The sequence below is a fragment of the Mycobacterium sp. genome, assembly GCF_025965855.1.
GTDB lineage: Bacteria > Actinomycetota > Actinomycetes > Mycobacteriales > Mycobacteriaceae > Mycobacterium.
The window spans coordinates 1-55631 of sequence record NZ_JAOPWB010000237.1 but is presented as its reverse complement, the minus strand read 5'-3'; the positions used below and the strand labels follow the sequence as shown (position 1 = coordinate 55631).

The window sequence follows — 55631 nt, the reverse complement described above, 5'->3', positions numbered from 1 at the left end:
GCGTCAGGTTCAGCTTCACCGGGTCGACCTTCTGCGCGATCTCGGTGAGGGTCTGGAACAGCGTGTTGATCTCCGTGGTCACGGTTCTGGCGTCGATCACGGTCTGCGGTGTGATCCGTTGCGGCGACGGGTTTTGCGGCGTCGTCAACGACACGTACTTACCGCCGAACACCGTGGTCGCTTTGATGTCGGCGCTCACGTTCGCCGGAATCAGCTTGAGGTATCTCGGATACACGTCGAGGCTGAACTTGGCGGCCGGCCTGCCGTCGCGCACGATCTCGGAGATGCTGGCGACCCGGCCGATCTCCACCCCGTTGTAGGTGACCTTGGAGCCGGGATCCATGACCAGGCCGGCCCGCGAGGCGACCATCGTCAGCTTGGTCTTCGGGGTGAAGTCGCCCCGGAACTGCCCGTATACCAGGACGAGAAGCACGGCCGCGACGACAAGAACTGCGACCCCGGCCAGCTTGTACGGCGGGTTGCGGGGCGGGTTGATCTTTCCGGCGGGCCCTGATGTGGTGGTCATGGCTACACCGTTAATGCGAAGTTGGGGTTGACGCCGTACAGCGCCAACGCGGCGGCCAAAACTACAACCTGGACCGACACCAGCGAGAAGCGCATCGATCGGCCGACGGCCTCGCCCACGCCGACGGGCCCGCCGCCGGCGTTGTACCCGTAGAAGCAGTGGGTGATCATCACCACCGCCGTGATGATGATGGCCTCCACGAACGACCAGAACACGTCGTCGGGGCGCAAAAACGTCCGGAAGTAGTGCTCGTAGGTGCCATGGGACTGTCCGTACAGCACCGTCGTGGTGATCTGCGGCGACAAAAACGACATGATCATCGCCAGCGAGTAGAGCGGAATGATCACCACCAGCCCGGCCATGATCCGCGTGGTCGCCAAAAACGAGATCGACTTGATGCCCATCACCTCGAGCGCGTCGATCTCTTCGCTGATGCGCATGGCACCCAGCTCCGCGGTGGCGCCGGCGCCGACCGTGGCGGCCATCGAGATGCCGGTGACGACGGGCGCGGCGATGCGCACGTTGATCAGCGCGGCGAAGAAGCCGGTGAACGCCTCGACGCCGATGTTTCCGAGGGACGCGAAGCCCTGGATGGCGACCAGGGAGCTGCCGGACAGCGTCACGAAACCGACGATCGCGACGGTGCCACCGACAACGGCCATTGCGCCGGTGCCCATGCCGATCTGGGCGATCAGCCGCAGGGTTTCCTTGCGGTAGTTGCGCAGCGCGTGCGGGATGTGCCCGAGGGCCACCGCCCCGAACCAGGCCATCTGCCCGATGTCGTCGATCCCGCGGCCGAAGGCACCGCCATAGCGGTTGAGGTTTTCGACCGCCCGCGGGAAGCGGGCGCGCACCACGGCACCGGTCGACATGTCAGCGCCCCGTTCCGAATCGCACACCGATGGTGGTCAGCACCACGTTGACCGCATACAGCGCGACCACGCAGAGCACCACGGTTTCGTTGACGGCGGTGCCCAGGCCCTTGGAGCCGCCGCGCACGGTCAGCCCGCGGTAACAGCCGACGAGGCCGGCAATGAGGCCGAACATGGCGGCTTTGACCGTGGCGATGATCACCTCCGGGAGGCCCGTGATGGTGGTCAGGGTGGCGAGGTACGCCCCGCCCGACACGTTCTGCAGGTACACCCCGAACAGGTAGCCGCCGACCAGACCGACGGTGATAACCAGCCCGTTGAGCAGCGTGGCGACCAGGGTCGCGGCGATCACCCGGGGCACCACCAGACGGTGGATGGGGTCGATGCCGAGCACCTCCATCGCGTCGATCTCCTCGCGGATGGTGCGAGCACCCAGGTCCGCGCAGATCGCGGTCGACCCGGCGCCGGCGACCACCAGCACCGTGGTCAGCGGCCCGAGCTGGGTGACCGCACCGATGGCGGCGCCCGCGCCGGACAGGTCCGCGGCGCCGAACTGGGCCAGCAGGACGTTGAGGGTGAAGATCAGGAGGACGGTCAGCGGGATCGAGACCATGATGGTCGGCAGAAACGCCACCCTCATGATGAACCAGCACTGCAGGACGAATTCGCGCCATTGGAAAGGCCAGCGGAACAGCGCCTTGCCGGTCAGCACGCACATCCGGAAGAACCCACCGATGAGCGTCAGCGGCGTCTCCAACTGGTCGCGCAGATAGCCGACCAAGTAGGGGCCCCGTCGACTTTCGGTCGTCGAAGTCACCGTTTCCCCCTCACCTCGACCTCGCGCGCCTGGCGGGCCCGCGGCAGAACGTGTCGCACGCCGCCACCTTGCCCCGACCATGTGTCTGTGACCATCGGCCCCCTACTCGCAAGTAGTAACGGAGACCACAGGAATGTACCCGATGGCCGCGAGCGTGTGAACTGCATCCGCACAATTAACCCTTCGTCAACAGCGGGCAAACGTTACAGGTTCCGTCAACCTTCCTCTCCGTTCGTTAAATCCCTTGCCGCGGAGGCGCTTTCGGCCATAATGGCGACCCCGTAGCGCATCCGTAGCTCAGTCTTGAGGACCTTCCCGGCCGGGTTGCGGGGCAGGGCATCGACGATCTCGAGCGCCTTCGGATGCTTGTAACGCGCGAGCCGCTCGGCGAGGAACTCGAGCAGATCATCGAGCCGCAGCGGGTCGCCCGCGACCGCCGCAACCGCGATCGGCACCTCGCCCCACTTCTCGTGGGCCCGGCCGATGACGGCGACTTCGACGATCTTGGGATGGCCGGCGAGAACGTTCTCGACCTCTGCGCAGTAGATGTTCTCGCCGCCGGAAATGATCATGTCCTTCTTGCGATCCACCACCCAGACGTAGCCGTCCTCGTCCATCCGAACGAGGTCCCCCGAATGGAACCAACCGCCCGCGAAGGCCTCCGCGGTGGCCTCCGGGTTGTTCCAGTAGCCGCTCATCAACGTCGGCGCCCGGTAGACGATCTCTCCCACCTCGCCGACGGCGACGTCACTCATGTTTTCGTCGACCACGCGGGCGGCGACCGTGGGGATCACCTTGCCCACCGAGCCGCGCTTCCGGATCGCGTCCTCACCGAGCAGCATGCAGGTCACCGGCGACATCTCGGTCTGGCCGAACGCGGCCAGTATCTGGGTCCCGGGGAACGTTGCCGACATCTCCCGCAGCAACGCGTCCGGCGCCGGGGCGGCCCCCCACGACATCACCCGCAAACTCAGCTCACGGGGTCGTGCCTGCTGCTCGGCACACACCGCCTGCCACTGCGCGGGGACCAAAAACAGGCTGGTGACCTTTTCCGCGGCCAACACGTCGAGCAGCTGCCCGGGGTCGAACGCACCCAGCGGATAGATCACCGTCGGGACGCCCAGTAGCAGGCCCGCCAGCAGGTTGCCGACGCCGGCGATGTGAAAGAACGGGACACCGACGAAACCGACGTCGCTATTTATATCGGCGCCGTTGGTGTACAGCCCGGTCATCATCTGGCCGGTCAGATTCGTGTGGGTCAGCACCGCGCCTTTGGGCCGGCCGGTGGTGCCCGAGGTGTACATGATCAGCGCCGGCGAATCGTTCGGGATGTCAACGGGGCCGCGTGGGTCGCCGGGCTCGTTAATGAGGTCTTCGTAGCCGAACCCGCCTTCGTCGGTCGATCCACCGGCCACCACGATGGTGTCGAGCATCGGCTGGATGTCGCGAACCCCGGCGGCCACCGGAGCGAGCACCGCTTCGGTGATCAGCACGCGCGCTTCGCAGTCCTCGACCAGGAAGACGATCTCCGCCGAGGTGAGCCGGAAGTTGAGCGGGACCGCGATGGCCCCCAGCGAGTTGACGGCCAGCACCGCCTCGACGAATTCGGTGCGGTTGAGCATCAGGATCATGACCCGGTCGCCGAAGCCGACCCCTCGGCGGCTCAACGCATCGGCCAGCGCCACCACCCGGCGGTGCAAGGCCTGCCATGTGACCGTTTTGCCCAGGAACCGCAGCGCTGTCGCGGTCGGCTGCATCAGCGCGTGCCGTTCCAGTTGGTTGACCCAGTTCTGCCGCCGAGAGAGGTAGGGCTGCTCGGTGGCATGGGTCAGATGGCCGGCCAATTGCGCGGTCAACTAGTCGCCTCCCCTTCCCCTCGCGCACCGCTTGCGCCAGGTTGATATTTGATAAAACATAGTGTTACGTGGGTCACATTATGGCTTTAGTGCCGCAATGACAAGACCCGCCCAGACCGCGAAACCCCTGGCAGCCCGCGTGAACGCACCGATTTCGACGCAGCCGAGGACCCGGCGGCCACTGCGCCGGGCGCAGCTGTCCGACGCGGTCGCGGGCCACCTGCGCGCGGCGATCATGTCCGGCGCGTTGCGCCCGGGAATGTTCATCCGCCTCGACGAGACCGCGGCCGAGCTCGGGGTCAGCGTCACGCCGGTGCGTGAGGCCCTGCTGAAACTCCGCGGTGAGGGCATGGTGCAGCTGGAACCGCACCGCGGCCACGTCGTGATGCCGCTGAGCCGGCAAGACATCCAGGACATCTTCTGGCTGCAGGCGACGATCGCCAGGCAGCTGGCCTCCGCCGCCACCGACCACGTCACCGACGCCGAGATCGACGAGCTGGACCGCATCAACAACGCGCTCGAAGCGGCCGTCCGCTCCAGCGAGCCCGCGACCATCGCGGGCATCGAGTTCGCGTTTCATCGCGTCTTCAACCAGGCCAGCGGCCGCATCAAGTTGGCATGGTTCCTGCTGAACGCCGCGCACTACATCCCGGCGGAGGTCTACGCGGCCGATCCGGAATGGGGCGCGGCCACTGTCGCCCACCACCGGCAGTTGATCGCGGCGCTGCGCCGGCGCGACGCGCACGCCGCGATAGAGCACACGGTCTGGCAATTCACCGACGCGGCGAACCGGCTGACCGAAATGCTGGACCGGGCCGGAATCTTCGACTGAATCCGGCGCTAGTGGCGGGTCGCCACCATCTGCCTAGTTGGTGGCCAGCTGCTCGGCGCGCTGCTTCAGCTTCTCCGCGAGGTGGTCCAGCACGTTGTTGAGGAGCTGCTTCACCATCGGCGCGGGCACCGGCAAAGAGGTCTCGACGTCCATGTCCACCGTCAGCAAGGTCGACGAGCCGGTCTCCACCGCGCTGAACAGCTGCTCCTGCTTGGAGAACAAATCCCCTTGCTGCAGCACGGTCTGAATCTGGTTTTCCCCCGGGTAGTACACGGCCTGGATCAAGGTGCTCTTCATGCCCTGAACCTCGGCGTCGAGGCGGAGCTGGCTGGGGCGCCCGTCGTCGTACCGGGCGAGCACCCACAGGCCCTTGATCTCCTCGTTCCACTCCGGGTAGCGCTCGAAATCGGCGACGATGCCCATGATCGACGCGGCGGCGGCACTGACCTCGACGGTCTTGCTCAAAACTGGCATTGGCGAAGCATAGCCGGGTGCGCCTGCCGCGAAACCGACCTCCCCGGGCGCGATTTCGCGCTCAGCGACCGACCCGGGCGGTCGACAGCAGCGACCGGATGGCGTCGGGAATGGGGACCGGCTTACGGCTGGTCCGATCGACGTAGACATGCACCCAGTGCCCCAGCGCGGTGATCGGTTGAACCTTCTCTTGGGCTTTTGGGGCCCGGAATACCCCGAGCCGGTAGGTGACGCTGCTGCGGCCCAGCCGCGTGACCGCCAGGCCCACCGCAAGCCTTTCCGGGAAATGCAGCTCGGAGAAGTAGCGGCAGCCCGACTCGGCGACGATGCCGAGCGATGGAATGGTGAGCGGGTCAAGCCCGATGCTCGTGTTGATCCAGGCGTTGATCGCGGTGTCGAACAGCTGGTAGTAGACGGCGTTGTTGAGGTGGCCGAACATGTCGTTGTCGGCCCACCGGGTTCCCACCGGCCACAGCACGGGGAAGTCGTCGCTGGTCAGGTCTTCCGGTGCGGGTGGAACCGAGGGGACCGACTGCCCTGAACTCATGGGTTGTATTCCAACACGTTTCGCGACTACCAGTAGCGCATGGCCTGCCGAAACAGGTCCGCCAGAACCGGTTTGCTGATCTCGCGCGGAGCGTTCTGTAGGAGGCGCTGCTGAGGATAAGCGCCCTCGGTCAGGGCCGCCGCGTCATCTTCGGTGTAGCCCACCCCACTCAGCCCGTTCGGCATGCCCACCGCCCGCATGACGCGGATGAGTTCATCGGCGAGCACCTCGCCCGCGTCCTTGGCGCCGGCGCCCCGTGTGTCGGCGCCGAGCAGCCGCGCCCCCTCCAGGTGCCGCTCCGGACTCACCTCCGCCGTGAAGCGGAACGACGACGGGGCATTGAGGATGACGGCCATGCCATGCGGCACGAGCGGCTCATCGGCCGGGTAACCCGGGGGGCGGAAGTCACGTACCAGCCCCGCCACCGCGTAGGCCATGCCGTGTGGTGCGTGGACGCCCGCGTTGCCAAACGCGATGCCCGCAAGCGTTGCGGCCCACATCATTTGCTCACGGGCCTCGGTGTCGGCGGCGTCGTTCGTCGCACGCTCCAGAAATTGCCCAAGTAGGCGCAGCGCCTCACGGCAGCCCAGATCGCTCCACGGGTTGGCACCCTGACTCATCGGTCGCAGGCTGGGCCGTTCGGGAGCGCGCCGCTGGAGGTAGGGCCGCGCGGTGTAGGACTCCAAAGCGTGAGACAGCACGTCGAGGCCCGCGGAGGCGACGACCTCGGGGGGCAGGCTCGCGGTGCAGTCGGGGTCGACGAGCGCCTCGGTCGGGCGCAGCGCGTGAGAGGCGATGCCCGTCTTGGCCTTCAGCGACAGAAAGTCGAAGATCGCGATGCCGGTTACCTCGCTGCCGGTGCCCGCCGTGGTGGGGCATGCGAGGTGCGGCTTGAGCGGGCCGGGTATGGGTTTGCTCTCGCCGATCGGCGCGTTGACATAGGTCAGCAAGTCGGCGGGATAGGTGGCGTACAGATTGGCGGCCTTGCACGTGTCGATCACCGAGCCGCCGCCCAGCGACACGTAGCCGTCGGGGTTGCACTCTTGCGCGAAACGCGCGCCGTCCCGAAACGACGCGTCGGTGGGCTCGACATGTACGTCGGTATAGCTGACGACGTCCAGTCCGGCCGCGACGAGCGACTCGTGCGCCTTGGCGAAGATGGGCAGTCCGGCCACGCCGGCGTCGGAAAACAACGCCACGCGCCGCAGCCCGAGAGCGCGGGCCCTGTCGCCCATCTCCGTCAGGCAACCGCGCCCGAAGGTCACCCGCGACGCGTCGACCGTGAAGGCTCCGTCGCAGCCCTCGGCAGCAATTGGGATACCGCAGCACGCCATCCGTGCCATCCTAGGGCGGGTCGGGTTCACCAGACGCGCTGCAGGGCCTGGCCCTGCAGCGCGAACAACCGCTCGGAGTCTGACCAGTCCGGCAGCAGCGAATCGAAGCCGTGACAGGCCCGCGGAAACACGTGCAGCTCGGCGGAGACCCTGGCGCGGAGCAGTTGTAGCGCATAGTCGACCGCTTCGTCGCGAACCGGGTCGATCTCCGCACAGTGTGTGGCTGTCGTACTTCTTGATGCGCTAGTGGAGGCGGATCAGCTCTGAGTCGACCGGCGGATACGGGGCTCTCTCGCACAGCAGTGCCTCGGTGGGATCGACTGAATCGCAGGCTATTCCGGCCGCCGCAAGGGCATAGCCCTTGAATCTGCGCGCCGCCGCGCTGAGCACGTGTTGCCCTCGGGTCATCGCGCGGTTGACGCCCAGGGGCCACCCGTCGCCCCACAACGCGACCTCGGTCAATCGGTCGCCCAGGGACGCGAGCACCTTTTCCCGCACGCGCGCGTCGGCGGTGAACGCCTCGGCGCTGACCGCCAGGCTCTGACTGCTCGAGGCCGTCAGGGCCGGGAGCGCCTCGGCGTCCAATGCCCGCACGCCGAGGATCCGCAGCGATCGGGTATCGCAGCCGTGCGGCACCAGGACGGTCACCTCCCATCCGGCCATCACCCGGTCGTAGAGCCAACCCCCGGCCGACTGCACGACGTCGGCGGCGCTGGCCGCGACGACGTCCAGCCGATATCGCAGGAACTCGCCGTCTGTGCGGGTCGCTCGTGCGGCGCTAACCCGGCGGTTGTGGCTGATGTCGAACGTTGGAGTGACCATCATTCCGTTCCTCAACGCTGGGCTTGTTGTCACCGGACAGCGTGACACTTCGAGGAAAATTTGTAAAGGTGGTCACCTCCCCCGCCGGGCCTTGAGTTCGGCGAGAACCTCGTCGGTGTGCTGGCCCAGTTCCGGCGCCACAAAGCGCGGCGCCCACGGCGTGCCATGGAAGTCCGCCGGCGTGGCCACCATCGCGACGCCGGCTTCGCCGTCGGGCACGTCGACGATGCCGCCCGCGGCGTGGAACTGCTCATCGGCCACGACGTCCTCGAGCGAGTTGACCGGCGACCAGAAGAGTTCGGGTTCGCCGGCGAAGACCTGCGCCCATTCGTCGAGCGGGCGGGTCGCGAAGATCTGATCCAGCTCGGCGACGAGCTGCACCGCATTGGCCGCGCGGGACCGGGCGTCGCCGAAGCGGGGGTCTCGGGGATCCTGGCACCACTCCGGGCGGCCGACGGCGCGGCACAGCGGCGGCCAGTGCCGATCGGCCTCCAGCCCGACGATCCAGAAGCGGCGCCCGTCGGCGGCGGTGTAGTTGTTCATGCACGGGTTGCCCATCGACTCGCGCTGGCCGATCGCGATCGGCTGGCCGGTCAGCAGATAGGTGTTGAGGTCGAAGCTGACCGTGTAGGCGCCCTGGCGGTACAGCGAGGTGGTCACCAGTTGGCCCGTGCCGGTGCGTTCGCGGGCGAGCAGCGCCGCACACACGGCCGCGGCCAGGGTCATCCCGGCCGAGTGGTCGCCCATGCCCCCGCGCTGGAACGGCGGCGTGTCACCCGGCCGGGTGAGCAGATGGGCCAGACCCGCGCGCGACCAGTACGCCGCCACGTCGTAGGCGGCGCGCTCGGCGTCGGGCCCGGTTTCGCCGTAACCGGTGATCAGGCCGTAGACCAGGCGGGAGTTGCGCGCCGACACCGATTCGAAGTCGAGCCCGAGGCGTTGCAACGCCCCGGGCCGCACGTTGGTCAGGAAAACGTCGGCGTCAGAGAGCAATTCGAATGCGGTGTCGCGGCCCGGGTCAGTGGTGAGGTCCAGGACGATGCTGCGCTTGGATCGGTTGTCCATTTCGAACGGCGGGTTGACCCCGAGATCGCAGCCCAGCATCCGCCCGAACAGGCGCCCCGGGTCACCGGTCGGCGGCTCGATCTTGATCACGTCGGCGCCCCAGTCGGCCAGGATGCCCCCGGCGGCCGGTCCGGCCACCCAGACCCCGAGTTCGACGACCTTGATGCCTGCTACCGGTCCGGCCATGGCTGGATTCTTACCGGCGAACGTAGGGTTGTGTCACGCGAAACGCGTGATATGCCATCAATAAGCCCACGTTCGGCAAGGTCACGAAAGGGAACACCATGAGTCTGGTTGCCGGACGAGGTCCGCTCAGCGGCGATCCGGCCGGGCGGTTCTTGCCCGCGATACCGGCTGACACTGGGGTCTACGTCGAACCGCACCCGCGGCGCGTCCAGGCCTTCCGGGATGGGCACTCGGTGATCGACACCGAGCGGGCCCTGATGGTGCACCGGCGGGGTCGCCCGCTTGGCTACGTCTTCCCGGCCGACGAGGTCGGCGACCTACCGACCGAGCGGGAGCCCGCGGCGCCGGGTTTCGTCCGCGTGCCCTGGGACGCGGTCGACAGCTGGCTGGAGGAGGGCCGCGAGCTCGTCCACTATCCGCCGAACCCCTACCACCGCGTCGACTGCCGCCCGACGAAGCGCCGCCTGCGCGTCTCGGTCGATGGCACCGCGGTGGTGGACACGGACGACACGGTGATCCTGTTCGAGACCGCGCTCGAGCCACGCCTCTACGTCGCTCCCGAATACGTGCGCACCGACCTGCTGGGGCGATCGGAGACGTCGAGCTACTGCAACTACAAGGGCTTTGCGACGTATTGGTCGTTTGTCGTCGACGGCCGCGCCATCGACGATGTCGCGTGGAGCTACGAGGAACCGCCGCCCGAAAGCCTTCCCATCAAGGGGTTTTTCAGTTTCGACGCCGCGCGCGTCGATGTCGTCGCCGAGCTGCCGTCATCGCTCACTTAATGCCGCGAAAGTGCAACTGGCAACACATTTGCCGAGTGCCCCCGTCGGTAGTTGCACTTTCACGGAAAACTCAACTAGCCGTAGCTAGGGCGCCCGAGCTTCAGCGTGTGCTGGGCGATCATGTTGCGGAAGACCTCCAGGGTGCCGCCGTAGATGCCGACGGGTAACGCGAGCCGGTAAAGGTGTTCTGCCGCACCGTCGGTGGCGGACGCCCGGATGCCGGCGGGCAACGCCGACGCCGTCCCCAGGATGTCCATCAAATCCGGGGAGATGTCGCGCATCGTCTGCGCGATCGCAACGCGCCCGAACATCCCGGGCGTGGACAGCGCCGCCTCCATCCGGGCGATGCCGCGCCCGAGCCGGTATTTCACCGACTCGTCGTCCACCTCCGCGACGAACGCCGCGACGGTGTCGACCACCTCGGCCATCAGGTCGCCGTGAGCCGATATCGCCGCAATGTATTGCAAGCCATGGTCGTCCGGGTCCACGATGCCGTGCTCGGAGTCCAGCGCCGAGCGCATCACCGTCCAGCCGCCGTTGACCTCACCGATGCGGTAGAGGTCGTCGACGCGCACGTCGCTGTAGTAGACGATGTTGGTGCGGTCGCCGTCCAGGGTGCGGATGGCCTGAATCTCGATGCCCGGTGTATCGAGCGGCACCAGAAACATCGTCAGGTTCTTGTGTTTGGAGCCTTGCGGGTCGGTGTTGGTGAGCAGGAAGACGTACCGGGCGTTCTGCGCGTTCGAGGTGAACATCTTGGACCCATTAATAACCCAGCTAGATCCGCCCCCATCCCGCACGGCCCGGGTCTTGCAGGTGGCGACGTCCGAGCCGCCCTCGGGTTCGGTGTACCCCAGACATAGCCGGATCTCGCCGGACAACACGCCGGGCACGACCTTGCCGGCGAGCTCCGGCGCGCCGAATTGCTGCACCAGCCGCGCGACGACGGACGTGGTTCCCCAGTGGTACCAAGGCGTGTGGGCCCGGGCGATCTCGAGATGAAAGATGCGCCGACGGACCGCGCTGAATCCGCCCTCGGACTCAAGCCGCCAATCCGAGGCCAGATAGCCGGCTTCGCCCAACGCCAGATGCACTTGCTCGTCAAAGTTTTCACCGAACTCTCGCTGGCGACGCAGCACTTCGTCGGTGACGTGCTTCGTTATGAACGCCCGGATCTCATCGAGAAAGACCTGGTCCTCGGCGCTGAGCTCGACGGCTGAGAAGTCCATTTACATAACGTCGATCACATGAGTGCGGAACCGATCCAGGGTTTCGAGCGCGTGCGCCATGCTGTCGCCGGGCAGCCCGACGCTGACCCACGTCACCCCCAGGGCCGCAAGCTTTTCCAGACCGCCCAGGTAGGCGTCGGCGTTGAAGCGGTCGTCGGTTGGGCTGCCGCCCTCGAAGTTGGTGAAGGTGATGTCGATCGCCGACCAGTCCCTGCCCGCGGCATCGCAGCGGCGTCGCAGATCGTCGATGCCTTCGCTGAGGCGCTGAACGGAGTCGATGACGGCCGTGCCGGAAGTCTTGGCCAGCTGCGCCGGGGCGGGAAACGGACACCAGCCGTCGCCGTACTGCGCCACTCGCTGGCGAGACGCCGACGTGTTGCCGCCGATCCAGATCGGCGGATGCGGCTGACTGACCGGGCGCGGATGCGCCGTGATGCCACGTGCGGTGAAATGCTTTCCCTCGAACGAAATGTCGTCGCCGGTCCACACCGCCCGGATCACCTGCAGCGCTTCCTCGAACAGCTCGATCCGCTCGTCGTAGGTCACACCCAGCGCCGCGAACTCCCGTTTGAGGTAGCCCACCCCCACCGCGAGCGTGAATCGGCCACCCGAGAGCAGGTCGAGCGTGGCGCCGGACTTGGCCACCACGAACGGGTTTCGATACGGCAACACCACGATGTTGGGGATCAGGCGCAGCGTTGTTGTCCTGGCCGCCGCGAAACCCAATGCGACAAAAGGATCTAACGCGTCGTGCCCCCCGGCCTCCAGCCACCGCTGCGACGGTGCTGGGTGGTCGGTGAAGCCGAAACCGTGAATGCCGGCCGCTTCTGTGGCCGCGGCCACCTTCCCGATACCGTCCCCGCTCACCAACTCCGGGTTGTACGGATGGCTGTGCATGGGGTGGGTGATTGTGAAGCGCATAAACGTCTCCCGGTGCGTCTCAGCGCTAGAAACGCGCGCGCGAGTCGATCGCCGTGTCGCTGGTGCGCAGCGGCCGGATCAGCGCCTCTTGGGCGAAGGAGCACAACAAATCACCCTCTTGCGCGTGCACCGTGCCGCGCACGTACGACATTCCCGCGCCGACCTGGGTGCTCTCATGGGTGTAGAGCAGCCACCCGTGCCAACGCACGGGTTCGTGGAAGGCGACCGAGATGCTCATCGGTGCGGTGGACACGGTCAGGTGCGCCTGGCTGGTGCCGATGCCCGGGTGCGCCCGCATCGTGGCGGAAATCCCCAGATGCCCGGTGAAGTACGCGACGAGCGCCTTGGCCAGGTCGTCGCGGGCCGGGATCGGGTCGTAGTGCAGCCACGCGTACAGCTCGGGCGGCCCGACCTCGTCGGGGCTGTTGACGTCGACGACGTCGACGAGGCGCAGTTCCCGCCCGACCATCGGCATCGGCGAACGGTTAGCGTCGGCCGGGGCCGCCACGTCGGGGCGCGGCAGGTGGTGGCGGATGACGTCGCCCGTCGGGACGTCGGCCAGCACCGTGATGCTCAGGCAGCGCCGGCCGTTCTGATGCACGGCGACGACCGCGGTGGCGGTGGACCGGCCCTCGGCCACGACGTCGAGGACGAGTTCGATCGACGCGCCGACGACCACGGCACGGGAGAATATCGCGTGTGCCGAGCGCACCGACTTGTCCGGGAATCGCTTGGCCACCGCGACAATCGCCTGGGCCAGCACCTGGGTGCCCTCCACCACCTGCCGCTCGTCGCCGACGGCGATCCCGGTGTCGCCGGTGAACCGATCTCGCCCGTCGGCCTGCACGTCGAACAGGTCCAGCAGGCTTTGCACCGTCCACTCAGTCTGCTCCGACTCTGTGGTCAAATCCGTCCGCCTCTCGCGCTAGCAGCTCACGGCTCAGCGTGACACTTTGAGTAGGATTTGTAAAGCTTAGCTAACAAGGCTGCGGGCCAGGGCATCGACCCCACCAACGGAAAGCACACAGAGGCAAAACAATTGGGCATAGTGACGAGCACCGCCGAGGCCGTGTACGACTTCGTCACCAATCCGGCCAACTGGACGAAGACCTATCCGGCAGCGCGCACACCGGCAAGTAGCCGGAGCTTCCGCTGAAGGTCGGTGACACCTGGGAGGAAGCCGGTCCCGACGGCGACCGGATCGACAGCAGGCAGCTGGCGATCGCCGATCGGCCCACTGTTCGTATTCGATTCGGTGGGTCGCCTCGGCCATGACCGCCAGGGCAATGGCGGAATGGTGGGTCGGATCACCGTCTCGTACGGGGTTCGCCAGGCCCGGGCGGGACAACACGCTGTTCTCGCGCCCCATGACGATCGAGGCGTACAAGCACGCGCGGTGCCCGATCCGCTCTTCCAGCAGGCCAATCCGGCGAGGATCGACGCCTACCGCCGGGCAGTGGCGCGCGAGCTGGCCGAGATTGACACCGACGCACGTCGTGCGTGACACTTTGGCAGTGTTTTGTAAAGGCATGAGCCCATGATCCCCGAGCCCTTGGCCAAGGGGTTCTGCTCCGGCGAGGGCCCGCGTTGGTTCGAAGGACTGCTGTGGTTCTCCGACATGCTGGGCGAAGCCGTGCATACCGTGGACATGCGCGGCTCGCTGACGACGTTGCCGCTGCCCGGGCGCTGCCCGGCGGGCCTCGGGTTTCGTCCCGACGGGTCCCTGCTGATCGCCTCGACCGAGGACCGGCAGGTGTTGCGCTACGACGGCGAAACGGTCATCGCCATCGCCGATCTGGCCCGCCTGACGCCCGTCAACCTGGGCGACATGGTCGTCGACGACGCCGGGCGCGCCTACATCGGATGCCAGGCGTTCTCCGGCGGCGCGATCATCCGCCTCGACGCCGACGACACCGCCACCATCGTCGCCGAAGACCTCGACTTTCCCAACGGCATGGTGATCACGCCGGACGGAGCGACATTGATCGTCGCCGAATCGACGGGCCGGCGGCTGACCGCGTTCACCATCGGCGATGACGGTGGGCTGGGCGGCCGCCGGATTTTCGCCGACGGCCTGGACGGACCGCCGGACGGCATCGCGCTCGACGCCGAGGGCGGGGTATGGGCGTCCACGACGCTGGCTCACCAGTTCGAGCGCATCACCGAGGGCGGCGTCGTGACCGACCGCATCGAGATGGGTGAGCGGGTGGCGATCGCGTGCGCGCTCGGCGGTCCCGCGCGCCGCACGCTGTTTCTGCTGTCGAGCACCGACGCGTATCCCCAGCGGCTGATCGGCACCCGGCTCTCGCAGCTGGACGCCGTGACGGTTGACATCCCCGGCGCGGGCCTGCCCTGACACCCGGAAAGTAGACGATGACCGACTCCTACTACGAGCTGATCGACGACGCCGATCCGCTGGGCGAAAAATTCGGGGCGACCGATCTGGCGCGCGGCACCTGGTCGGCCGCGATACAACACGGCGGCCCGGTTTCGGCACTGCTGGTCCGGGCGCTGGAACGATGCGCCCCGCGCGACGACACTCGGCTCGGCCGGGTCGTCATCGACCTGCTGGGCGGGGTGCCGGCCGAGGACGACCTGTGGGTCAGCTCGCAACTGCCGCGGGGCGGGAAGCAAATCGAACTCGTGACCGCCGAGATGCTCGCACCGGGGCCCGATGGCAAACCCCGGCCGGTGGCGCGCGCCAGCGGATGGCGGTTACAGCACCAAGACACGCGGGCGTTGGCGCACGCCGCGGCTCGGATGCCCCGGTCGCGGGCCGAGGCCCGCAGCCGCAACCTCAAGGCGATGGATTGGGATCGCAACTACGTGCACAGCCTGGACTGGCTATGGCTGACCGAACCGCTGAGCGAGGGCCCGGGTGAATCCTGGATCAAGCCAACCGTCGACCTCGTCAAGGGCGAGACCATGACCCCGTTGGAGCGACTGTTCGCCGTGGCCGACTGCGCCAACGGCATCGGCAGCAAGCTGGACATCAGCAAGTGGACGTTCCTCAACACCGACCTCGCCGTGCACGTGTTCCGGGTCCCCGACGGCGACTGGATCGGTATTCGCGCGGAGACAAGCTACGGGCCGGACGGCATCGGGACGACGGTCGGCACTCTGTTTGACGAGGGGGGCGCCGTCGGCGCCATTCAACAATGCGTGCTGGTGCGAGGGCGCCCCGACCGGGAAGCGAAAAATCCGTGACACGCTCGAGATACTTCGTAGAGTTTCTGTTATGAGCCAGCCGGCCCAAGCGGCGGAGATCGACATCTCGACGCGCCAGCGCATTCTCGACGCCACCGCCGAGGTGCTCGGTCGCAACGGCAAGACCAAGCTCAGCCTGTCGGAGGTGGCCGCCCAGGCGGGAGTCTCGCGCCCCACGCTCTACCGCTGGTTCGCCTCCAAAGAGGAGCTGCTGTCGGCGTTTTCGCACTACGAACGGCAGGCGTTCGAGAGCGGCCTGGTCAGGGCCACCGCCGGATTGAAGGGAGTCGACAAGCTCGACGCCGTGCTGCGATTCATCGTCGAGTTCCAGCATTCGTACTCCGGGGTGCGCATGGTCGACGTCGAACCCGAGCACACCATCGCCCAGTTTTCCCGCGTCATCCCCCAGATGCGCGACGGCCTGCAACGGCACCTCTCCGGACCCAACGCCGCGGTGAAGGCCGCGACGGTCATCAGGATCGCGATCTCGCATTACATCGTCCGAAGCGACGATGCCGAACAGTTCCTCGAGCAATTGCGCCACGCGGTAGGCATCAAGGGCTCGGGCTGATTAAATCCCCCGCTTAAATCCCCCGCTTAAATCCCCCGCGAGCGTGCGTGTCTGTACGGCGACACGCCGGATCGGGCGTACAACTGCGCACCCTCGCGGCAAAGGGGATCAGTCGAACAACACGGCCGCATTGAGGTAACCGGTCGGGTCGAAGGCGGCCTTCACCGCCCGCATCGCGGCGATGTCGGCGGGCTCCCGCGACATGCCCAGGTACGGGCGCTTGCGACTGCCGACGCCGTGCTCGGAGCTGACGTTGCCCCCGCACCCCGCGATGAGGCCCATCATCGGCTCGTAGAGCGCCCGCTCCCGCTCGACCGGGCAGCGCAGCACGTTGAGGTGCAGGTTGCCCTCGCCGATGTGGCCGAACAGCACGGGCAGCGCCTCGGGAGCATGCGAGCCGAGCAAATCGACCGCCTTTCTTGCGAATTCGCCAATGGACGACAACGGCAACGACACGTCGAACTTCAGCGGCGGCCCGTACACGCCGAGCACGTCGGCGAGCGATTCGCGGACACGCCACAACCGTTGCTGCGCAGCGACATCCACGCCGACCGCGGGATCGCCATACAGCCGCACGCCCTCGAGTAGGTCGGCGAGCCGATCGGTCTGGTCGTGGTCGGCGGCCAGCTCCACCAACAGCAGCCACTCACCCTGCACCGGTGCGCCGACCCCGAGGTGTTCGGCGGTCAGCGCCGCGGCCCGGCCGTCGATCAGTTCCAGCGCCGCGATCCCGTCCACGTCACGAAAGGTGCGGGCAGCATCGACCAGCGCCTCGAGATCGACGAACCCGCAGACCGCCGTCACCCGATGCGACGGCGTGGGGTGCAACCGCAGGTCCAGCGCGGTGATCACGCCGAGGGTGCCTTCGGCGCCAACGAACAGCGCCGGCAGGTCGTAGCCGGTGTTGTCGCGGCGCACCAGGCTGTGGCGGCGCATCAGCGAACCGTCGGGCAGCGCCACCTGCAGGCCGACGACCTGCTCGCCCATGTTGCCGTAGCGGACGGTGCGCAGGCCTCCGGCGTTCGTCGAGGCCATGCCACCGACGGTCGCGGTGTCGCGGGCGGCCAGGTCCACGCCGAACACCAAACCCGCTGCGGCAGCGGCGTTTTGCACGACGGTCAGCGCGGCTCCGGCGCCGACCTCGACGCGGCGCTCCACGGTGTCCACGTCGCCGAGGGCGCATAGGCGTTCGGTGGACAGCAGCACGTCGTCGTGCTCGGGGACCGTGCCGGCCACCAAGGAGGTGCGGCCGCCCTGCACCGTCACGTGCGCCCCCGCGTCGCGGCACACCCGCAGCACCTCGGCGACCTCCTCGGCCGAACCGGGCCGCACCAGCGCGCTGGCCCGCCCGCGATAGCGGCCCGTGTGGTCGACGCTGCGGCCGGCCACTACGTCGGGGTCGGTGACGACGTGGGTCGATCCAACGATCCTTTCCAGATCCTCAAGGCTGCCTGGCATGCTCGCGGTTATAGCACCGCCGGTTCCTGCCCGACGAGCAGGACCCTGTGTTGCTTGACAACTAGCGATTCAGCCGACGCTGCGTTTTCTTCGCTCGCTAAGGAAGTTTGACCAGGAAACCACCTCGGGGTGCTGCTGGAGTAGGGCTCGCCGCTGGCGCTCCGTCATGCCGCCCCAGACACCAAATTCCACTCTGTTGTCCAGCGCCTCTGCTGCGCACTCCTGCATGACCGGACAGTGACGGCAGAACACCGCGGCCTTGCGCTGGGCGGCGCCGCTGACAAAGAGTCCGTCGGGATCAGTGTCGCCGCATAAGGCTTTCGACACCCAGCCGGCCGGCTCCTCGGCAGCCGGGCTGCGGACCAAGCCCCGCACAACGGTCCGGTTTGTCTGACCGGCGGGCTTCGACCCTGACATGAGCTGTCCCCTTTTCCCGGCCCGAGATTCCCACGCAGGTGCGTCCCTGCATGATTCCCCGCGCCGCGCCGCTTAAACGACACAAGTTGAATACTGGAAGGCCGCCGCCTAAACGAGGGCCCAAGCACCTGCAACGCCCCGGTTAACGGGCCGACCGGCTACGGCGACTCCCGCCCTAGAACTGCTTGTGCGGCACGTCGGTCACCAGCCCGCCGTCCATGACGAATTCGCTGCCCGTCGTGTAGGACGACTCGTCGCTGGCGAGGAACAGCACGAACGTCGACACTTCCCGCGACTCGCCCGGGCGGCCCAGCGGGATGGTGACCATGTCCTCCGGCAGCTTGGCGGTCATCGGGGTGCGGATGAAGCCGGGGTGTATCGAGTTGACCCGAATGTTGAACGGCGCCAACTCCAACGCCGCCGACTTGGCCAGGCCGCGTACCGCCCACTTGGACGCGACGTAGGGATGCACGGCGGGCGCGCCGCGCAGCCCCTCGATCGACGACACGTTGATGATCGAGCCGCCCCCGGCCTCGGTCATGGGATCGACGGCCACCCGCATGCCCAGGAAGGTGCCGGTCAGGTTGACGTCAATCACCTTCTGCCACTTGCCCAGATCGAAATTCCTCAGTTGCCCGAGCGCCACGATGCCGGCGTTGTTGACCAACACATTGAGCTTGCCGAATTCGCCGGTCGCCGTGGCGACCGCGGCGTCCCACTGGTCGGGCTGGGTGACGTCGAGGTGGACGTAACGCGCCGCATCACCAATTTCAGCGGCCAGCGCTTTTCCCTCGTCGTCGAGGATGTCGCCGATCACCACCTTGGCGCCTTCTTCCACGAGCAGACGAGCGTGCGAGGCGCCCATCCCCCGGGCGCCTCCGCTGATGAGCGCAACTTTGCCGTCTACCCGTCCCACTGAGATTCCTTTCGGTTACGTAACTACCAGGTCGTTTGGCGCGTAAAGACCTATCCCGGTGACCAGCGGAAGGTCCAGCGTGGTCCGGATGCCCGGCGGCGCCGCGACCACCGCGGGAATGGCGTTGACGATGCGCCCGGCCGCGCCGACGATCGCCGCATGGTTGTGGTCGCCCTTGCGGCTGCTCGGGACGATGTCGACGGCGTAGGACGGCTCCCCGGTGATCTCGACGCGATACGAGCCGCCGCCAGAAGCGGGTTGCGGCCAGTCGGGTCGCAGGTCGGGCCGCAACCGCGTGATGTGCTCGACGACGACGGCCGGACGGCCGCCGGACATGCCGCGGATCTCGAACTGCAGCGCGGCCATAGTGCCCTTGGCAACGTGCCCCACCGCGATGTCGAAGTCTTCCGGTGCCGGCTCGCGCTGGTGGGACTCGGTGATCTCGTCGACCTCGATGCCGAGGCCGGCCGCCAGCTGGCGGATCGCCGTCCCCCAGGCGATGCTCAGCACGCCCGGCTGCAGCAGCATCGGCATCTCGTCGAGGGGCCTGCCGAACCCCATGTAGAACATGACCTCGGAGCCGTCGTAGGTGGCGTAATCGGCGATCTCCATGCAGCGCACCTGCTCGATGCGCTGGCAGGTACCGGCCAGCGCAAACGGGATGAGGTCATTGATGAACCCGGGGTCGACGCCCGTGATGAAGATACTTGAATTCCCTTGCCGTGCAGCGTCTTCCACCCGGGCGATGTACTTGTTGGGCATCACACCCCACGGGTATTGGAGCAGCCCCGGCGAAGACCCGACGACGTTGATCCCGGCGGCCAGGATGCGCATGACGTCCGCCATCGCATCGGGTAGCCGGGTATCGCCCATGGCGCAGTAGACGACGCACTCGGGCTTGGTGGCCAGAATGGCGTCGAGGTCTCCGACGGCGGGGACGCCCGTCGCGGTGCCGGCGTCCAGGCCGACGCCGCACAGTTGCCCGGCGTCCTTGCCCACCTTCTCCGGCGTGGACACGCACACGCCCGTCAGTTCGAACTGAGGATTCGTGATCAGTTCGGCCAGGGCCAGCCCCCCGACATTTCCGGTACCGACGTGCGCGACGCGGATAGCCATGAGAGTCTCCGTCCCTCGAACGCTCGAAACGTTTCTAGACAGTAGTCCACAATTTCTGAGACGCCTACCGGGCCCGACTTCGGTCCGGGCCCGGCAGAATGGAAACCCTGATGGCGCAACGCGAGGACGTCGAATTCAGATCCGGCGACGACCGGATCAGCGCATGGCTCTACCGGCCGGCGGGCGGCGACGCCCCGCCGATTCTGGTGATGGCACACGGCCTGGGCGCGGTGCGCACCATGCGACTGGACGCCTACGCCGAACGGTTCAGCGCGGCCGGCTACGCCTGCCTGGTGTTCGACTACCGCAACTTCGGTGACAGCGAAGGCCGGCCGCGGCAACTGCTCGACATCGGGATGCAGCTCGCGGACTGGTCGGCCGCGGTCGCCCACGCCCGCACCCTGGAAGGCATCGATCACAATCGAATCGGTGTGTGGGGCACCTCTTTTGGCGGTGGACACGTGATCGCCACGGCGGCCCGGGTGCCGGGCATCAGGGCCGCCGTGGCCCAATGCCCGTTCACCGACGGTGTCGCTTCGGTGCGGACACTGAGCCCGGCCATCTTCGGGCGTATCGGCGTCCTGGCCGCGCGCGACATCATCGCCGCCCGGTTCGGCAGATCACCGGTGATGATTCCGGCGGCGGGCAAGTCGGGCGAGGTCGCCTTGATGAACGCGCCCGACGCGTACCCCGGCTACCTGAGGCTGGTCCCCGAGGGCCAAGCGGTGCCGAACGAGGTCGCCGCCCGGTTCGCGTTGAAGGTCATCGCCTACCGCCCCGGTCGCCAGGCCGCGAAGATCGCCTGCCCGATCCTGTTCTGCGTGTGCGAGGCCGACTCGGTGGCTCCATCGGTGCCGACGTTGCGTTACGCGGCCATGGCTCCGCGCGGTGAGGTCAGGATGTATCCCGAGGGGCATTTCGAGATCTATGTCGGCGACGCGTTCGAGCGCGTCGTCGCGGACCAACTTGCCTTTCTCGACAGGCACCTGAAAAACGCCAGAGCGTAGCCCCGAGCAACTTATGCGAAACGCCAGACTTCCCGCCAGGACGGCTCTAGTCTCTGTCAATACCTAATACCCACGGTCGCGGGTAAGTCCCGTTTGACCGGGAGGGGTCCCGGTCTGTGGGGAAGGACGGGGAGATGGCAGATTTAATTACCGCCCCTGAAACGTTGGCGTCGACGGCCGCCGACGTGCAAGGCATCGGTTCGGCGATCAACGCGGCCCGCGCGAATGCAGCGGGACAGACAACCGGTTTGCTGGCGGCGGCCGAGGACGAGGTGTCGGCGGCCATCGCGAAGCTATTCGGCGCGTATGGCCAGGAATATCAAGCGGCCCTTTCGCAGGCCGCGACCTTCCATACCGAATTCACCCAGGCATTGGCGGCCGCGGCGAGCGCCTACGCGCAGGCCGAGGCCGCCAACGCGGCCCTGGTCTCCGGTCTTTCGAACGAGGTCAGCGCGCCGGTCCGGACGCTGCTGGGGCAGACGCCGATCGCCGGCGGCGCGTCCACCGGCGCCAGCCCGCTGCAAGTGGTGCAGTTGGCCGCCGGGGATCCGCTATACGCGCTGATCATGGGCGGCACCAACAACCCACAACCGGACCCCAAATACGTAACAAGCATTTTCAACTCGTACATCAAGCCGGTCTCACCGCCAGGCACCATCCCGCAAGGCCTGTTCACCCCCGAGCAGTTCTGGCCTGTGACCCCGCAGCTCGGAAACATGACGTTCGGCCAGTCCGTGGCCAAGGGCGTCACGTTGCTGAACAACGCGATCAATTCGACACTCAGCAACCCGTCAAATAGCGCCCTGGTTTTCGGCTACTCGCAAAGCGCCACGATCGCCACCAACGAGATAAACGCCCTCATGGCGGCCGGCTCACCCATCGATCCAACCCGGTTGTCCTTCATGCTGATCGGCGACCCCAACAACCCCGTCGGCGGCATCCTCGAGCGTTTCCCCGGCTTCTACATCCCCTTCCTGGATGTGGCGTTCAACGGCGCTACGCCGCAATCCCCTTGGCACACCAGTATTTACACGCTTCAATACGACGGCATCGCCGACGCCCCTCAATACCCCCTCAATCTCGTCTCCGACCTCAACGCATTCATGGGCTATTTCTTCGTCCACGGCAGCTATCCCGACTTGACGGCCACCCAGGTTGCCAATGCAGTTCCATTGCCGACGAACGGCGGGAACACCAACTACTACATGCTGATGTCCCAGAACCTGCCGCTGCTGGAGCCGATCCGCGCCATCCCCTATGCGGGTCCGCCGATCGCCGACATCTTCCAGCCGGATCTGCGCGTGCTCGTGGACCTGGGCTACGGCGACTTCGGGCCCGGCGCAAACTATGCGAACATTCCGACCCCGGCCGGGCTGTTCGACATACCGAACCCGTTCACGGTCGTCCCCGACCTCGCCTTGGGCGCCGTGCAGGGCCCCTACGGCGCCGCGATAGAGACCGGGGTGGAAGCCGGACTGTTGTCGCCGTCGCTGTTCCCGAACACCTACCCGTGGGTTCCGTCCATCGATCCCGGCCTGAATTTCTCCTTCGGCCAGTCGAGCACGACGCTGCTGTCCCTGCTGAGCGGCGCGACCGGGAACGTGCTGCATCTCATTCCCGCACCCGTTTTCCCCTGACCCGCCGGCTAGGGCCCGAGCGGGGAATGCTGCCGGATCGACTCGTCGCGGATCAGACCCCGCAGCAGCGCGGTGCTGAACTCGGCGGCGATCTCCTTGGCCGTGCGCCGCCCGCTCGGCCGCAGCCAGCGGTAGCTGCCCAGCGTCATCCCGATGTAGCCCAGGGCCACCACGTGCGAGTCGCATTGGTAGAACTCGCCGCTGGCAATGCCCCGGTCGATGAGCCCGTGCACGTGCTCGTAGACCTGGGCCTCCTTCTCGCGGACCTCGGCGACCTGCTCGCTGGTGAACCACTCGGTGATGTAGGGCTGCTCCTGGAAGTACACGGCGGCCCGCTCCGGATTGGCCGCGATGCCGGTGAGCAGCCGGACGGTGTACTGGTAGAGCGCCTCGCGGGCCGTCCACGATGGATCGTCATGCACGGCGGCCAGCGTGCCCTCGGCGGCCTGGCGGTAGATGTCGAAGAGGATCAGCGACTTGCTGGCGTAGTAGTGGTAGACGGTCGCCTTGTTCAGCCCGATCACGTCGGCGACATCGTCCATCCGGGTGCCGTGGTAGCCGCGCGCGGCGAACAGCTTGGTGGCAACGGCCAGCAACTCCTCGCGGCGGGTTAGCCCGTTCTCGGATGGCATTCGTACTCTCTATCGTCACTGCCGGCGGGCCACGCTGACGCCCGGATAAGGCAAAGTATCAATCAACTGGTTGGACAGTTTAAGGCCACCGCCAGCTGTCGCACCGGCGCGTATGCGACTAGGATGGCGTGTCGAACTGGTCGCGAGTCGAGAGGTGGGGCGATGGATCCGGATCCGAGCTACGACATGAGCGACGAGATCGAGTTCTTCTTCAAGTACGTTCCGTGGGGTCTGCGCGGCGTCGTCGACGGCAACGGGTACCCGCCGCCCGCCTATCCGCCCGTCTAGAGCCCTATAACGCCTTAAGTTCCTCGGCGACCTCGGTCACCGACTTTTTCGCGTCCCCGAACAGCATGGTGGTTCCGTCGGCGTAGAACAGCGGGTTGTCGATGCCCGCGAAGCCCGAGTTCATCGACCGCTTCAGCACAATCACCGACCTTGCCCTGTCCACGTTGAGGATTGGCATGCCGTAGATCGGGCTGGACGCCTCGTTGCGGGCCGCCGGGTTGGTGACGTCATTGGCGCCGATGACGATCGCGACGTCGGTGCGGGCGAACTCGTCGTTGATGTCGTCCATGTCCTTCATGGCGTCGTAGTCGACCTCGGCCTCGGCCAGCAGCACGTTCATGTGTCCGGGCATCCGGCCGGCGACCGGGTGTATCGCGTACTTGACCGGCACGCCCTTGTCCTCGAGCAGCGACGCCATGTCCTTGACGGCGTGCTGGGCCTGCGCGACGGCCAGGCCGTAGCCCGGCACCACGATCACCTGGTTGGCGTAGGCCATCTGGATGGCGGCATCGGCGGCCGACGTCGCCCTGACGTGCTTGTCGCCGCCGCCGTCGACGCTGGGGGCCACCCCGCCACCGCCGAAACCGCCCGCCACGATCGCGGGAATGGAGCGGTTCATGGCCTTGGCCATCAGGTTGGTCAGGATCGAACCGGACGCGCCGACGATCATGCCCGCCACGATCATCGCCGTGTTGTTCAACGCCAGACCGGCCGCGGCGGCCGACACCCCGGTCATCGCGTTGAGCAGGGAGATGACCACCGGCATGTCGGCGCCACCGATGGGCAACACGACCATCAGGCCCAGCACGCCGGCGGCGGCCAGCAGGCCGATCATCCACCACAGCGACGCCCCACCGGTGCCGGGATGTGCGTGTAGGCCGATGACCACCGCCGCGGCCACCGCGCCGGCCAGCAGCAGCAGGTTGATCGGTTGCTGCCCCCGACCGAAGCCGATCGGCGATCCGGAGATGATTTCCTGCAGCTTGCCGAACGCGATGATCGAGCCCCAGAACGAGATCGACCCGATGATCGCGGCGAACAACGACGCGACCACGATGTGCACGGTCGGCGACTCGCCGTGTTGGAAGGCCGAAAAGCCGTGGGTCTCAATGAATTCCGAGAGCGCGATGAGCGCGACGGTGCCGCCGCCGACACCGTTGAAGAAGGCCACCAGCTGCGGCATCGCGGTCATCTTGGTCCACCGGGCCGGCGGGACGCCGAGCACGACGCCCACGACCAGACCGAGGATGATCAGCACCCATTGGTCGGTGTGCCGGATCTTGATCAGTGTCGCCGTCACGGCGAGGGCCATGCCCACCGCGGCGATCAGGTTGCCGCGCACCGCCGTCTTGGGGCCGGTCAGGCCCATCAGCCCATAGATGAACAGCGAGAAGGAGATGATGTAGAGGACCGTGACCAGGTAGTTCATTTGGCCGCCGGCTCCTCTACCTTTGCGGGCGTGCGTTTCTTCCCCTTGAACATGCCGAGCATCCGGTCGGTGACGATGAAACCGCCGATGACGTTCAGCGTGCCGAACACCACGGCGACGAACAGGATGATCTGCACCGCGAGCGACGGGTGCTCGACCTCACCGAACACCACCAGCGCGCCGAGCACCACGATCCCGTGGATGGCGTTGGTGCCCGACATCAGCGGCGTGTGCAGCGTGTTGGGCACCTTGGAAATCACGGCGAACCCGACGAACCCGGACAGCACCAGGATCGCGAGGTTGGCCAAAAGTTCGTCGTACATCTACGTGTCCTCCCCGCGGGTCACACACGACTCCGCGATGACCTGGTCGTCGAAGTCCGGCGCCAACTTCCCGTCCGTGATCAGCAGATCCAGCAGCGCGGTGATGTTCTTGCTGTACAGCTCGCTGGCGTGCTCGGGCATGGTCGCGGGCAGGTTCAGCGGCGAGGCGATGGTGACGTCGTGCTTGACCACCGTCTGGCCCGGCTCCGTGAGCTCGCAGTTGCCGCCTGTCTCACCGGCGAGGTCGACGATCACGCTGCCGGGTTTCATCGCCTCCACCGCGGCGGCGGTAACCAGCCGCGGCGCCGGTCGGCCCGGGACCAGCGCGGTGGTGATCACTATGTCGAAACCCGCGATCGCGTCTTCCAAAGCCTTCTGCTGCTGGGCGCGCTCCTCGTCGGTGAGCTCGCGGGCGTACCCCCCCTCACCGGCCGCGTCTATCCCGACGTCCAGCCACTGCGCCCCGACCGAACGCACCTGGTCGGCCACCTCCGGACGCACGTCATAACCGGTAGTGCGCGCGCCCAGCCGCTTGGCCGTGGCCAACGCCTGCAGGCCGGCCACTCCGACGCCGAGCACCAGCACGGTGGCCGGCTTCACGGTTCCCGCCGCGGTGGTCAGCATCGGGAAGAAGCGGGTCGATTCCGAGGCCGCCACCAGGACGGCCTTGTACCCGGCCACGTTGGCCTGCGACGACAACGCGTCCATTACCTGAGCACGCGAGATGCGCGGGATCGCCTCGAGCGCGAACGCCTGCACCCCGGCCTGCTTCAGCGCACCGATCGCGTTGTCGGCGTTGCGGGGCGCCAGGAAACCGATCAGCGTCTGCCCGCTGCGCAACCGGCTGACCTCGTCAGCGGTCGGCGGCGCGACCTTGACCACCACGTCGGCGCCCCATGCGTCCCCCATGCTCGCCCCGGCCTCGGTGTAGAGCCCGTCGGGAAGCAGCGCGCCTTCGCCCGCACCCGATTCGACCACCACCGCCAAACCACTACCGACCAGCGACGCGACCGCCTTCGGCACCAACGCGACGCGCCGCTCGTCGGTCCCGGACTCGGCGACTACCCCCACCGTCGTCTGCGCATCTGTCATGGCGCGTACATCTACTTTCCTTACTTTGGGCTTGCGGCAGACACCCTATCGGTCCGCTACCAGAGCGGAATATCTTGGCCGTGTTCCGACGCCGGGCGGGGGCCAAAGTAGCGGCGCTCGGACTCCTCGATCGGCACGTCGTTGATGCTGGCCTCGCGGCGGGCCATCAGTCCCGACGGGCTGAATTCCCACAGCTCGTTGCCGTAGCTGCGGTACCACTGGCCGGTGTGATCGTGGCACTCGTACTGGAACCGCACGGCGATGCGGTTGTCGTGGAAGTCCCACAGGCTCTTGCGCAGCGAGTAGTCGAGTTCGCGCTCCCACTTGCGGGCCAAAAAGACGACGATCGCGTCGCGGCCCACGATGTGTTCGTCGCGATTGCGCCACTGCGAATCGGGCGTGTACGCCAGGCTGACGCGCTCGGGGTCGCGGGTGTTCCAGGCGTCCTCGGCGGCCTGAACCTTCTGCATTGCCGTTTCGAGGGTGAATGGCGGAAAGGGCGGCTTGGACTCGGTCATGGCGTCTATCGTGCGCCGAGCCTGTAAATCTGCAGACGTCTACTCGCACTTTGTCTGCAGGATTACAGCCTCGCCGGGCTAGGTGCCCTGAAACTATGCGCCTGAGCACGTGTCCTATCGTGACGGTCATGGACTTCGCGATGTCGGCCAAAGCCAGTGATTACCACAAGCGATTGTCCGACTTCATGATCGAGTACGTCTTTCCGGCCGAGGCCGCATACGACAAATACCGTCACGAGGCCGGCCCGAATGACCACACCGTTCCGCCGGTCATCGAGGAACTGAAAATCAAGGCCAAACAGCAGGGGCTGTGGAACCTGTTCCTGCCGGCCGAGTCCGGCCTGACCAACCTCGAATACGCCCCGCTGGCCGAGCTGACCGGCTGGAGTCTCGAGATCGCGCCCGAGGCTCTCAATTGCGCGGCGCCGGACACCGGCAACATGGAGACCCTGCACCTGTTCGCCACCGAGGAGCAGCGCAAGCGGTGGCTGGAGCCATTGCTGGCCGGGGAGATCCGCAGCGCCTTTTCGATGACCGAGCCCGCGGTCGCCAGCAGCGACGCGCGCAACATCGAGACCTCCATCGAGCGTGACGGCGGCGACTACGTCATCAACGGGCGTAAGTGGTGGACGTCCGGGGCGGCCGACCCGCGCTGCAGGATCCTCATCGTGATGGGCCGCACCAACCCCGACGCGGCCAGCCACCAACAGCAGTCGATGGTTCTGGTGCCAATCGATACGCCGGGCGTGACCGTTGTCCGCTCGACGACGGTCTTCGGTTACCAGGACCAGCCCGGGCACTGCGAGATCATCTACGACAACGTCCGGGTACCGGTCACCAACCTGCTCGGTGAAGAGGGCGCCGGCTTCGCCATCGCTCAGGCGCGGCTCGGACCGGGCCGCATCCACCACTGCATGCGCGCACTCGGTGGCGCCGAACGCGCGCTGGCCCTGATGGTGGACCGTGCGCGCAACCGGGTGGCGTTCGGCCGCCCGCTGGCCGAGCAGGGCGTGGTGCGGGAGGCAATTGCCAAGTCCCGCAACGAGATCGACCAAGCGCGGCTGCTGTGCGAGAAGGCGGCGTGGACGATCGACGAGCACGGCAATAAGGCAGCGCATCTGCTGGTCTCGCAGATCAAGGCGGTCGCCCCGCAGGTGGCTTGCAATGTGATCGACCGCGCGATCCAGGTGCACGGGGCCGCCGGAATAAGCGACGACACGGTGCTGGCCCGGATGTACGGCTGGCACCGCGCCATGCGGATCTTCGACGGACCCGACGAGGTGCACGTGCGGACCATCGCGCGCTACGAGATCGGCGGGGAGCAGGCCGCGCTCGCCGCGGCGGTTACCCGGCATGGCTGAGGCGGCCGTCCGGGACCTGCCGGGCGCGTGGAATTTCCGTGACGTCGCCGACGGCGCGACCGCCTTGCGTCCCGGCCGGCTGTTCCGGTCCAGCGAGCTGAGCCGGCTCGACGACGACGGGCGGACGACGCTGCTCCGGCTGGGCATCGCCGACGTCGCCGACCTGCGCGCGGTTCGGGAGGTTGCCCGTCGCGGCCCGGGGCTGGTGCCCGACGGGGTCGAGATCCACCTGCTGCCGTTTCCCGACTTGTCCGACCAGCAAGCCGACGACGATGCCGAAACCGGCGTTGCGGCGCCGCACGAAGAGGCGTTTCAGCGGCTGCTGCGAGGTGAATCCGACGGTTCCGAAGAGTCGGTGAACGAAACCGCCGTCCGCTTCATGACCGACGAGTACCGGCAATTCCCGACGCGCAACGGGGCGCAGCGCGCGCTGCGCCGCGTCGTCACGCTGCTTGCCGCCGGGCGCCCGGTCCTCACGCACTGCTTCGCGGGCAAGGACCGCACCGGCTTCGTCGTCGCAACGGTGCTGGAGGCCGTCGGCGTCGATCGCGACAGCATCGTCGCCGACTTCTTGCGCAGCAACGACGCCGTACCCGAGCTCCGGACGCATATCTACGAGATGATCCAGCAGCGCGGCGACACCGAGCTGACCCCGGAGGTGGTGACCTTCACCGAGGCCCGGCTGTCCGACGGCGTCCTCGGTGTGCGTCCGGAATACCTGGCCGCCGCCCGTCGAACGATCGACGCTGAATTCGGTTCGCTGCGCTCCTATTTGAGCGACGCGGGTATTACCGAGGCCGACGTCGACCGCCTTCGCGGCGCGCTGCTCGGCTGAGCCGACCGCCGTCGGCGTAAGCGGAACAGGCGCGCGAAATCCCTTCGTGCTCAAGGGTGCCGAAGTTGGGCAAAAGGGCTTGACGCAAACGCCGGACAGGATTGCCAGATCACCTTACGCTGACGGGGTCCAGGTCTTTTGGTCGGGAAAGGGTGGGGCCGATGTCGTATGTCATCGCTGAGCCGCAGATGCTGGCGTCGGTCGCGGCGGAGATCGAAGGGATTGGTTCGGCATTCAGTGCCGCCAATGCCGCCGCAGCGGCTCCGACCTCGGGTATCGCGGCGGCGGCCGGCGATGAGGTGTCGGTGGCCGTCGCGGACCTATTCGGCGCAGTCGGCAAGGACTATCAGTCCGTCGTCGCGCGGTTCGAGGCATTTCACCACCAGTTCCGGCAGACGCTGGCGTCCGCCGGAATCGCCTATGCGGAAACCGAGGCCGCCATCGCCACGAGCCTCGGACTGGCGGGGCCCGGTGCGCCAAACCCGGCGCTGCCCGCGGCGACGATTCCCCCGTTCACGGCAAATCAGGTGTCGTATTTCATCGGCGGCACCGGGACTCCCATTCCTTCACCGTCATTCGTCTCCCGGGCCAACAACCTTTATGTCCGTTCGGTGGGCAGCCTGGTGGCGCTTTTCACGCCCGAGCAGCTATACCCACTGACCGGTGTCAAGAGCCTGCCGCTCAACACGTCGGTGCAAGAGGGCGTGACCATCCTCGACAACACGCTGTACAGCACGATCCATGGCCAGGGGCAAACGGTAACCGTTTTCGGCATTTCCCAGAGCGCCATCATCTCCTCGCTGGAAATGCAGAACCTCGCCAACGGTACGTCCCTCTTTGGCGCGAACCCTCCCAACGTGAACCAGCTCAACTTCGTGCTGGCCGGCAACGAAGTGAACCCCAACGGCGGCCTGCTTTCGCGGTTCCCGAACCTCTCCCTGCCCGCCCTCGGGCTGGATTTCTACCCCGGGATGAACGCCAACACGCCCTACCACGTGGCAAACTACACGCTGGAATACGACGGATTCGCCGACTTCCCTCGGTATCCGATCAATCTCCTCGCCGACCTCAACGCGGTCGCGGGCATCGTCTTCGTGCATCCCACCTATCTGGATCTCACGACGACCCAGGTCAATTCCGCCATTCAATTGCCGACGTCGCCGGGTTACGCCGGCAACACCACCTACTACATGATTCACACGGCGGACCTGCCGCTACTGAAACCTCTGGACGCCATACCGGTCATCGGGAAGCCTCTGGTCGACTTGATCCAGCCGGACTTGAAGGTATTGGTTAATCTGGGCTACGGTCCGGACCCCTCCCTCGGGTACTCGACGAGCTACGCGGACGTGCCGACGCCGTTCGGTTTGTTCCCGGATGCCAACCCGGGCACCGTCTTTAACGCGCTGGCCGCCGGCACCGGGCAGGGAATCCACGACTTCTCGCTTGACATGCAGCAGATCGCCTCGCAGCCCACCGCGGTCGTGCCGCAGTTCTCCTTGCCGACCGCGCCGGGGCCGACGACGACACCGGCGAGCCTCCCGTCGCCGCAACAGGTCTTCGACGCTGTCAATCGGATCGTCTCGACCGACTACGCCGTCGTGCTTCCGACCGCCGACATCGGCTACTCCCTCGCCACCGAGCTGCCCTTCTACGACTCCGAGCTTTTCCTGAGCCAGCTCGCGCAGGGCAACCTCATCAACGCGATCGGATATCCGATTGCGGCTGACATGGGATTGGGCACGGTAGCGGGCGGGGTGGAGGCCCTGACCCTGCTGTCAGCGGTCACGTCAAACGTCAAGGACATCCAGAGCCTCATCCCCTGACGCGCCCGTCCCAAAGCCGTTGCCGGGCGGATTTTCCCGCTCCACGCCCAAATCCGGGGCAACCAAAACCAACGGCGCAAAACGCCAACAAGAACGCGCGATCGCTCTAAGCTGGCTCCTGCCGGTTCCAGCGATGCTCCTGGTCATCGGGTTGGCAGCGTGGTCGGGACCAATACGAGTGCCCTGGTGTCCGGAAGGGAAGAGCCGATGACGAGCTTGATCACACAGCCCCAGATCTTGACGACGGCCGCCGCGGATGCTTCTTCGATTGGTTCGGCGATCAACGACGCCCGGGCGGCCGCCGCCGGCTCCACGACCAATCTCGCGGCAGCGGCCGAAGACGAAGTGTCGGCCGTCACCGCACAATTCTTCGGCTCGTTCGGTCAGGAATACCAGGCGCTGCTGCAGCAGGCGACCGCGTTCCACGGGCAGTTCGCCGCGGCGCTGGCCGGCGCCGGAAACGCTTACGCGCAAGCCGAAGCCGAGATCGCGGGAACGCTTGGGTTGACCGGTGCGGCCGCCCCGGTATTCGGAGCGGTGCAGACCGCGGCCGACCCGCCCGTCAGTGCGATCCTGATCATGACCGGCAGCGGCACCGCGAACCCGCCGCCGAGCTATATGGCGAACGTTTTCAATCGCTATCTGAGCCAATTCACCGGCATCCCCATCAGTGCGTTGACACCCGTCACCACCGCCGAGGGGCTCTATCCTTTCACTGGCGTCAAAGACCTGACACTGGATATTTCCCTGGCCCGCGGCGTCACTTCGCTGAATAACGCGATCGCCCAGGTAATCCCGAACCCCGCCACCTACACGGGTGATCCCGTTGCGATCTTGGGCTACTCGCAAAGCTCGATCATCTCTTCACTAGCGATGCCACAACTTCTCGCCCATGGCTACACCAGTACGCAGCTAAATTTCACTCTGCTCGGTGACCCGGCCAATCCCAACGGCGGCCTGCTTTCGCGTTTCCCGGGCCTGAGCTTCCCGAGCCTGGGTATTACCTTCGGCACCTCCACGCCGAGCAATGACTTCCAGACCACCATTTGGTCGCTCGAATACGACGGCTTCGCCGACTTCCCGCGCTATCCGATCGACATCTTCTCCGACCTCAACGCGTTGGCAGGCATCGTGTTCGTGCACGGCACCTACCCACACCTGACGCCCACTCAGCTTGCTTCGGCCTTTCTATTGCCCGGGTCGCACACCCTCGATCCCACGAACGGCCTGACCGACTACTACATGATTCCCACGGAGAACCTGCCGCTGCTGACGCCGCTGCGGGCACTACCGCTTATCGGCAACCCGCTCGCGGACCTGATTCAGCCGGACTTGAAACTCCTCGTGAACTGGGGCTACGGCGACCCGAACTACGGCTTCTCGACCAGCCCGTCCAATGTGCAGACACCCTTCGGATTCCTGCCGCCGCTGAGCGCGACGACGGAACTGGGGGCCCTCTTGCCCGGCGCCACCTCACAGGGAGTCGGTGCCTTCGCCAACGACCTGTCGAACCTGGCGAGCTCCCTTCCCGGAGCCGCATCATCGGGCGTTGCCGCACTGACCCTGCCGCCCTCGGCGTCGATCCCGACAACGCTCACCGGTGTCATCCAGGGCATCGAGTCCGCGAACACCAACATCGTCGGCACGCTGACGGGCGACTTCTCGACCGCTTACGCGACGCTGCTCCCGACCGCGGACATAGCGACCGCCATCGCGGTCACCCTCCCGTCGTACGACCTCAACCTGTTCCTCGACGGCATCACGCAATCGATCAACGGCGATCCGGTTGGGGGGCTGATGAATGCGTTCGGCCGTCCGATCGCCGCCGATGTCGGATTGGTCACGCTCGCGAGCGGTTTCGAACTCATCAACTTCGTGAACGCGGGCCAGACGATCTTCACTGGGGTACCGAACCCGGGTCCCCAGTGATCGACGTGTGCTCGGTTGAGGGCTAGGGCTCCAGTACCACCTTGCCGAGCACACCGCCGTCGGCCAGGCTCTGCAGCGCGGCCTGTCCCTCCGACAACGGATAACGCTGTGGCGGAGGCGGTTTCAGCCCCAAGAAAACCAACTGGCTTAGCCCCCAAGCGAACAGGGCGGCCGACCCGGGAACCTTGTTGAGGTACTCGCCCCACGCCACGCCCACCACGCTGACGTTGCGCAGCAGCAGTCGGTTGACTTTCACGGTGGGAATGCCGCCGGCGGCGAAGCCGATCACCAGCAGCTTGCCGTCGATCGCCAGCACGCGAACCGCGTCGTCGAACGCCGGGCCGCCGATGGGGTCGACGACGATGTCGACCCCGCGGCCATGGGTGTAGTCGCGCACCCGGTCGGCCCAGCCGTCGGCCAGGGGTATTACCAGGTCGGCGCCCAAGGACGCGACATAGTCGGCCGCGGCCTCGCGGTGCACAACGGCCAGCACCTTTTTCGCGCCCATCGCCCGTGCGACCTGGATGGCCGCCGTGCCCACTCCGCCGGCGGAACCCAGCACCAGGACCGTGTCGCCCGGCCGCATCGCGGCGCGGCGGGACAGCGCGAAGTACATGGTGTTGTAGTTCACCAGCAGCGAAACCGCTTCGGCGTCATCGAGTTCCGCGGGGCTGCGCATCACGTTGGGCACCGGAACGGCCACCTGCTCGGCGTAGGAGCCCAGGATCCCGAACGCCGAGACCCGCTCCCCCACCTGGAAGCCCGAACCTTCCGGCGCCGAACGCACCACTCCGGCGGCTTCCATGCCGGGAACGAACGGCGGGGGCAGCTTCAGCTGGTACTCGCCCTTGGTCAGCAGCAAGTCCGGAAAGCACACCCCGGCGGCGCGGACGTCGATGACGACGTGGTTGCCGTCGGCGCTGACGTCATCGACATCGGTGAAGACCATGCCCTCCGGGCCGGACAGCTCTTGTACCACACAGGCTTTCATGACCCTACAGCTTGAATCCGGCCTTTTGCGCCGCGGAGAGGTCCGTGATCTCGGTCCAGTGCGCGGCGACATCCTGCACCGACGGCGGCTGGTCGAAGTCGACGCCGTCATTCTGGAAAAGCGCGACCCGCTGCACCTTGCCGCCACCGACCACGAAAACCGATCCGCTGTCGGCACATTCCTCGGTGCACAGGTAGGCGATCACCGGCGCGACGAAATCCGGCGTGAGCTTCTCGAACACCTCGGGCGGCAGGATGTCCTGGGTCATCCTGGTGGCCGCGATCGGGGCGAGCGCGTTGGCGTTGATGTTGTACTTGGCGCCCTCCAGCGCCAGCGAGTTGATCAGGCCGACCAAGCCGAGCTTGGCCGCCCCGTAGTTTGTCTGGCCGAAATTGCCGAACAGCCCGCTGGTGGAGGTGGCGACGACGACGCGGCCGTAGCTCTGCTCGCGAAAATGGGGCCAGGCAGCGCGAATGACGTTGTATCCGCCGTACAGGTGCACCTTGAGCACGGCGTCCCAGTTCTCCGACGTCATCTTGTGAAAGGTGCCGTCGCGCAGGATCCCGGCATTGCTCACCACGCCGTGCACGGCGCCGAATTCGTCGAGCGCGGTCTTGATGATGTTCTCGGCGCCCTCGGGCTCGGCGACGCTGTCGTAGTTGGCCGCTGCCCGGCCACCCGCGTCCTTGATCTCCTTGACCACCTCATCGGCCATGTTGTGGCCGGCACCGGTGCCGTCACGCGCACCGCCAAGGTCGTTCACGATGACGCTGGCGCCCTCCCGGGCGAGGGTCAGAGCGTATTCACGCCCCAGTCCCCCACCGGCGCCGGTGACGACGATGACGCGATCCTGCACTCCGGGCATAAGGTTCCTCTCTGCTGTGAAAAATCCGACCTAGCAAGTGATTTGGCGAAGCGACGCCGTCAGAACATCCTGCGAGCCATCTTGAAGGCCCGCTCCGTGTACGGCGGGTAGATGAAGCTGGAAAGGTCGGGCCGGGTTGGCTTGGTCAACACCGACTTGCGGTGGCTGAACTCTTCGAAGCCGTACTTGCCGTGGTAGGCGCCCATGCCCGAGGCGCCGACGCCGCCGAACGGCAGCTTGGCCGTCGACACCTGGAACGCCAGGTGGTTGACCAGCATGCCGCCGGCGGGCACCTCCTTGATCACCCGCTCGCGGATCTCGCGCGCCTTGGTGAACAGGTACGCGGACAGCGGCTTTGGCCGCGAGTTGACGAAACGTATTGCGTCGTCAAGGGATTGGACGGTGATCACCGGCAGGATCGGTCCGAAGATCTCGTTCTGCATCAGCGGCCCGTTCGGGTCGGGATCGACGACGACCGTCGGCTGGATCCGCAGGGTCGAAGCGTCGCAGGCGCCGCCCACGGTGACCCTGCCATCCCCGCCCGAAAGATAACCGCTGATCCGGTCGAATTGGCGCTGGTTGACGATGCGTATACCCTGCGACTCCTTGGACCGGAACTTCGTGATGGCCGCGCCGATCTTGTCGACGAGTTCGTCGCGGATCTTCGCGTCAGCCAACACATAGTCGGGCGCGACACACGTCTGCCCACCGTTGAGCAGCTTGATCCACGCGATCCGCTTGGCCGCGACGTCCACGTCGGCGTCTGCGGCGACGATCACCGGGCTCTTGCCGCCGAGCTCAAGCGTGCAGGGGGTCAGGTGGGGCGCCGCGCCCTCGTAGACCTTGCGCCCGATCTCGGTGCCGCCGGTGAACATCAGGCGGTCCAGGCCCTGCGCAATGAGTTCCTGGCTCACCGCGCCGTCTCCCTCCACGACCGCGATGGCGTCGTTGTCGAGATAGCGCGGCACCAGCTCGGCCATCAACCGCGACGACGCGGCCGCGATTTCCGAGGGCTTGAGGATGACCGCGTTCCCGGCGGCGATCGCCCCGACCGCCGGGCCCAGCGTCAGGTAGAACGGGTAATTCCAGGCGCCGATGATCAGCACGGTGCCGTAGGGCTCGTACTCGATAAAGCCCCGCCCGGGTAGCTGCGGCATCTCCAGCCTTTGGTAGCTGCGGCGCGCCCACTTCCGCACGCGCTTGGCCGCGTACTTCGCTTCACCGGCGGTCGTCGCGATGTCCGCGATGAAGGATTCGAATTTGTTGCGGTCCAGATCCGCGGCGAGGGCGGCGCTGATGGCTTCCTCGTTCTCCTCCATCAGCTTTTGCAGTTGCAGCAACTGCTGCCTGCGCCACCCGATGTCGCGGGTACGGCCGGAGGCGAAGGTCTTCCGGAGCCGAGCGACCGTGGCGGGAACGTCGATCGGTGCGGCCTCGGACTTGGAGGGGGCTCCGTTCGTGGATTCCGATGTCTTCGGTGCAACCGATTCGGTGGTCATCATTGTCCTTCCCGAGCAGAGTCGCCCGCTGCAGTGCGGGTGACCGCTCATCGGTGATAACCGCGATCCTAACCATCGGGTTGGGACAGCAATAGGAAGGATCCGCCCCGACCGAATCCGAGCGATCCGGCGGGCCGCCAGGTCAGGGTTTGGTTGCCGTCACGAAGCTGTTCGTGAACGGCCTCTCCTCCGACTGCGGCGCGCGGCCCAGCCGCAGGCCCTCATCGCGCGCGCTCACCGCGCGAGTCGTCCAGCCGTGGGCGCCGAACCAGTCGGCGCAATCGGGGCGGCCCTCGTCGTCAAACCAGAGGTCGAAGGGGTTGAACGAGGTGTCTTGGCCGCGCGCTGCGCGCTTCGCCCGCAGCTCTTGCCACTTTTGCTCTGCCTCGCGCCGCTTCTCCTGGTCGACCCCGAACATTTCGACCGCCACCCGGCTGCCCGAGCCGCTCAGCTCGTCGATCGAGGCGAACATGGCTTCCTGCGCGGCCGCCGGCAGAAACGGCAACAACCCTTCGGCGAGCCAGGCCGTCGGACCGGTCGCATCGAACCCGGCGTCGCGCAGCGCTTGGGGCCAATCGTGGCGCAGGTCCACGGGCACCGGTCGCCGGTCGACGACCGGGGCGGCCCCGTGGGCGGCGAGCGTCTCGGCCTTGTACTGAAGCACCTTGGGCAGATCGATCTCGTAGACGACGGTGCCGTCCGGCCAGTCGAGCCGGTAGGCACGCGAGTCCAGACCGGCCGCGAGGATCACCACTTGGCGGACGCCGGCGGCCACCGCATCGGCGAAGTAGGCGTCGAAGAAATGGGTCCGCACCGCCTGGTAATTGATCATGTGCCGGGAGTCGACGGTGAAATCCGCGGCCGCCTCAGCCCCCTCAGCCTCATCCTCCGGCTCCGGCGTCCACCAGGCGGCGACCTGCTCCCGAACCCCCTCGAGTTCGGGAGTAGACACCAGCGCCTCGGCGAACTGGTCGGAGATCAGCGGCTCGGCGCTGGCCGTCTCGGCGGCACGGGCCAGCGCGACCATCACCGCGGTCGCCCCGACGCTGGTGGCGATGTCCCAGGAGTCGTCCGCGGTGCGCGGCATTTACAACCGCTCCGCGATCACGAAGTCGGACAACGCGTCCTTGTCGTCGGTCAGGGGGACGTTCTCGATCCAGCGCCCCAGCCGGCGCATCTCGTCCATTGAGTGCCGCGCCGTGGCGCGCCAGCCGTTTTCGTTAAGCCAGTCCGCGACGTCCGCGCGGTGGTCGTCGCGATACATCAGCTCGCCGACGTCGACGGTCTGTTCCAGGCCGATCTCGTCGGCCACCTTCTTGAAGCGTTCCCGCATCTGCTGCCGCCGCTCGTCGGCGTGGTTGGGTGCGGTTTCGGCCGAGACCCGGCTGCCGGCCGGGCTCAGCTCGCCGATCAGGGTGAACAACCGGTCCTGGGCCTCGGCGGGCAGGTACATCAACAACCCCTCGGCCAGCCAAGCGGTGCGCTGGGTGGGGTCGAAGCCCGCGGCACGCAGCGCGGCCGGCCAGTCCTGACGCAGGTCGATGGCCACCTCGCGGCGATCGGCGGAAGGGTTCACGCCGTTTTCGGCCAGCGTGGTGGATTTGTAGGCCAGCACCTCGGGCTGGTCGATCTCGTAGACCGTGGTGCCGGCCGGCCAGTCCAGCCGGTAGGCGCGGGAGTCCAGTCCCGACGCCAGGATGACAACCTGGCGGATCCCGTCGGCGACGGCGTCGGTGAAGAAGGTGTCGAAGAAGTGCGTCCGCACCGCTTGGTAGCCGCGCATGTGGTGCAGGTGGGCCGCGGAATCCTCGTCGAGGGCTTCGACCTTGGCCGCGATCTCGGGGTCGAGCATGGCCTCCCACAAGACGGCGGCGCCGGAGTTGCTGACCAGCAGCCTGGCGTACGGGTCACGGATAAGCGGGTCGGGCCGTTCGGTTTCGACGGCGCGGGCCGCGGCCACCATGACCGCGGTGCTGCCGACGCTGGTCTTGATGTCCCAGGTGTCGTCGTGGGTGCGCAGTGAGCTCATCGCGTTGCTCCTTGGTCCTTTAAAAGCGGAAGTCAGCTGTTCGGCCCGCCGAGACGCGCCCGCAGCAGCGTGCTGCGGACGGCCTCGTCGTCCAGGTCGTCGGGGACGGGGCGGCCCAATCGGGCCATTTCGTCGCGGTTGTTCACGGCGTCTACCCGCCAGCCGTGGTCGGTCAGCCACTGAGCGGCGTCGGTGCGATCGGGCTCGTGATAGGTCAGCGCCTGGACGTTGACGTCCAGACCCAGTCGCTCCCGCATTCGCAGCCAGCGCTGGGAATTGCTTCGCGAGTTCATGCCGAACGCCTCGATGGCCACCCGGCTGCCCGGCGCGCTGAGCGCAGTGAACATTTCGAACAGCCGGTCCTGGGCGTCGCTCGGCAGGTATGGCAGCAACCCCTCGGCAAGCCACGCCGTGGGTTGGGTGCGGTCCAAGCCGGCGGCGGTCAGGGCCGTGGGCCAGTCGTCACGCAGATCCACCGGAACGGGGCGCCGGCTGGCGGTGGGAACCGCGCCGTGCTGTTCGAGGATCCCGGTCTTGTACTCCAGCACCTTGGGCTGGTCGATCTCGTAGACCGCCGTGCCCGGCGGCCAATTCAAGCGGTAGGCCCGCGAGTCCAGCCCGGCGGCCAGGATCACGACTTGCCCGATCCCGGCGCTGACGGCGTTGGAGAAGTACTCGTCGAAGAAGTGGGTGCGCACCGCCTGGTAGTCGATGCTGAGTCGGTGCGCGCGTTGTCCCTGCGGATCGCCGTCGAGCCAGGCCAGCGCTGCGTCGGCCAGTCGCGCCCACGCCGGACCCGCCGACGACACCAAGACGCGGGCAAACTCGTCGCGGATCAGCGGGTCGGGCCCGGCCGTTTCCGCCGCACGCGACGCCGCGACGCCCAGCGCGGTGGCGCCGACCAGTTCGGTGATGGCCCAGCTGTCACCGTCAGTCCGTATCGAAGGCGGTAACGAGGCATCCAGATCAGTCATGTCCCGACCATGCTACCGAGTAAGTTAGTTAGCCTATACGCTTTGTGCGCAACTTCACTGCGCCCGGCGCGGCGCCGAGCCGGTCAGACCTCGGGGCGCCAGAGAGCGCCTTCCAGCAGTCGCCGCAGCACGTCGCTGACGGCCAGCAATTCCTCGTAACTGCTGACATAGCCGGCATAGAACCCCACACCGCAGAGCAGGATGAGCAGCGTCTCGACCAATGCGGCGGGGTCGATATCGGTCGCGACTTCGCGGTGCTCGATCGCCTCGTTGACCGTCCACATCAAAAAATCGCGGCCCATTTTCACCGAATCGTTTTCGGCGGGGCTTAATTCGGGATGCCGTTGCGATTCCAGCACGGCGCTAATCAGAAACGCCGACACTGCGGGATTGTCGGAATTGGCACGCACCGCGGCGGTAATGAATGCCGTCAGCCGCCCGGTCAGCGTGGTCTCGCGCTTCGCTTCTCGAATGCCGGTCCCGATGACGAGAGCGTTTGTCTGCTGCAATACCTCCCGATACAGCAGCCGCTTGGTGGAAAAGTAATGGTTGATCGCCGGTCGAGTCAGGTCGGCGCGGGCCGCGATCGCCTGGAACGTCGCGCCGTCGTAACCACGTTCGCTAAATACCAGACGAGCCGCCTGCATAATCCGTTGGCGCGTCTCGTCTGCCTTGGCGGCGGGCGGACGTCCCGGCCGGCGACTCGCCGTTGGCGACATTACTGAATTGTGCCACCGCCGTGGTGCGGCATTAGCGCATTTGGCGGAATGCTGCCAAATTTTCCGGCTTGGTAGTCCTCTAGCGCCTCGACCAATTCCGCGCGAGTGTTCATCACGAAAGGCCCATAGTGGAATACCGGTTCGCGGATCGGCTGCCCGCCCAGCAGCAGCACGTCAATTGCCTCCTGATGGGCCCCCACGGTTATCCGGTCGCCCGGTCCGAGCAGGGCCAATTGCCCTGAGCGAATCGGATGGGAGACGGGACCGACATATCCGCTCCCGGACAGCACGTATACCAGCGCGTTGAAATCGCGCCGCCACGGAATGTTGAGCCGCGCCCCGTGTTCAATCGTCGCGTGCGCCAAGGTGATTGGGGTGTGGGTGATACCCGGGCCACGGTGACCGTCGATCTCGCCGGCGATGATGCGGAGCAGGGCTCCACCATCGTCCGACGCGAGCAATTTGGCGTCCCCGCCCTCGATGGCCTGATACCGGGGTGCCGCCAATTTGTCCCTCTTCGGCAAATTCACCCACAGCTGGATGCCGTGGAAGACGCCGCCGCTTTCCACCAGCTCGGCCGGCGGCGTCTCGATGTGCAGGATGCCCGAACCCGCCGTCATCCATTGCGTCGCGCCATCGGCGATCAGGCCGCCGCCGCCGTGCGAATCCTGGTGCGCGAATCTTCCGTCGATCATGTACGTGACGGTTTCGAACCCGCGGTGCGGGTGCCAATCGGTGCCTCTGGGCTCACCAGGCTGGTACTCCACCTCGCCCATCTGGTCCATATGCACGAAGGGATCCAGGGCGGCGGTGCTGACCCCGGCGAACGCGCGGACCACCGGAAAACCCTCGCCCTCGTGGCCTCGCGGGCCGGTGGTGATCGATCGGACCGGCCGTTCGGTCTCGGCCGGACCGGCGGCGCCGACGCGTGGCAGCGTCAGCGTGTCTGCGGTTACAGCAGGCATCTTTGTCTCCTCTTACGTCCTCGGTAGCGAATACCCGTATAACCGGACTGTGGTCCGGATATTCCCGAGCGTGCGCCCGGTGGTGCTGCATAAGATGGCTTGATGCTTGGGGTCAGGCGCGCGCCGTGAGCGAACCGGCGGACGACGAACCCCATCCCGCGGAGGCCCCGGCCCGCGCCGCCGGCGGCCGCTTCGGGGCATCGATCCGCAAGTCGGGCTACCTGCAGAAGTGGCTGCTGCTGGGTGTCACGATCGGCGTCATCGCCGGCCTGGGAGCGGTCGTCTTCTATCTGGCGCTGAAGTACACCACCGAGTTCCTGCTCGGCTACCTCGCGGACTACCACACCCCGACGCCCGTCGGGGAGGGCGGCAGCCACGGGTCGGCGGGCTTTAACCGGGCGTGGGCGATCCCGTTGGTGACGACGGGCGGAGCGTTGCTGTCCGCGTTGGTCGTGACGAAGCTGGCCCCGGAGGCCACCGGCCACGGCACCGACGAAGCCATCGAGGCGGTACATTCCGATCCCCGCGCCATCCGCTTCCGGGCGGTGCTGGTCAAGATGGTGGCCAGCGCGCTGACCATCGGATCGGGCGGCTCGGCCGGACGCGAAGGCCCGACAGCGCAAATCTCCGCCGGCTTCTGCTCCTTGCTCACCCGGCGGCTGAACCTGTCCGACGAGGACGGCCGGACCGCGGTGGCGCTGGGTATCGGAGCCGGCATCGGCGCGATCTTCGCCGCGCCCCTGGGCGGGGCGGTGCTGGCCGCTTCGATCCCCTACCGCGACGACTTCGACTATCGCAGCCTGTTGCCCGGTTTCATCACCTCGGGGACGGCATACGCGGTGCTCGGGGCTTTCCTGGGCTTCGATCCGCTGTTCGGCTATATCGACGCCGAGTACCGGTTCGAGAAGGCCTGGCCCCTGCTGTGGTTCGTGGTGATCGGTTTGGTCGCGGCGTCGGTCGGCTATCTGTATGCCCGGACCTTCCACGCCTCGGTGCGGCTCACCTACCGGCTGCCCGGCGGGCCAGTGCTCAAGCCGGCGTTGGGCGGACTCCTCGTCGGCCTGCTGGGGCTGCTGATCCCCCAGATCCTGAGTAGCGGCTATGGCTGGGCGCAGCTGGCGGCCGACCGCACATCGCTGATGGCGATCCCGTTGTGGATCGTCCTCGTCCTGCCGATCGCCAAGATCGTCGCCACGTCGCTGTCGATCGGCACCGGCGGATCCGGCGGGCTGTTCGGCCCGGGGATCGTGATCGGCGCCTTCGTGGGAGCCGCCGTATGGCGGCTGGGCGAGCTGTCGGGCGTGCCCGGGGTGCCGCACGAGCCCGGGATCTTCGTCGTGGTCGGGATGATGGCTTGCTTCGGCAGCGTCGCCCGCGCCCCGCTGGCGATCATGATCATGGTCGCGGAGATGACCGGCTCGTTTTCGGTGGTGCCGGGCGCGATCCTGGCCGTCGGGATAGCGGCGTTGGTGCTGTCGCGCACCAACGTCACGATCTACGAGGCGCAGCGGCTGACCCGGGAGACCGCCGAGGCCGAGCGCACGCGCCAAGCCGCAGCGGTCGCCGACGGTGAACTGCCCCCCAATAGCTAGGACTTGCGGCGAGCGGTGCTCGCGGCGGCCTTTTCGGTGCTCTTGCCCTCGTGGGTCAGCTTGCCCCCGGCGCTTTCCAGGTGCGCCCGGACGAACCATTGGAACTTCTCCAGTCGACCCGCCTGCCCGATCAACAGGTCCTGGGTCACCTGGTCGAGTTGGTCTGTCTCGTCGATGGATTGGCGGATGTCCTCGATGACGCCGTTGTAGACCAGATCCAGCGCGGCCAGATGCGCCTGGACCGTGTCCCGGCCGACGGAATAGTCGTCCCAGGAACGATCCTTGATGATCGCGCCCGGCGTACCCTGCGGCGAAGCACCAAGCGCCGCAATGCGTTCGGCGACGTCGTCGGCAAAGTCACGCACCGCTTCCACCTGCGGATCGATCATCTCGTGCACACCGATGAAGTTCGGACCCACCACGTTCCAGTGGATGTGCTTCAACGTGAGATGAAGATCGTTGTAGGTGCTCAGTTGCCGTTGCAGCAGTTCGGTGAGCCGCGCCGCCTGCTTGTCGGTCAATCCCGGAATGGTGAACTGAGTCATTGCTTTTTCCTGGCTTCCTTCTCTGCGGTTCGCACACGGTAATTGCCTTGCTGGGTACCCGATGGCCAACCTGGAAAACACGACAGGTCAGAGTGTGTGGATTTGCTGCACCGGTAGCCGGGCGCCGCGCCGCGGTTCGTATGCCAGCCCGCTGGCCTCGAGCAACCGAACCACCCGGTGGCGGTGCGGTCGCATCGGTTCGAGTAGTTCGAGCATCACCGCGTCGTCGACGGGGCGGCCCAGCAGCGTCCAGCCGATCATCTTCGGGATGTGGTAGTCGCCCACCGACACGGCGTCGGCGTCACCGAATGCGCGCTGCGCGGTTTCGGCGGCGGTCCACTCACCCACTCCCGGCAGGGACGTCAACGCCTGGCGGGCCTGTTCCACCGGCCGTGATACCAGCCGTTCCAGCGAGGCCGCCCGTCGCGCACAAGTCACCACGGTCTGCGCCCGTCTCGGGTCGACGTTGGCGCGATGAAACTCCCACGACGGGATGTGCCGCCACGCCTCGGCCGACGGCGGTATCCGCATCCCGGCCGGCGCCGGCCCGGGCGCGGGCGTCCCGTGCTTGGACACCAATACACGCCATGACCGAAACGCGTCGGCGCCGGGCACCCGCTGCTCGATGATCGCCGGGATCAGGGCTTCCAGTACCCGTCCGGTTCGGCCCAGCCGCAGGTGCGGCACGCGTCGGTGGGCGGCGGCAACGATCGGGTCGAGCGGTTCGAAGTCCGAAGCGTCGTCGTCGGCGCCCAGCATCGCGGGCAGCATCTCGATGAACTCCTGCGCGCCGCCGCCCCAAGCCACGCAATGGGCCGCGTTGGCGGCCGCGCGGTCGATCCGCGCCGTGACGGGCCCACTGGGCAGCAGGCTGGTTCGCCAGATGGTGCCGTCACCAGGGACCCGGAAGCACGGATCCCGAGGGCCCCTGCGCAAGGGCGCCAACGTATGCCCGAAGCTGGCCGCCCCGGGGAACGTGACAGTTCGCGCGCTCTTCACCAACTAACTCTTCATTCCCGACAAGTCACAGCCAGCTCTACGGGCCGTGCCGATTGACCGTTAACTGTTCCCCAAGACACTATTGCGTTGTGATGACGCCATTCGATGGCCCGCACACAGAGCTCGCCTGGATGTTCTTGCAGAGCTTGAGCGAGGGCGGCGACTTAGATGAGGGCTTCGCGTTGCTGAGCGACGACTTCACGTACTGGAGCCTTTTCACCCGCATATCCTTCGACAAGGCAACGTTGCGGCACTCGATCGATTGGCGCAAACAGACCTTGGAGCTCAACGTCGATCTGCGCCGCTGCTTCACGGAGGGCGACACGGTGGTGGTGGAAGCCAACGCATCCGGCACAACCACCGACGGCGTCGAATACGACAGCCCCTTCGTGTGCATCTTCGAGACCCGCGACGGGCAGATCGTCTCGATGCGCGAATACAGTGACACCCGCGCGCAGGCCCGGGCGCTGCCCCATTCACCCAGTGGGGGCTAAGCCCCTACCGAGCCGAGACGCTGATGTCCGCCTTGTTGGGGTAGAACGCGACGTGCCCGGCGATCGCCGCAACGGCCGGGTAGGGCTGCTCGTACGTCCAGATCACATCGTCGACGGTCTCGCCGGCCGAGGTGGTCACGCTGTAGTAGCTGGCGTCACCCTTGAACGGGCAGTAGGTGCTGGTGTCGGTGCGGGTCAGCCGGTCGGAGATCACGTCGCCTGTCGGAATGTATTGCACCGCAGGTAAAGTCGCCTCGCGCAACTCCAGTGCCGCGGTCGTGTCCGCGACGAGCTCGCCGTTGACACGGACCTGCACCCGTCCCTTCGTCGGCTCGATGGTGATCGGGTGCCCGGCGCTCGGTTCCAGGACTTGCCGGTGGGCCATGGTCGATACCTCCTCAGACGCGGATGCTGGGTGTAACGCCGGCCCGCGCTCAACACTTCCCGATCAGGCCGGCCCGAATGCGTAGCGGTGGTATTGCACCATGTCGGCCGGGGCGGGAACCAGCGAGATGACCCGCTCATCGCTCGCTGGCGCGCGGCAGCCGCTCGAGGCTGCACGGCAAGAAATTGGCAGCATGGTCTGCGGGGGCCCGTGGAGGTCGACCGGAATGTGTTCCACCGGGCCGAGCCTATTCGGCCGGTGCGGCCGTGCTGTCCTGCGTGTCTTTCCGAGCGGTCTGCGCGCTCTTCAGTGCCGCCCAGAACCGGGCCGCCTCCCGGATGGATTCCTCCACCGGGCGGGGCTGCCAGCCCAGTTCCCGCTTCGCCTTGCCGCTATCGACCTCGGCTTCGGCGCGCATCATGCGCACCGACTTGAGGCTGAGTTCGGCGTCCTTGCCGGTGAGCCGGGCCCTCAGGGTGCCCATCGCGGCCAGGGCATACAGCGTCGGCACCGAGATCGTGCGTTGCGGCGGTGGCACGCCGGCCTCGTCGGCCGCGATTCGCACGACATCATTCAGCGCGATCATCCGCTCGGAGACCAGGTACCGCTCGCCGATGCGGCCGCGCTCGGCGGCCAGGATCATCGCCCGGGCGGCGTCGTCGACCCCGACGACCTCCAGCTGGATGCCGTTCATCAGGAAGGGAAGCTTGCCGAACACCGCGCCGGCGATGAAGGCGCCATGCGGAGTGCCTCCCCAGTCCCCGCTGCCGTACGTCGTCGAGACGCACATCGCGACGGCGGGTAGCCCCGCCTCGGCCACGTATCGCATCACCAGATTTTCGGCCTCGACCCGGGATTGGACGTAGGGGGTCAGTCCGCGTGGATCGACGGTGTCTTCTTCGGTCGCCACGTGCCCGTGTCGCCGGCCCACCGTCGCGTAGGTGCTGGTGAAGACGAACCTGCGCAAGCTCGGGTCTTTGACGGCGACGTCGAGGACGTTGCGCAGCCCCTCCGCGTTGGTCCGGAACAACGGCGACGGGTCGCGCAGCCAGGCCCGGGTGTCGACGACGCAGTAGTAGACGTCGTCGACGCCGTCCATCGCCTCGCGCAGCGCGTCGGTATCGAACACGTCGCCGTGAATTCGGGTGACCTGCAGGTCGTCGATGCTGCGGGTGTTGGCGGTCGGGCGCACCATCGCCCGCACTTGGGCGCCGCCGGCGACGAGCTGGCGGGTCACGTGCGAACCCAGAAAGCCGTTGGCGCCGATGACCAGTTTGGGTTTCGTGCTCACTTACGATCCTCCGTATTGCTGCATCCAGCGCGCCGCGTCCTCGTCGAGGGTGCCCAGCGCCTGCGCCTTGCGGCACCATTTCATCCCCGCCTTCAGGAAGCGCAACGGGTTGTAGATGTCTTCTTCACGGCTCCACTGGCCGTCGCCGGCGTAGGTGATGATCGTGAGGTTGGTCGCGGTGATGACGCTACCGTCGCCGGGGTCGCGCATCGGGTTGTCCAGTTCGAGGATGACCCGCCCGGTGGCCTCGTCGATGACCGACCACAACGTCGGGAACGCGATCATGTGGCTGCCCGGGAAGGTCGTCATCGTTTGCTTGATCCAATCGCGCACCTCGTCGCGGCCGTGCATGGTTCCCGCCGCGTGCTCGATGTACTCGACATCGGGCGTGTACTGCTCGACCCAGGCGTCCCAATCCCGGGTTTCGGCGGCCCGGGCAACCGTTTCCTCGAATTTCTCGAAGGCGGCGGCCAGTTCGCTACGGGAGAACGAACGGGTAGTCACTTCGCGGCGCCATTGCAGCTCATCGGCGGAGTGTAGCGTGGGCTCCATCTGGGCGCGGTCGTGGCCGATCGGAAAGGCAAGCAATGACAGATCCTCAAAAAGCGATCCTCGCCGGCGGCTGCTTCTGGGGCATGCAGGACCTGATCCGCAAACAACCCGGCGTGATCTCGACCCGGGTGGGCTACAGCGGCGGAGACGTCCCCAACGCGACCTACCGGAATCACGGCACGCACGCCGAGGCCATCGAAATCATCTACGACCCGACGGTCACCGATTACCGCACCGTGCTCGAGTTCTTCTTCCAGATCCACGATCCGACAACGAAAGACCGGCAGGGCAACGACGTGGGGCTCAGCTACCGGTCGGCGATCTTCTACCTCGACGACGAGCAGAAGCGGATCGCGCTGGACACCATCGCCGATGTGGAGGCGTCGGGACTATGGCCCGGCAAGGTCGTGACCGAGGTCAGCCCGGCCGGGGATTTCTGGGAGGCCGAGCCCGAGCATCAGGACTACCTGCAGCGCTACCCCAACGGGTACACGTGCCACTACGTGCGGCCAGGCTGGAAGTTGCCGCGCCGGGCCACCGCCGCCAACTGATTGAGTCCCCGTTGGTTCATCGCCGGTGGACCACGATGCGCCCGCCATTCTTGGGGGTGTAGGCGACACCGCGGCAGTGCCAACGCTCTCCCGGCGCCGTGGTGGTCTCAATTGCGAAGTGGCGCAACACCGTTCGTAGCACCACGTCCATCTCCATGTTGGCGAATGCGGCTCCGACGCAGCGGCGGGTCCCGCCGCCGAACGGGATCCACGCGAAGGTGGACGGCTTGTTCCCGATGTAGCGTTGCGGGTCGAAGCGCTCCGGGTCGGGATAGATGTCTGGATTGTCGTGGATCTGCGCGATGCTCACGATGATCGAATCCCCTTGGGAGAGGACCCATTCGCCGAGTTGGAAGGCGGGAGGATAGACGTGGCGGGCCGCGAAATCGATGACGGTCCTGGCCCGCTGGACCTCCAGGATCGTCGCCTGGCGCAGCTCGCCGCCGTCGTTGTCGGCCTCCTCGACCAGGGCGGACAGCACCTCCGGGTGCCGGATCAGCCGCTCGAACGCCCAGCCCAGCGTGGAAGCGGTGGTTTCATGGCCGGCGGCCAGCAATGCGAGCAGCTCGTCGCCGATGTCCTTGCGCGACATCGTCGAACCATCGTCGTAGGTGCTGCGCAGCATCAACGCGAGCACATCGGTGCGTCCGGCGAAGTTCGGATCCGCATGCTCGGCGGCAATCAGCTTGTCGATGACGACGTCGTATTGGCGCCGCCACTCGGCCAGTCGGCCCCAAGGGCTGAACCGGCCATATGTCCGTTCGGGTTTCGGCACCGCGGCCAACCGCGAGCCCAGGGTGACCCACGGCGGAATGATCCGGCGCAGCTCATCGAGTTCGGCGCCGTCGGCCCCGAAGACCGCTCGCAGGATGGCGTTGAGCGTGATGTGCATCATCGACGGCAGCGTCGGGAAAGGCCTGCCTTCCGGCCAATTGGCCGTCTCGCGCAGGGTCTCCTCTTCGATGATGGCCTCGTAGTTCTTCATCCTCTTGCCGTGGAACGGCGGCGCCAACAAGCGCCGCCGCCGGCGGTGATCGTCGCCGTCGAGCCCGAACACCGAGCCTGAGCCGAACATGCGGCTCAGGTTGGGCTGGATGTTTCCGAGCTCCTCCGGGCTGGTCGTAAAGATCTGCTTAGCCAGCTGCGGGTCGCCGACGATCACGACGCGACCGTAGATCGGGATGTTCAGCGTGAACACGTTGCCGTGGCGGCGCGCCAGGCGGTTGATCATCCCGCGCCGCGAACTCGCAAAGATCATGCCGCACAACAGCTTCGGAATTCGGGCCGCAGGGGGGAGCCTGACTGCCGGGGGCGCCGGCGGGGCAGTGACTACTTCGCTCATGGCGTTGCTGCTCCCCTTCTACCCCTCGGATCCAGGGGTGGTACCGCGGTGTACCAAAACCTTTCCCGATACGGTACTCTGTGGTACCAAGCCTGACAAGGTGCCGTATTCGCCGAAGGGGGCGCCGCCCATGACATCAGCGGCGACAGCAGCGGCCGACGACGCGGTCCTCGGCGCGCCCCTGGCCAAGCCGGATGCGTTTCGGCTCCGGCTGCTCGACGGCCTCGCCACCTCGATCGGTGAGCGCGGGTACCGGACCAGCACGGTCGCCGACATCGTCCGCCACGCCCGCACGTCCAAGCGCACCTTTTACGACCAGTTCGCCAGCAAGGAAGAGTGCTTCCTGGAACTCCTGCGGACCGACATCGAGAAGCTCGGCGAGCACATCGGCGTGGCCGTCGACCCAGAGGCCGACTGGCACCGGCAGATTCGTCAGGCCGTCGAGGCCTACGTCGGATACATCGAGGCCCGCCCGGCCGTTACCCTGAGCTGGATTCGTGAGCTTCCGTCGCTGGGTGGCGTCGCTCGCCCAGTCCAGCGTCGCGGGCTGCAGTTGTTGTCCAACCTGCTGATCGACCTCAGCGCCAGTCCGGGCTTCCGGCGCGCCAAGCTGCCGCCGTTGACCGCACCGCTGGCCGTGATCCTGTTGGGCGGCCTGCGCGAACTGACCGCGCTGGCCGTCGAGGATGGCCGACCCGTGCGAAGCATCGTGGAACCGGCCGTCGACGCCTCCGTAGCCCTGCTCGGCCCGCGACACTAGGCTCGTCGCCGACCCCCGACAAAACTTGGAGGACGCGATGCGGCTGTCGACCCGCAACCAACTCAAGGGAACCATCACGAGATCGATCTCGGCAGCGTGATGGCGATCGTCAAGGTGAAGCTCGACGGCGGCGACCAGATCGTCACGTCCTCGGTCACCAAGGACGCCGCGACCGACCTCGGACTGGCGGTCGGTCAGCCGGCGACGGTGTTCATCAAGTCCACGGAGGTCGCCATCGGCGTCGAGTGACCTCGAAAAGCGCAGCAGCGATTTAGGTTTCGGCGCGCAGGAAGGCCCTGAGGCGATCGAGGACCAGCTCGGGCCGCTCCTCGACGATCCAGTGACCGGCGCCTTCGACGATCTCGACCTCGAAATCGCTGATGCGGTCGGCATATCCGTCCAGCAGATCCACTGTGAGCACCGGATCTTTCGTGCCACTCAGCCAGCGGACCGGCACGTCGACTCGGGCGTCGTTATATTCGCCGCGCAGCCAGCGGAACAGCTCCGTGCTCAGAAAGGTGCGATACCACCGGGAACCCGCCAGCGCGTGCCCGGGCTGGCGCATGCACTCGATGTAGAAGCGGACATCGTCGTCCGGCACCAGGTAGCCTCCGCCGACCCACGACGCCAGAGTCCGGTAGAACCGGGCTTTGGGATCGCCGACCACCCGCGGGCCGATCACCGGCAGCGATATCGGGACTTGGTACCAGAACCGCCAGACGTTGCGGAGCAGCTTGAGCTCGGGCTTGGTCCATGGCCCGGAGGTATTCATTCCGAAAAACCCGGTGACCTTCTCCGGATGGCGCAGCATCATGATGAACGCGACCGGCCCGCCCCAGTCATGGGCGGCAAGTTTGACGGTCGCGACGCCCAAGCGATCCAGGACCGCGGCCAGGTCGTCGGCCATGTCGTTCTTGAGGTACCTGGACGGCGGCGCCGAGCTCCACCCCGCGCCGCGCAGGTCGGGGCACAGCACGCGATAGCCCTCGGCGGCCAGCGGACCGATCAGTTCGTGCCATTCCCACCAGTTCTGGGGAAAGCCGTGCACCAGCATCACCGCCGGACCATGGGCCGGACCGGCATCCGCGACGTGGATGGTCACACCATCCCCGAGCTCGATGTACCTGTGTTCGACACCTTCCAGCGCGGGCATAGCGACCATGTGTTGAGAAGGTACGCGATGCCCGCCCAACCGGATCAAGCCAGGAACCGTTCTACATAGGGCGCGAAGCGCGCCCGCAGGCTGTCCTCGGTGAGCCCGAACATCTCGGACGACGTTTCGACGTTTCCCAGCCGGCCGCGCTGATGGGCCGCCAGGTAATCGGCGACGGCCCCACGCGCTTGTTCGGTGAACGGTTCGCCGGCCAACGCGTACACCCGCCCGGCGACGCCGAGTTCGTCGGCCATGAATCGGTCGAATCGGATGTCGATCGAGCGTTCGGGACCGATCGTGTCGCGCTCGCGGACCAGGGCGGTCAGCAACTGATCGAGACGGTCGACCCAGTATTCCGCGATCTCCCGCACCGGCACCGGCGAACGGTGCATGCGCGCGGAGTAGGTGATCATCGCGATCATCGACAGCGCCACCGGGACCGGGTCGCGGTGGGTGAACACGACGATGCTGCCAGGGAAAACCCGATCGAGCACCGGCACCTGCTCGAGGTGCTGGGGCGACTTGAGCAGCCAGCGCCGCCCGCCACCCAGAAATTGCATGGCCTTGAGTTGGCGGGCGAGGTACTCGTAGTGGGGCGTCTGGTCGTGCGCCTGGTAGTAGTCGCGCCAGCGCGGCACGTCGGCCAGCGTCTCGAAGAGCATCGTCGAAAAGTCGTTGGCCAGCAATTGGATTTCTTCGTGGACGTGATCACTGGTCATCTCGTGCATCAGCGGGAAATACGGCAGCACGGTGTTGATGACCCCGACCCCGACGTCCATCCGGATCCTGCGCGGATCCGGCTCGAGTCCCGCCTCCCGCGGCAGCGGGAACGGTTCGACACTTTCCCAGTACGGCATGGTGCGGAAGGTGGGCGCCGCCGCCAGCAGGTTGTGCAAATGAGTGGTGCCCGTGCGGGGCAGGCCGGCGATCACGATCGGCGGCTGCAGTTCGATGTCATCGATTTCGGGGTGCCTGCTCAGGAGGTCGGCGAACAGGAGCCGGTTCTTGAGCAACTGCAGCAGCTGTGCGTAGAAGTTGACCGCGCCGGCGGCGTGCAACCCGTCGATGTCGCGCAGCGCGGCGAGGTAGACGCCGAGCCGTTCTCGGTAATCGTCGGGACCGAAATCGTGCAGGCCGGTGTCGGCAGTGGCCCTAGCGTGCAGCGAATCGGCATCCAGGGGGCAGTCCGCGGCCATCGCGGTCATCATGTCCAGGATCTGCTGGGCCTCGGCGCCGAACCGGGGCTGGGCCAGGTCTTCCAGACGAACGGGGTGGCGGACGACGCCGGTGTCGGTCATCCGACTTATGTTACTCTGAGTTTCGTAATGGTTGTTGATTTTGGCCGGCCCCGCGACCCGCGTATCGACGGTGCGGTGCTTCGCGCGACGGTCGATTTGCTCGCCGAAACCGGCTACTCCGGGCTGCTGGTCTCCGCCATCGCCGAGCGGGCCGGCACCAGCAAGCCCGCGATCTACCGGCGCTGGCCGAGCAAGGCGCACCTCGTGCACGAGGCGGTGTTCCCGATCGGCGCGGCCACCGAAACCCCGGACAGCGGAGGGCTGTGCGACGACCTGCGCGAGATGGTGCGCCGCACGATGGCCGTCCTGACCACGCCGGCGGCCAGGGCGGCCCTGCCGGGACTCGTCGGCGAGATGGCGGCGGATCCGACGCTGCATTCGGCGCTGTTGGAGCGGTTCGGCGACATCATCACCGGCGGCCTCGCCGAGCGGCTGGAGCGCGCCGCGGCCCGCGGCGAGGTGCGGGCCGACATCACCGCCGCCGAACTGGCCTCCGCGATGGCCGGCATCACGTTGCTGAGCCTGCTCACCCGTCCCACCGAACTCGACGACGCCTGGGTCGACCGCACGACGATGTTGCTCCTGAAGGGAATCAGCGCATGACCCACGAATCGACGGCCGCGTGGCAGGAGCTGCTCGCGGCGCTCGGCACCCTCGACCGCTCCTTCCTCGAGGGCGACCGCGCCGTCACCGACGACCGCCACATCGCCGACGGCTACCGCACGCTGGCCATCACGCTGGGCGTCGCCTTGGACGCCTACCTGTTCCCCGAGCCCGGCCGGCCACAGTTCGTCGCGGTGAACACGCCGTTCCGCCGGGACCGTCGATGGGGCGGCGACAACACCGACGCCTACTACTTCCTGTGCCCGGTCGATCCGAAGCGGCGCTACCGCATCAGTGGCAATCGCGGTGACAGCGTGTACTTTTCGGTGACGGCCTACAACGAACCGTCGCCCGGCGCCTGGTCGGACCGGGTCGTCGCGATCGTCCGGGACAGCGATCTCGACGTCGACGCCGACGGCAACTTCAGCTTCGAATTCCCCCCGACGCCGGACGCGGCCGTGCTGATGACCCGCGACTACCAAGCCGACCCGCTGACCGGGCGCCCGGTTGTCTGGAATATCGAGGCGCTCGGCGAGCCGGATCCGATACGACATGGCGACGCCGAGACCGCCGCAAGCCTGCGGGCTGCGGCCACCTGGCTGCGCACCATGTTTGCCATCGTGCCGTTGGCCGTCGGGACGCGGGTGGACGGGGAGTACGCGCTGGGGCACGAGACCGCCCACGCCGCAAACGAATTCGCCGATCCCTATCAGGTGCCCGACGCCAACTTCGGCTGGTCGGCGCGCGATGCGTGCTATTCCTACGGCAGTTTCGTGCTCGGCGACGACGAAGCGCTGGTCATCACGCACCGACCGCCACCGTGCCGGTTCTGGAACATGGTCGTGTGGAACCAATTCATGGCCACCTATGGCGCCGCCGATGCCCGGTGCTCCGTCAATGGCAACAGCGCCGTGCCCAACAGTGATGGCTCGGTGACGGTCGTGGTGTCCCGTGGCATGGCGGCCCACCCGAACTCACTGACCACGCTGGGCTATCCGCAAGGCAACCTCGCCTTCCGGTGGTTTCTGGCGGACGGGGTGCCGGAGCGGCCCGAGGTGAAACTCGTGAAGTTATCGGAAGCCCCCGCAGCGGTGCACTGAATCTCCTGAGGGTGCGGGGGCCAATCTATCCGCGGGCTGGACCATGAAATGCGAGAATGGTCGCGTGAGCGACGGGCGCGTACGGTATGCGCGCAACGGGGATGTCCGGCTGGCGTACCGCGAGTTCGGGGATGGTGACACCACACTCATTTGGATCCCGGGTTGGTTCAGCAACGTGGAGATGTACGACGACCCGGCAAGCCCGTTCACAGCCGTCATCGAACAACTGGCTCAAGTCCTGCGGGTCATCGTCTGGGACAAACGCGGCACGGGCCTTTCAGATCCGGCCGCCCACGTCCCGCCACTCGAAGAGCGCATGGATGATCTCCATGCAGTTCTCGATGCTGTCGGGGTCGATCGTCCGGCCCTCTTCGGCCAGTCCGAGGGTGGCCCGATGAGCCTTCTGTTCGCGGCGACATATCCAGAACGGGTCCGGTCACTGGTGATGTACGGAACGATGGCGCGGTTCTCTCGAGAATTGCCCGACCATCCATGGGGATTTACCGCCGAAGAGAAGGCCGTTCATCTGGAAGACATCGAAAGTCATTGGGGTGAAGGGGCGTTGGCTGAGGTGTTCTTTGGCGCCGCGATTGCCGACATACCAGGATTTCGCGACCTCTATGGGCGGTATCAACGAACAAGCGCCAGTCCGACGATGGCGTCGTGGCTGTGGCAGGCGCTCTTGGAGATAGACGTTCGCGGCGTTCTAGGTTCCATCCGCACCCCGTCTCTCGTCCTGGCGCGCCCGGGTGATCAAATGGCCCCGATTGACGGCGTTGCGGCGTTGGCCGCTGCAATTCCTGGAGCCGAGTTCAAGACGCTGGCCCCAGGGCCGCACGGGCTGATCGATGACACGCTGGGTTCGGCCATCCTCGATTTCGTGACCGGCAGGCCGAGTATTGCCGTCGACGAACGAGTGCTCAAGACGGTGCTGTTCACCGACATCGTCAGTTCCACCGAACTGCTCAGTGCTCGTGGTGATGCGCGGTGGCGACATCAGCTGGACGCACATGACAAGCTGGTCGACAGCATTCTGATGAAGTACAGCGGCAGCCGCGTCAAACACACGGGGGACGGCGTGTTCGCGCTGTTCGACGGCTCCACCAAGGCGGCCGGCTGCGGGCTCGAACTTGTGCCCGCGCTGGCTTCGCGCGGTATTTCCATTCGCGCCGGTATCCACGTGGGCGAATGCGAGCGTCGAGGCGGCGAGTGGAGCGGCATGGCGGTGCACATCGGTGCCCGCATAGGCGCGATGGCCGGACCCGACGAAGTGCTCACGAGTCGCACGGTGCGCGATCTTTCAGCCGGCTCAGGGCTGCACTTTGAAAGCCTCGGTCTCCGACAGCTCAAGGGCCTTGTCGAGGAAACGGAAGTTTTCCGCGTGACCAAGCGAACAGGCGTTCCGTTCTAACCCCGCAGCCGAATAACGTTGGTCGGACCGTGGTTTGGGCCGGCCATGGGCTCGGGGCTACTACCCCGGCAGATCAGTTCCTCGGATATCCCGCGCTGGGATGACGTGATCACGAGGCGACGATACCGGCCATCGCGACCATAGAGATCGTTTCCGCGCCCTGTTGAGATCTTCGGCTTCAGCGGTACATGAAGTGGCCCGATGCGATGCCTTGACGGCGATCGGGGAGCTCGACTGGCGCTCTCGAAATAGACAAGATATGAGGTTGCAAAACTTCGCCTCGGAGCCACCATGAGCGCCGCCGAATGCCGACATCGCTGTTGCCACTCCTCCGAGAAATTGGGTTCGGCTGCTGCCCCGGGGCTGCCGACACCGATCTTTCGAAGCTCCACTCGGCCCCATTGTCCAGGTTCACCGGCTCCACGTCGACGATCGACATCTGATCCATACCGCCCTCCCGGTGTCGCCTTTGACACGTCAGTTATGTGGCGGTTGTCTGAAATGAACTGGCAGAGCCAGCAATTCGGCCGCACCCCTGCGCGGGGAGCAACGAGTGCGTCATGACGGCGATGGGTGTCTGCCAGCAAAGCCCTCCCTGCGCCGAAGCACGGGAGCTGGAATTCGGTGTCCTTCCGGTGTCGCGTGACTTCAGTTAGACTGCGTTTCATTCCCAGCTTTGGCTGGC

General features: G+C 66.6%; 56 protein-coding genes and 3 pseudogenes (1 of these 59 running past the window's edge). 21 read left to right on the top strand and 38 right to left on the bottom strand.

All coding sequences use genetic code 11. From position 1 onward, the window contains the following. The 4 genes from JWP83_RS20320 to fadD5 all read right to left on the bottom strand — a co-directional run. Positions 1-526, bottom strand: the start of a protein-coding gene (locus JWP83_RS20320; protein WP_297733747.1) for an MCE family protein. 824 nt of this gene lie to the left of the window's left edge; 526 of the gene's 1350 nt are visible here — the first part of the coding sequence; its start codon is at positions 524-526; its stop codon lies off the left edge, out of view. 2 nt (positions 527-528) lie between these two features. Further along, positions 529-1398 (bottom strand): ABC transporter permease, encoded by an 870-nt coding sequence (locus tag JWP83_RS20315; protein WP_297733744.1) that lies wholly within the window; start codon positions 1396-1398, stop codon positions 529-531. A gap of 1 nt (position 1399) precedes the next feature. Next, complete coding sequence (locus tag JWP83_RS20310; RefSeq protein ID WP_297733765.1) at positions 1400-2179, bottom strand: ABC transporter permease; 780 nt, start codon at positions 2177-2179, stop codon at positions 1400-1402. 251 nt (positions 2180-2430) lie between these two features. Continuing rightward, complete coding sequence (gene fadD5 / locus JWP83_RS20305; protein ID WP_297733741.1) at positions 2431-4071, bottom strand: fatty-acid--CoA ligase FadD5; 1641 nt, start codon at positions 4069-4071, stop codon at positions 2431-2433. A gap of 139 nt (positions 4072-4210) precedes the next feature. Between fadD5 and JWP83_RS20300 the strand changes: the two genes are divergently transcribed. Beyond that, positions 4211-4903: a GntR family transcriptional regulator gene (locus JWP83_RS20300; RefSeq protein WP_297733761.1), complete on the top strand. Its 693-nt coding sequence runs from the start codon at positions 4211-4213 to the stop codon at positions 4901-4903. Positions 4904-4936: 33 nt separating this feature from the next. Here JWP83_RS20300 and JWP83_RS20295 read toward each other — a convergent pair whose 3' ends face one another. From JWP83_RS20295 to JWP83_RS20270, 6 genes and pseudogenes are all read right to left on the bottom strand, one after another. Beyond that, on the bottom strand, positions 4937-5377 hold the full coding sequence (locus JWP83_RS20295) for an SRPBCC family protein (RefSeq protein WP_297733738.1): 441 nt from the start codon (positions 5375-5377) through the stop codon (positions 4937-4939). A 61-nt stretch (positions 5378-5438) separates the two neighbouring features. Next, a complete protein-coding gene (locus JWP83_RS20290; protein ID WP_297733735.1) occupies positions 5439-5924 on the bottom strand; it encodes a thioesterase family protein in 486 nt (161 codons plus the stop codon). Positions 5925-5950: 26 nt separating this feature from the next. Further along, positions 5951-7258, bottom strand: coding sequence for a hydroxyacid-oxoacid transhydrogenase (locus JWP83_RS20285; RefSeq protein ID WP_297733732.1), 1308 nt, complete (start codon positions 7256-7258; stop codon positions 5951-5953). A gap of 26 nt (positions 7259-7284) precedes the next feature. Continuing rightward, positions 7285-7473: pseudogene (locus JWP83_RS20280) on the bottom strand (alpha/beta hydrolase); the annotation flags it as partial. Positions 7474-7501: 28 nt separating this feature from the next. Continuing rightward, on the bottom strand, positions 7502-8080 hold the full coding sequence (locus JWP83_RS20275; protein WP_297733728.1) for a hypothetical protein: 579 nt from the start codon (positions 8078-8080) through the stop codon (positions 7502-7504). Positions 8081-8152: 72 nt separating this feature from the next. Further along, a complete protein-coding gene (locus tag JWP83_RS20270) occupies positions 8153-9331 on the bottom strand; it encodes a CoA transferase (protein ID WP_297733725.1) in 1179 nt (392 codons plus the stop codon). Positions 9332-9429: 98 nt separating this feature from the next. Here JWP83_RS20270 and JWP83_RS20265 point away from each other — a divergent pair, with 98 nt between their 5' ends. Beyond that, complete coding sequence (locus tag JWP83_RS20265; RefSeq protein ID WP_297733722.1) at positions 9430-10116, top strand: DUF427 domain-containing protein; 687 nt, start codon at positions 9430-9432, stop codon at positions 10114-10116. Between the two features lie 74 nt (positions 10117-10190). On the opposite strand, the gene JWP83_RS20260 is transcribed toward JWP83_RS20265, so the two are convergent. The 3 genes from JWP83_RS20260 to JWP83_RS20250 are packed head-to-tail and all read right to left on the bottom strand — an operon-like array spanning position 10191 to position 13173. Next, entirely contained in the window at positions 10191-11345 is a 1155-nt protein-coding gene (locus JWP83_RS20260; protein WP_297733719.1) for an acyl-CoA dehydrogenase family protein, read from the bottom strand. Continuing rightward, entirely contained in the window at positions 11346-12266 is a 921-nt protein-coding gene (locus JWP83_RS20255) for an LLM class F420-dependent oxidoreductase (RefSeq protein WP_297733716.1), read from the bottom strand. It lies immediately after the preceding gene. A 25-nt stretch (positions 12267-12291) separates the two neighbouring features. After that, complete coding sequence (locus JWP83_RS20250; protein WP_297733713.1) at positions 12292-13173, bottom strand: acyl-CoA thioesterase II; 882 nt, start codon at positions 13171-13173, stop codon at positions 12292-12294. A gap of 132 nt (positions 13174-13305) precedes the next feature. On the opposite strand from JWP83_RS20250, the pseudogene JWP83_RS20245 reads away from it, so the two are divergent. From JWP83_RS20245 to JWP83_RS20230, 4 genes and pseudogenes are all read left to right on the top strand, one after another. Further along, positions 13306-13770, top strand: a pseudogene (locus JWP83_RS20245) (SRPBCC family protein). A 33-nt stretch (positions 13771-13803) separates the two neighbouring features. After that, complete coding sequence (locus tag JWP83_RS20240) at positions 13804-14622, top strand: SMP-30/gluconolactonase/LRE family protein (RefSeq protein ID WP_297733710.1); 819 nt, start codon at positions 13804-13806, stop codon at positions 14620-14622. A gap of 17 nt (positions 14623-14639) precedes the next feature. After that, positions 14640-15473 (top strand): thioesterase family protein, encoded by an 834-nt coding sequence (locus JWP83_RS20235; RefSeq protein ID WP_297733707.1) that lies wholly within the window; start codon positions 14640-14642, stop codon positions 15471-15473. Positions 15474-15504: 31 nt separating this feature from the next. Then, positions 15505-16044 (top strand): TetR/AcrR family transcriptional regulator, encoded by a 540-nt coding sequence (locus tag JWP83_RS20230; RefSeq protein ID WP_297733704.1) that lies wholly within the window; start codon positions 15505-15507, stop codon positions 16042-16044. Positions 16045-16152: 108 nt separating this feature from the next. Here the strand turns inward: JWP83_RS20230 and JWP83_RS20225 are convergent, their stop codons facing one another. The 4 genes from JWP83_RS20225 to JWP83_RS20210 all read right to left on the bottom strand — a co-directional run bounded on the left by JWP83_RS20225 (position 16153) and on the right by JWP83_RS20210 (position 19951). Beyond that, positions 16153-17502 (bottom strand): FAD-binding oxidoreductase, encoded by a 1350-nt coding sequence (locus JWP83_RS20225; RefSeq protein WP_297733701.1) that lies wholly within the window; start codon positions 17500-17502, stop codon positions 16153-16155. 69 nt (positions 17503-17571) lie between these two features. Beyond that, a complete protein-coding gene (locus JWP83_RS20220; RefSeq protein ID WP_297733696.1) occupies positions 17572-17919 on the bottom strand; it encodes a WhiB family transcriptional regulator in 348 nt (115 codons plus the stop codon). A 175-nt stretch (positions 17920-18094) separates the two neighbouring features. After that, positions 18095-18835, bottom strand: a complete 741-nt coding sequence (locus JWP83_RS20215; protein WP_297733693.1) for a glucose 1-dehydrogenase — start codon at positions 18833-18835, stop codon at positions 18095-18097. Between the two features lie 15 nt (positions 18836-18850). After that, on the bottom strand, positions 18851-19951 hold the full coding sequence (locus JWP83_RS20210; protein WP_297733690.1) for a diacylglycerol kinase: 1101 nt from the start codon (positions 19949-19951) through the stop codon (positions 18851-18853). Between the two features lie 110 nt (positions 19952-20061). Here JWP83_RS20210 and JWP83_RS20205 point away from each other — a divergent pair, with 110 nt between their 5' ends. Together JWP83_RS20205 and JWP83_RS20200 are read left to right on the top strand one after the other, a co-directional pair. After that, complete coding sequence (locus JWP83_RS20205; protein WP_297733687.1) at positions 20062-20958, top strand: alpha/beta fold hydrolase; 897 nt, start codon at positions 20062-20064, stop codon at positions 20956-20958. 134 nt (positions 20959-21092) lie between these two features. Beyond that, positions 21093-22595, top strand: coding sequence for a PE-PPE domain-containing protein (locus JWP83_RS20200; RefSeq protein WP_297733684.1), 1503 nt, complete (start codon positions 21093-21095; stop codon positions 22593-22595). An 8-nt stretch (positions 22596-22603) separates the two neighbouring features. On the opposite strand, the gene JWP83_RS20195 is transcribed toward JWP83_RS20200, so the two are convergent. Beyond that, complete coding sequence (locus JWP83_RS20195) at positions 22604-23227, bottom strand: TetR/AcrR family transcriptional regulator (RefSeq protein WP_067005124.1); 624 nt, start codon at positions 23225-23227, stop codon at positions 22604-22606. Between the two features lie 162 nt (positions 23228-23389). Between JWP83_RS20195 and JWP83_RS20190 the strand changes: the two genes are divergently transcribed. Further along, the gene (locus JWP83_RS20190; RefSeq protein WP_297733675.1) at positions 23390-23515 is read left to right on the top strand and encodes a hypothetical protein; all 126 of its coding nucleotides are present in this window, start codon (positions 23390-23392) and stop codon (positions 23513-23515) included. A gap of 4 nt (positions 23516-23519) precedes the next feature. Here JWP83_RS20190 and JWP83_RS20185 read toward each other — a convergent pair whose 3' ends face one another. From JWP83_RS20185 to JWP83_RS20170, 4 genes are read right to left on the bottom strand one after another with little or no spacing between them, the layout of a single operon-like run. After that, complete coding sequence (locus JWP83_RS20185; RefSeq protein WP_297733672.1) at positions 23520-24944, bottom strand: NAD(P)(+) transhydrogenase (Re/Si-specific) subunit beta; 1425 nt, start codon at positions 24942-24944, stop codon at positions 23520-23522. Next, entirely contained in the window at positions 24941-25267 is a 327-nt protein-coding gene (locus JWP83_RS20180) for an NAD(P) transhydrogenase subunit alpha (protein ID WP_297733669.1), read from the bottom strand. Before JWP83_RS20180 ends, JWP83_RS20185 begins: the two co-directional genes overlap by 4 nt. Then, complete coding sequence (locus tag JWP83_RS20175) at positions 25268-26359, bottom strand: Re/Si-specific NAD(P)(+) transhydrogenase subunit alpha (RefSeq protein ID WP_297733666.1); 1092 nt, start codon at positions 26357-26359, stop codon at positions 25268-25270. 56 nt (positions 26360-26415) lie between these two features. Next, entirely contained in the window at positions 26416-26877 is a 462-nt protein-coding gene (locus JWP83_RS20170; RefSeq protein ID WP_297733663.1) for a nuclear transport factor 2 family protein, read from the bottom strand. A gap of 140 nt (positions 26878-27017) precedes the next feature. Here JWP83_RS20170 and JWP83_RS20165 point away from each other — a divergent pair, with 140 nt between their 5' ends. The 4 genes from JWP83_RS20165 (at position 27018) to JWP83_RS20150 (ending at position 32828) form a co-directional block, all read left to right on the top strand. Further along, positions 27018-28238 carry an acyl-CoA dehydrogenase family protein gene (locus tag JWP83_RS20165; RefSeq protein ID WP_297733758.1) on the top strand — a complete coding sequence of 407 codons (1221 nt, stop codon included), beginning with the start codon at positions 27018-27020 and terminating at the stop codon, positions 28236-28238. Then, positions 28231-29073 (top strand): tyrosine-protein phosphatase, encoded by an 843-nt coding sequence (locus JWP83_RS20160; RefSeq protein WP_297733660.1) that lies wholly within the window; start codon positions 28231-28233, stop codon positions 29071-29073. Before JWP83_RS20165 ends, JWP83_RS20160 begins: the two co-directional genes overlap by 8 nt. A 161-nt stretch (positions 29074-29234) precedes the next feature. Then, positions 29235-30899, top strand: coding sequence for a PE-PPE domain-containing protein (locus tag JWP83_RS20155; protein WP_297733655.1), 1665 nt, complete (start codon positions 29235-29237; stop codon positions 30897-30899). A gap of 207 nt (positions 30900-31106) precedes the next feature. After that, on the top strand, positions 31107-32828 hold the full coding sequence (locus JWP83_RS20150) for a PE-PPE domain-containing protein (protein ID WP_297733651.1): 1722 nt from the start codon (positions 31107-31109) through the stop codon (positions 32826-32828). 22 nt (positions 32829-32850) lie between these two features. On the opposite strand, the gene JWP83_RS20145 is transcribed toward JWP83_RS20150, so the two are convergent. The 8 genes from JWP83_RS20145 to JWP83_RS20110 all read right to left on the bottom strand — a co-directional run bounded on the left by JWP83_RS20145 (position 32851) and on the right by JWP83_RS20110 (position 40870). Then, entirely contained in the window at positions 32851-33819 is a 969-nt protein-coding gene (locus JWP83_RS20145) for an NADPH:quinone oxidoreductase family protein (RefSeq protein WP_297733648.1), read from the bottom strand. A gap of 4 nt (positions 33820-33823) precedes the next feature. Next, positions 33824-34684 (bottom strand): SDR family oxidoreductase, encoded by an 861-nt coding sequence (locus JWP83_RS20140; RefSeq protein ID WP_297733644.1) that lies wholly within the window; start codon positions 34682-34684, stop codon positions 33824-33826. Positions 34685-34743: 59 nt separating this feature from the next. Further along, entirely contained in the window at positions 34744-36186 is a 1443-nt protein-coding gene (locus JWP83_RS20135) for an aldehyde dehydrogenase family protein (protein WP_297733641.1), read from the bottom strand. A 139-nt stretch (positions 36187-36325) separates the two neighbouring features. Further along, positions 36326-37270, bottom strand: a complete 945-nt coding sequence (locus tag JWP83_RS20130) for a class I SAM-dependent methyltransferase (RefSeq protein ID WP_297733637.1) — start codon at positions 37268-37270, stop codon at positions 36326-36328. Continuing rightward, positions 37271-38212, bottom strand: coding sequence for a class I SAM-dependent methyltransferase (locus tag JWP83_RS20125; RefSeq protein WP_297733634.1), 942 nt, complete (start codon positions 38210-38212; stop codon positions 37271-37273). A 32-nt stretch (positions 38213-38244) separates the two neighbouring features. Then, the gene (locus JWP83_RS20120) at positions 38245-39186 is read right to left on the bottom strand and encodes a class I SAM-dependent methyltransferase (RefSeq protein ID WP_297733631.1); all 942 of its coding nucleotides are present in this window, start codon (positions 39184-39186) and stop codon (positions 38245-38247) included. An 83-nt stretch (positions 39187-39269) separates the two neighbouring features. Beyond that, on the bottom strand, positions 39270-39905 hold the full coding sequence (locus JWP83_RS20115; protein WP_297733628.1) for a TetR/AcrR family transcriptional regulator: 636 nt from the start codon (positions 39903-39905) through the stop codon (positions 39270-39272). Further along, positions 39905-40870 (bottom strand): pirin family protein, encoded by a 966-nt coding sequence (locus JWP83_RS20110; protein WP_297733625.1) that lies wholly within the window; start codon positions 40868-40870, stop codon positions 39905-39907. The genes JWP83_RS20115 and JWP83_RS20110 overlap by 1 nt, the downstream gene beginning before the upstream one ends. Before the next feature lie 125 nt (positions 40871-40995). Between JWP83_RS20110 and JWP83_RS20105 the strand changes: the two genes are divergently transcribed. Further along, positions 40996-42462, top strand: a complete 1467-nt coding sequence (locus JWP83_RS20105) for a chloride channel protein (protein ID WP_297733622.1) — start codon at positions 40996-40998, stop codon at positions 42460-42462. On the opposite strand, the gene dps is transcribed toward JWP83_RS20105, so the two are convergent. Both dps and JWP83_RS20095 read right to left on the bottom strand, forming a co-directional pair. Beyond that, the gene (dps, locus tag JWP83_RS20100) at positions 42459-43007 is read right to left on the bottom strand and encodes a DNA starvation/stationary phase protection protein Dps (protein ID WP_297733619.1); all 549 of its coding nucleotides are present in this window, start codon (positions 43005-43007) and stop codon (positions 42459-42461) included. The two genes, JWP83_RS20105 and dps, sit on opposite strands and share 4 nt — an antisense overlap. Positions 43008-43094: 87 nt before the next feature. Then, the gene (locus tag JWP83_RS20095) at positions 43095-44009 is read right to left on the bottom strand and encodes a DNA-3-methyladenine glycosylase 2 family protein (protein WP_297733616.1); all 915 of its coding nucleotides are present in this window, start codon (positions 44007-44009) and stop codon (positions 43095-43097) included. Positions 44010-44095: 86 nt separating this feature from the next. On the opposite strand from JWP83_RS20095, the gene JWP83_RS20090 reads away from it, so the two are divergent. Next, a complete protein-coding gene (locus JWP83_RS20090; protein WP_297733612.1) occupies positions 44096-44500 on the top strand; it encodes a nuclear transport factor 2 family protein in 405 nt (134 codons plus the stop codon). 4 nt (positions 44501-44504) lie between these two features. On the opposite strand, the gene JWP83_RS20085 is transcribed toward JWP83_RS20090, so the two are convergent. From JWP83_RS20085 to JWP83_RS20075, 3 genes are all read right to left on the bottom strand, one after another. Beyond that, positions 44505-44885: a DUF427 domain-containing protein gene (locus JWP83_RS20085; protein ID WP_297733609.1), complete on the bottom strand. Its 381-nt coding sequence runs from the start codon at positions 44883-44885 to the stop codon at positions 44505-44507. Between the two features lie 247 nt (positions 44886-45132). Further along, the gene (locus JWP83_RS20080) at positions 45133-46176 is read right to left on the bottom strand and encodes an NAD-dependent epimerase/dehydratase family protein (RefSeq protein ID WP_297733606.1); all 1044 of its coding nucleotides are present in this window, start codon (positions 46174-46176) and stop codon (positions 45133-45135) included. Continuing rightward, the gene (locus JWP83_RS20075; RefSeq protein WP_297733755.1) at positions 46177-46680 is read right to left on the bottom strand and encodes a nuclear transport factor 2 family protein; all 504 of its coding nucleotides are present in this window, start codon (positions 46678-46680) and stop codon (positions 46177-46179) included. It lies immediately after the preceding gene. An 83-nt stretch (positions 46681-46763) separates the two neighbouring features. Here JWP83_RS20075 and msrA point away from each other — a divergent pair, with 83 nt between their 5' ends. Then, a complete protein-coding gene (gene msrA, locus JWP83_RS20070; RefSeq protein WP_297733603.1) occupies positions 46764-47279 on the top strand; it encodes a peptide-methionine (S)-S-oxide reductase MsrA in 516 nt (171 codons plus the stop codon). A gap of 16 nt (positions 47280-47295) precedes the next feature. Here msrA and JWP83_RS20065 read toward each other — a convergent pair whose 3' ends face one another. Beyond that, entirely contained in the window at positions 47296-48621 is a 1326-nt protein-coding gene (locus JWP83_RS20065; protein WP_297733600.1) for a cytochrome P450, read from the bottom strand. A gap of 130 nt (positions 48622-48751) precedes the next feature. Here JWP83_RS20065 and JWP83_RS20060 point away from each other — a divergent pair, with 130 nt between their 5' ends. Both JWP83_RS20060 and JWP83_RS20055 read left to right on the top strand, forming a co-directional pair. Beyond that, positions 48752-49381 (top strand): TetR/AcrR family transcriptional regulator, encoded by a 630-nt coding sequence (locus JWP83_RS20060; RefSeq protein WP_297733596.1) that lies wholly within the window; start codon positions 48752-48754, stop codon positions 49379-49381. Positions 49382-49418: 37 nt separating this feature from the next. Then, positions 49419-49630 (top strand): annotated as a pseudogene (locus JWP83_RS20055) (molybdopterin-binding protein). Positions 49631-49652: 22 nt separating this feature from the next. Here JWP83_RS20055 and JWP83_RS20050 read toward each other — a convergent pair. Together JWP83_RS20050 and JWP83_RS20045 are read right to left on the bottom strand one after the other, a co-directional pair. Continuing rightward, the gene (locus JWP83_RS20050) at positions 49653-50543 is read right to left on the bottom strand and encodes an alpha/beta fold hydrolase (protein WP_297733593.1); all 891 of its coding nucleotides are present in this window, start codon (positions 50541-50543) and stop codon (positions 49653-49655) included. Between the two features lie 35 nt (positions 50544-50578). Next, entirely contained in the window at positions 50579-51832 is a 1254-nt protein-coding gene (locus JWP83_RS20045; protein ID WP_297733590.1) for a sulfotransferase, read from the bottom strand. A gap of 27 nt (positions 51833-51859) precedes the next feature. Here JWP83_RS20045 and JWP83_RS20040 point away from each other — a divergent pair, with 27 nt between their 5' ends. The 3 genes from JWP83_RS20040 (at position 51860) to JWP83_RS20030 (ending at position 54946) form a co-directional block, all read left to right on the top strand. Next, positions 51860-52435: a TetR/AcrR family transcriptional regulator gene (locus JWP83_RS20040; protein ID WP_297733586.1), complete on the top strand. Its 576-nt coding sequence runs from the start codon at positions 51860-51862 to the stop codon at positions 52433-52435. Next, positions 52432-53535 (top strand): DUF1214 domain-containing protein, encoded by a 1104-nt coding sequence (locus JWP83_RS20035; protein WP_297733583.1) that lies wholly within the window; start codon positions 52432-52434, stop codon positions 53533-53535. The genes JWP83_RS20040 and JWP83_RS20035 overlap by 4 nt, the downstream gene beginning before the upstream one ends. Positions 53536-53599: 64 nt before the next feature. Further along, positions 53600-54946: an adenylate/guanylate cyclase domain-containing protein gene (locus tag JWP83_RS20030; protein ID WP_297733580.1), complete on the top strand. Its 1347-nt coding sequence runs from the start codon at positions 53600-53602 to the stop codon at positions 54944-54946. Positions 54947-55631: the final 685 nt, after the last annotated feature.

Excerpts from the sequence above, each read along its gene's own strand:
- JWP83_RS20315 (WP_297733744.1), bottom strand. The coding sequence starts at position 1,398 with ATGTCGACCGGTGCCGTGGTGCGCGCCCGCTTCCCGCGGGCGGTCGAA.
- JWP83_RS20295 (WP_297733738.1), bottom strand. The coding sequence starts at position 5,377 with ATGCCAGTTTTGAGCAAGACCGTCGAGGTCAGTGCCGCCGCCGCGTCG.
- JWP83_RS20290 (WP_297733735.1), bottom strand. The coding sequence starts at position 5,924 with ATGAGTTCAGGGCAGTCGGTCCCCTCGGTTCCACCCGCACCGGAAGAC.
- JWP83_RS20285 (WP_297733732.1), bottom strand. The coding sequence starts at position 7,258 with ATGGCGTGCTGCGGTATCCCAATTGCTGCCGAGGGCTGCGACGGAGCC.
- JWP83_RS20275 (WP_297733728.1), bottom strand. The coding sequence starts at position 8,080 with ATGGTCACTCCAACGTTCGACATCAGCCACAACCGCCGGGTTAGCGCC.
- JWP83_RS20270 (WP_297733725.1), bottom strand. The coding sequence starts at position 9,331 with ATGGCCGGACCGGTAGCAGGCATCAAGGTCGTCGAACTCGGGGTCTGG.
- JWP83_RS20265 (WP_297733722.1), top strand. The coding sequence starts at position 9,430 with ATGAGTCTGGTTGCCGGACGAGGTCCGCTCAGCGGCGATCCGGCCGGG.
- JWP83_RS20260 (WP_297733719.1), bottom strand. The coding sequence starts at position 11,345 with ATGGACTTCTCAGCCGTCGAGCTCAGCGCCGAGGACCAGGTCTTTCTC.
- JWP83_RS20255 (WP_297733716.1), bottom strand. The coding sequence starts at position 12,266 with ATGCGCTTCACAATCACCCACCCCATGCACAGCCATCCGTACAACCCG.
- JWP83_RS20240 (WP_297733710.1), top strand. The coding sequence starts at position 13,804 with ATGATCCCCGAGCCCTTGGCCAAGGGGTTCTGCTCCGGCGAGGGCCCG.
- JWP83_RS20235 (WP_297733707.1), top strand. The coding sequence starts at position 14,640 with ATGACCGACTCCTACTACGAGCTGATCGACGACGCCGATCCGCTGGGC.
- JWP83_RS20230 (WP_297733704.1), top strand. The coding sequence starts at position 15,505 with ATGAGCCAGCCGGCCCAAGCGGCGGAGATCGACATCTCGACGCGCCAG.
- JWP83_RS20225 (WP_297733701.1), bottom strand. The coding sequence starts at position 17,502 with ATGCCAGGCAGCCTTGAGGATCTGGAAAGGATCGTTGGATCGACCCAC.
- JWP83_RS20220 (WP_297733696.1), bottom strand. The coding sequence starts at position 17,919 with ATGTCAGGGTCGAAGCCCGCCGGTCAGACAAACCGGACCGTTGTGCGG.
- JWP83_RS20210 (WP_297733690.1), bottom strand. The coding sequence starts at position 19,951 with ATGGCTATCCGCGTCGCGCACGTCGGTACCGGAAATGTCGGGGGGCTG.
- JWP83_RS20205 (WP_297733687.1), top strand. The coding sequence starts at position 20,062 with ATGGCGCAACGCGAGGACGTCGAATTCAGATCCGGCGACGACCGGATC.
- JWP83_RS20200 (WP_297733684.1), top strand. The coding sequence starts at position 21,093 with ATGGCAGATTTAATTACCGCCCCTGAAACGTTGGCGTCGACGGCCGCC.
- JWP83_RS20195 (WP_067005124.1), bottom strand. The coding sequence starts at position 23,227 with ATGCCATCCGAGAACGGGCTAACCCGCCGCGAGGAGTTGCTGGCCGTT.
- JWP83_RS20190 (WP_297733675.1), top strand. The coding sequence starts at position 23,390 with ATGGATCCGGATCCGAGCTACGACATGAGCGACGAGATCGAGTTCTTC.
- JWP83_RS20185 (WP_297733672.1), bottom strand. The coding sequence starts at position 24,944 with ATGAACTACCTGGTCACGGTCCTCTACATCATCTCCTTCTCGCTGTTC.
- JWP83_RS20180 (WP_297733669.1), bottom strand. The coding sequence starts at position 25,267 with ATGTACGACGAACTTTTGGCCAACCTCGCGATCCTGGTGCTGTCCGGG.
- JWP83_RS20175 (WP_297733666.1), bottom strand. The coding sequence starts at position 26,359 with ATGACAGATGCGCAGACGACGGTGGGGGTAGTCGCCGAGTCCGGGACC.
- JWP83_RS20170 (WP_297733663.1), bottom strand. The coding sequence starts at position 26,877 with ATGACCGAGTCCAAGCCGCCCTTTCCGCCATTCACCCTCGAAACGGCA.
- JWP83_RS20165 (WP_297733758.1), top strand. The coding sequence starts at position 27,018 with ATGTCGGCCAAAGCCAGTGATTACCACAAGCGATTGTCCGACTTCATG.
- JWP83_RS20160 (WP_297733660.1), top strand. The coding sequence starts at position 28,231 with ATGGCTGAGGCGGCCGTCCGGGACCTGCCGGGCGCGTGGAATTTCCGT.
- JWP83_RS20155 (WP_297733655.1), top strand. The coding sequence starts at position 29,235 with ATGTCGTATGTCATCGCTGAGCCGCAGATGCTGGCGTCGGTCGCGGCG.
- JWP83_RS20150 (WP_297733651.1), top strand. The coding sequence starts at position 31,107 with ATGACGAGCTTGATCACACAGCCCCAGATCTTGACGACGGCCGCCGCG.
- JWP83_RS20145 (WP_297733648.1), bottom strand. The coding sequence starts at position 33,819 with ATGAAAGCCTGTGTGGTACAAGAGCTGTCCGGCCCGGAGGGCATGGTC.
- JWP83_RS20140 (WP_297733644.1), bottom strand. The coding sequence starts at position 34,684 with ATGCCCGGAGTGCAGGATCGCGTCATCGTCGTCACCGGCGCCGGTGGG.
- JWP83_RS20135 (WP_297733641.1), bottom strand. The coding sequence starts at position 36,186 with ATGATGACCACCGAATCGGTTGCACCGAAGACATCGGAATCCACGAAC.
- JWP83_RS20130 (WP_297733637.1), bottom strand. The coding sequence starts at position 37,270 with ATGCCGCGCACCGCGGACGACTCCTGGGACATCGCCACCAGCGTCGGG.
- JWP83_RS20125 (WP_297733634.1), bottom strand. The coding sequence starts at position 38,212 with ATGAGCTCACTGCGCACCCACGACGACACCTGGGACATCAAGACCAGC.
- JWP83_RS20120 (WP_297733631.1), bottom strand. The coding sequence starts at position 39,186 with ATGACTGATCTGGATGCCTCGTTACCGCCTTCGATACGGACTGACGGT.
- JWP83_RS20115 (WP_297733628.1), bottom strand. The coding sequence starts at position 39,905 with ATGTCGCCAACGGCGAGTCGCCGGCCGGGACGTCCGCCCGCCGCCAAG.
- JWP83_RS20110 (WP_297733625.1), bottom strand. The coding sequence starts at position 40,870 with ATGCCTGCTGTAACCGCAGACACGCTGACGCTGCCACGCGTCGGCGCC.
- dps (WP_297733619.1), bottom strand. The coding sequence starts at position 43,007 with ATGACTCAGTTCACCATTCCGGGATTGACCGACAAGCAGGCGGCGCGG.
- JWP83_RS20085 (WP_297733609.1), bottom strand. The coding sequence starts at position 44,885 with ATGGCCCACCGGCAAGTCCTGGAACCGAGCGCCGGGCACCCGATCACC.
- msrA (WP_297733603.1), top strand. The coding sequence starts at position 46,764 with ATGACAGATCCTCAAAAAGCGATCCTCGCCGGCGGCTGCTTCTGGGGC.
- JWP83_RS20065 (WP_297733600.1), bottom strand. The coding sequence starts at position 48,621 with ATGAGCGAAGTAGTCACTGCCCCGCCGGCGCCCCCGGCAGTCAGGCTC.
- JWP83_RS20060 (WP_297733596.1), top strand. The coding sequence starts at position 48,752 with ATGACATCAGCGGCGACAGCAGCGGCCGACGACGCGGTCCTCGGCGCG.
- JWP83_RS20050 (WP_297733593.1), bottom strand. The coding sequence starts at position 50,543 with ATGGTCGCTATGCCCGCGCTGGAAGGTGTCGAACACAGGTACATCGAG.
- JWP83_RS20045 (WP_297733590.1), bottom strand. The coding sequence starts at position 51,832 with ATGACCGACACCGGCGTCGTCCGCCACCCCGTTCGTCTGGAAGACCTG.
- JWP83_RS20040 (WP_297733586.1), top strand. The coding sequence starts at position 51,860 with ATGGTTGTTGATTTTGGCCGGCCCCGCGACCCGCGTATCGACGGTGCG.
- JWP83_RS20035 (WP_297733583.1), top strand. The coding sequence starts at position 52,432 with ATGACCCACGAATCGACGGCCGCGTGGCAGGAGCTGCTCGCGGCGCTC.